This window comes from Streptomyces sp. NBC_01224, from assembly GCF_036002945.1.
In the GTDB taxonomy this organism is placed as follows: domain Bacteria; phylum Actinomycetota; class Actinomycetes; order Streptomycetales; family Streptomycetaceae; genus Streptomyces.
The window spans coordinates 8,740,154-8,796,210 of sequence record NZ_CP108529.1 but is presented as its reverse complement, the minus strand read 5'-3'; the positions used below and the strand labels follow the sequence as shown (position 1 = coordinate 8,796,210).

The window sequence follows — 56,057 nt, the reverse complement described above, 5'->3', positions numbered from 1 at the left end:
AGCCCGGCTGGCCAAGCACCCGGGATCGAGTTCGTCTGCCGCGCCCGTGCCCAGTAGCGGGGCGGCGTGGGAGCGCCTAACAGGGCGCGGGGTATCCGATCCCGGAGAGCACAGGCACAGAACGCGTAACGCAGCTTCGCGAGCTCCACGGGGTTGGGTCCGTCGGTCTCCGTGCCTCCTTGGACAGAGGTCCTGCATCGAGTGATTGCCCGAAATCAGGGGCGTGCTGCTGGGATGCCGGCAGCACACCCGGCGGCGAGCACTTCGGCGCGTCACGGAGAAGCCGGACCACCGGCAGGGGAAACTTTCGCCATGACCAACGCGATGAAAGCAGTCCTTGAGGGCGGCCCCGACGATCTCCCGGAGCGGATCGTTTCCATCACTACGCCTGGAGTCGACCTCAAGATCCCGTTCCGTGGTGGATACGAGCACTTCAAGGCGACGACACGTCACCACGACACCGACGAGGGCCAATTGCCTGTCTACGAATGGTGGGAGCGCACGGAAGTGCCAGGGTGAGGATTGTCCGGCAACTGCCCTGGCGTTCCGTTCTGCCGCAGCATGAGTGATCTCGCTGAAGGCTGCCTGGCCGAGCCGGGATGCCATCGCCGGTCCCGGCCTTTCACAGGCAGACCGGCTCCCGCAATCGGCGAGTCGACACGCCGCGGAGCGCGCGCTTGCCGTGTCACCGGCGATGTCGTAGCTCACGTATTCAAAGCCGCAGAAGCAGTACGCGCTGCCGTCGCACCACACCACAGCCGCGTCGACATGCGCGGCAAGTCTCCCCGTCACCAGCCACCTCAAATGCCGTGGAGACCGGGTAGAACTCGAAGCCCTGGTCGTGGGCCGAGCCCGCGCGCACTCAAACGGCTGCCTACTCCTCCCCCGGTTCGCTGATCTCCAGCACGTCATCACACGACACGCACAGGCTGCCGCGCTCTCGGCAGGGCATGAGCATCTCCACGCAGCACCGAATTCCTGCACATCCGTCCCGCCGACTTCCCAAAGACTGTTCGACACGCGTTCGGGGGACGTCACTCGCTCATCGCTGTCCCACGGTGCTGCTTCCGCAAGAAGCGCCGGACATGCGAGAGCCCCCGCCGACAGGGACAGCAGGGGGCTGAAATCAGTGTGCCAGGAGCCGCCCGACAGCACGCTCGGTTTGCCTGATGTGTCACCGCACGCGTCAGCCCAAGGGTCCGGCGGTCCGTACGGTCGGCGCGAGTGCGCGCCCGAAAGGCCGGCCGACGGGACTGGTCGGTGGATGCGAGTCAGCGAGGTGCTGGGGTGCGGGCTGCCGGCAGCCGTCACGCGAAAGGGGCTTGTCCATGGGCATGACCAGGCAAAACGCCCAGGATCACGAAATGAATGTTTTACACCTGCAATCGTGCCTGAGGTGCAACCCCGGGTGCACCCCTCCAGACAACGGTGCAAATGCCCTTCGACACAACTCTCACGTGGGCGCCCCGCGGCACGCTTGCCCAGCAGTCACGGGATACAACGGCTGGGGACATCCGCCAGGTGCCGGAGCTCAGCGGCAGAAAGCTTCGGCTTCCCGCCGGACCGGCCGGTCGACGTCGAATCCACAACCATGGGCGAGTTCGGTCAGGTGCCGGGAAGGTACCCGGTCGGCCCGCTTGGCACGGGTGACTGTGCGTGCCTCGACTCGTCATCACACACCTCACCCCGATAGGGGAAGCGCTCACCCACACAGCCCTGCGGCAGTCGGCAGGAGTGCCGGCACGCTCGCCTGTCTGCACTAACCCGGGACGCGCAGCGAACCTCCCGCCGCGAAGCTGTGGGCATACGCGTTCCCGCCGTCCACTCGGCGCGAAAGACAAAGAAGGTTTTCCCGTGCGTCTGTACCGAATGGCACTGTGGGTAACGGCCCCTGTGGCAGTTCCACTCATGGCGGCACCGCCCGGTGTGACGACGGCCCGTGCCGTCGGCGATGCGACACCGGAAGGCCCCCTTGCCGTATGGCGGGCCGGAGCAGTTCCGGAGTCGGCTGTCGATTCCGCGCTGCCGTTCCCGGCCCTCGGAGCGAGGTCAGTGGCATTCCCCCGTGCGGCGCCTCGGCCCGCCATCGTGTTGCGTACTCAGTGGCGGGCCGACGAGACCAAGCGCGACCCACATGCCCACTACGCGCAAGGGGTGACGGCGGTCTTCATCCATCACACCGACACCCCCAACGGCTACGACTGCGCCGACGTCCCGCGCACACTGCGCAATCTGTACACGGGCCAGACCCGTGACCAGAGATGGGGCGACCTCGGCTACAACTTCCTCGTCGACAAATGCGGCACCATATACGAAGGCCGCGCCGGCGGTACCGACCGCCCCGTCGTCGGCTCCCATACCCTCGGGTTCAACCAGGGCACCACGGGGATTGCGGCGATCGGCACCTTCGGACGAGGCACTCCCGTGCCGGCAGCCATGGAGCGCGCGATCGCAGCCCTCGCCGCCTGGAAGCTCGGCTTGAACGGCATCGAACCCACCAGCAAGGTGCGGCTCACGTCCACGAACGACAAGAGCCGCTATACCAAGGGAACTTCTTCCGAATTCGACGCCATCTCCGGTCATCGCGACGGCTATGCGACCAACTGCCCCGGAGAAGCCCTGTTCGCGCGGCTCCCAGCAATCCGAAAGATTGCTGCCGGCCTCCAGGGCAGGTCCCCACGAGCACCCTCTGGTGTCGCCCTGCCCGCGGGCTTGCGAAGCCTGCAACAAACCAGTCATTGACGCCCCATCAGGACCGAATGCACCTGGGGCTCAACCCTCTGACGTCGCAGACAACTCGGCCGGGGCGAACGATCCCAGGCCGGGCGCGTGGCACCCGTGGTCTGGCGTTGGGAGCAGCCAAGCTTCTCCCATGGCTCCGAGGCTTACGCAGCGCAGGAGGGCCGACACCCTGAAGCGAAGACTTTGGCTCTGAAGGAGACGCACCGATGGTTACCAGCGACCTTGTTCTCGTCACGGGAGCCGGTGGCGGCACAGGCGGCGTGAGCCGCCTCGTCCTCGACTTGCTCCTGGCCCAAGGAGTGTCGGTGCGCGCGATGGTGCACCGCAACGACCATCGCGCGGATGAACTGCGCGCACTCGGCGCTGAGGTAGTCGTCGGCGACCTCACCCGGCCCGCCGATGTCGCGGATGCCCTCGACGGTGCCGGCCGGATGTACTTCAGCATGAGTGTGTCGCCGGACTACCTGCTGGCGGCGACCGTGGTGGCCACCGTCGCACGTGAGCGCGGCCATCTCGACTGCTTGGTGGACATGTCGCAGATGACGGTGTCCCAGATGACCGCCACCAGCACCACCGAGTCCCACCAGCAGCGGCTGCACTGGCTATCCGAGCAGGTGCTCAACTGGTCGGGCCTGCCAGTGGTACACGTGCGGCCCACGATGTTCCTCGACAACCCGCTCTTCACCACGCTCGCCGCGCACTCGATTCGGGAGAACGGCACGCTCGCCCTGCCGTTCGGCACCGGCCGCACGTCACCGGTGTCGGCGAGCGACGTGGCACGGGTCGTCGCGACCGTGCTGCGCGAACCGGCCCCGCACCTGGGTCATGTCTACGAGCTGACCGGGCCGCGCACGCTGGACATGAACGGCGTAGCAGAGGAGTTCTCCCGGGGGCTGGGCCGCCCGGTGTCCTATGTGGACGTCCCGCTGGACCAGTGGATCACTGAGGTGCTCTCAAAGGCAGGGCTTTCGCCGCATGCCGAGCAGCACATCGAGACCATGGCGCGATTGCACCAGGAGAACCGTTACGACCGTGCGACCCACGACGTCGAGCGCATCACCGGTCAATCGGCGCAGACGATCGAGTCGTTCGTGGCCGCACGCCGGGACTTCTACCTCTGCTGAGCCGACCCGGGCCCGAGGAGCGAGCCGACGCAGCCGCCGTCCGTGCGGACACACCTCACAGACAACTCGACGAATGCCTCGAACATCCCCCAAAGAACGGTGGGGCCCACGACAGAGACACGCGTGCTTCCGGTCCCGCCGTGTCCGCCGCGGACATCCCACTCGACACCTTTCTGCTCGGCCACGACCATCACGGCGACGACCTGGACACCGCCGGACACGCCCTGCCGTCGACTGCGGACATCGTTCTCACGACTCCCGCCGGCACCCGTAGGCTCGGGGGCAGCGCCCGCGGCCTGGCCCCGGGGTCGACCACGCGCCTCTCAGCCCCGGGCCGTCCCACGATCGATGCAACTGAGTGGGCTTAGAGCGTCCGCCAGTAGGCGGTGAGTTGTGGCTAAGCGGCTTCGGTGAAGTTCACCGACGAGTGCTGGTCACAGGTTGAGCCCGTCAGCAGCGCATGACAGGCTCGTGCCCCATGATTGATGACTTTGCGAAGGGCTACCTGCACAGCGACCTGCGAGAGATTCGCAAGGCGATGCTCTGGAAGCTCGACGGGCTCTGTGAGTACGACATCCGTCGCCCGCTGACCTCGACAGGTACCAACCTTCTTGGCCTGGTCAAGCACCTATCGCTTTGGGAGGCCAGGTACTTCGGCGAGGTCTTCGGCCGACCGTTCCCCGAACTTCTGCCCCGGTGGGACGACACCGCCGAGCGCGGCGCCGACCTGTGGGCGACCGAGCACGAGACGCGCGAGGAGATCACCGACCACTACCGTCGCGTATGGGAGCACTCAGACGCGACGATCAACGCCCTCACCATCGACTCCCCCGGCCACGTGCCCTGGTGGCCACGCCCCAACGTGAAGCTGTTCAACATCCTGGTCCACGTGCTCACCGAGACCAGCCGGCACGCTGGACACGCCGACATCCTGCGCGAACAACTCGACGGCTCGACTGGGACAACAGCCGAATACGCGACTGATCAGCGCGACGCAGCCTTGTGGGATGCCCACCGAGCGACGATCGATCGAGCTGCCAAAGCTGCCGCCGAGAAGGACCAGCACTTGACTTCGCCGTAGCCGCTTAGCGGATGCGGGGGCTGGCGGGCCGGGTGTCCCAGCGGTGGGTGTACCAGGCCCTGCGGATGAGGCTGCGGACGGTGATGATGGCGGTGGCCAGCTGAAGGAAGAACTCGGTGCAGGCGCAGCGGCGTTCGGTGTTGCGGCGGAGTCTGCCGAAGTTGTTCATCCACGAGTTTGTGCGCTCTACGACCCAGCGGCCGTCGGTGTGGATCGGGGTTTTCGTGCCCCGCTTCGTGATCCGGGGTGTGATGTCACGCTCGGCCAGGTTGCGGTAGACGGGCTGGTAGTCGTAGCCGGCGTCCAGGCTCAGGGCCGGGTGCTGCGGGACATGTCCGAGCTGTTGGGTCAACTCGGCGAAGGCGTCGAGGGTTTGGGGCAGCAGCGCGTGGTCACGGATGTTCGCTCCGGCGGGCACCGTGACCACGGGTATGCCGTAGCTGTCGGTGAGCTGGGACCGCTTGAGGCCCTGCTTGCCCCGGTCCACCGGGGACCGACCGGCGCACTCGCCGCCCGCGGGTGACTTGGTGATACAGCCGTCCGCGGCCAGGTCCTCCAGCTCAAGGCCCACCATCTGGTCGTAGGCCCGCAGCACCGCGAGGACCAGGTGGTCGGCGACACCGGCAGCGATCCACTCGTCTCGCCGGCGCCGGATCGTCGTGGCCGAACACGCCCCGTCTGCGACCCGTTCGTAGCCCATCCCCGACACCAATGCCAGAACGAGCCGGTCGAAGACCACCGCGTCCTCGATCCGCGGGTTGTGGCAGCCCAGCGGGTGCGTGACCGGCCGGGCGGGCAGCAGACGGAGGAACTCCTCACGGATCGGAGTGATGATGGACGCAGGCACGACGGACACGAACTCTCCCGATGGTCACAGAGCGTAGAGAACTCCGTGATCATCAAATTCGTGCCCGTCGTGCCGCCAACTTCACCACATCCATGACCTACTGGCGGACGCTCTTAAAGGACGCCGCGTACGACGCCAAGGTGAAGAAGGCCCTCGCCACGCTCGACGACGCCGAGCGCGCGAAGCTCACGGTCGGCATCCAGAAGATGTTCACGGACGCCGTCGTCTGGATCTCGGTCGCCCCAGTGCCTTCCGTCCTCGTCCTCAACGTGAAACTGACCGGGCCGCCCGCCTCCATGGCCTGCCCTCCCGCCCTCGCCCGCCGAGGATTTCGGTACCGCCGCTGCGAAACCGTCTGTTCAGCCACCGGGCCGTAACCTCCTGCTCAGTACGATCCCCGAAGCGTCGTAACAACCGACCCTCACCGCGACATACAGGGACCGCATGAAAGAGGCGACCGAACTCCGAGCCAAGAACGCCGCTGCCCTCCGCCCGGTCCGCGCAGGATACCGATCGAGTCAGACTCCGAAGAGCTCCGCAGCCAAGTCGTCCAGCGTCGCGATGTCTTGCAGCGGAAGAAGCGCCGCTACCGGTTCAAAGACGTCCATAGTGTGATGCTGGGCGACGCCGCGCGCCTGGCGATGCAGGGCGAGACCCATCGCTTGGCGCGCGAAGTCCTTCTCCACCGGCCACTCGCTGGCATCCAGGAAGGCCTTCAGCAACGTCTTGTCGCAGCGGAAGACATCGCGGTGCACCTGACAGAGTTCATAGTGCCGGTCGGTCACCATGGTGTCGCCCCAGTCGATGATTCCGGTGAATCGGCCTTCGTCAAGGAATGTATGACGTGCTGTCAAGTCACCGTGCACGACGACGCGGTCGAAAGGCTGGAGTCCATTGAGATAGACCTCGACCTGCGCAACCAGATGCGCCGGCAGCGAACTCTGCGCGCAGGCCGCTGCCACGTCGAGCACGGGCAGGTGGAGGTCGCTGACGACTCCTGAAGGGCTGAGACCGTGCACCCGCCGGACCTGACGTCCCAGTTCCCCAGCGATCTCCAGCCGTTGTTCCGTCGTCACCTCAGTGGTGCTCTCCAGAGAGGCCCCGGGCATCCGCGTGGTGATCAAATAGGGCCACGAGGCGGCGGGACCATCGAACAGCCGGCCTTCGCCGAGCAGCCTGGGTGCGGCGATGGCGGAGTCGGTGGCCAGCAGATTCTGCGCCGCGCGCTCAGCGACGTGGGCCCCGCGCCACGAGGGCAGGTGACCGAGCAGCTTCACCACAACATCGCCGTGGACGTATGTGGGAAACGTGCCGCCGGTGCCGGCCACCGTCTCCTGGCCCGGGACGGTCAGACCATGGCGTTTCAAGATCTCGGCGATGTACGGCTGCCAGAAGCCGAGGTCCTCAAGACGCAAGACGTAGTCACGTGTCGACGCGAAGTGCGGGGGCGTAGCCATCGGACGAGTATTGCGCGCGCAGAAGGGCCTGACAAAGGCGTTGGATGTGTCGGTGGGTGATGAGGCGGAGTGGACAGGCAGCGGAAGGTTTCGTGGATCTCGTCGTGTCGTTCCCATCGGATGCGTAGTCGGCGGAAGCCGTGGAGCCGGGGCGATGGTGCGTTCGACGACCCAACGGTGGACGCCGAGTCCGGATCCGAGTGGGATACCGCGGCGGGCGATCACGGGCTTGAGGCCCTGTGCCCGGACGGGGCGGCGGTACTTGGCATGGCCATAACCACGGTCCCCGAGCAGTGCGTCGGGCCGTCTTCGTGGGCGCTCGACGAGGCCCGGGATCGGGGGATCTTCGCGAGCATGGGCCCGTCAGCTGGGCGATGTCATTGCGGTTTCCGCTGGTCAGCGAGACACCGTGAGCGTCCAGGAAGGTGCCAGTCCGCTCAGGGGTCCGGTCCATGACCGGCGAAGGCTTCTCGCCGGTCGGCAGTGGCACGGAACTTGCCGCTTGGATGACCAGAGTCGGCCTCATGGAGTCCGGCGGGACCTTCCCCCGGGCCCGCTTCCAGGCACGGCCTCTGGAGCTCAGTATCACCGTCTCCACGCACCCTGTACGGGGCGACTATCGCCAAGCGCATGAGCATCGGGACTCATGCCGACCCCGACCTCTGCCGGGATATGCGGTCCCCCAGCGGGCCAGGGCCATCAGCGCGGGATGCAGTTGCCGTCCGTGCTCCGTAAGCTGGTGGACGACGTCGGGGCGGCCGAACTTCACGCCCGCTCGCTACACACAGCAAATCCGCGCAGCGATCGCGGTGGCCATCGACAGCTGACCTCGACGCTCGGCGTCACGCCGGGCGCCGGACCAGCTGCTCATCAGCGACGCAACGCTACTGGTGCCCCTGACACGGAGCCATTCATGACCACACCGCGGGACCTGTTGATCAGCGCCATGGACATGGCGGCCAGTCGGACTCTGGAGCGAGGCGATCTGTCGCTCGCGCTCGCGGGAGCCGAGGTGATCGACCTCCTGACCGCCCAGGCCGTCAGGCTGGACGGCGATCAGATAGTACCGAGCCACCCGCCGGCCATGGCTGATCGCCTGTTGGATGAGGCCGCGTCGTCGCTCGTCCGACAAGCACCGTACGAGTCGCTCGAAGACTGGCTGTGGCGCAGAGGCCGCGGCCTGTCCACGGCCTATCTGGATGCCCTTGAGGCGGATGGACAGCTCACTCGGCAACGCCGCCCGCGCTGGATGCCCTCCCGAGCCGGTCAGATGGTGTTGGTCGATTCACCCGCTCGCCGCGAGGCGGCTGACCGCTGGACATCGAATGAGCCCGTACTCGCCGCCCTTGCAGCGGCCGTCGGAATCCGTGACAAGCCAACTGGCGACTCCCCGAGCGTGGCCGACGACGCGGTGACGACGGTGCTCGCCGCCGTTGATGACGCGTTGAGGGATCTGGAGTTCCAACGGCAACGGCGAGCGCTCGACGAGGCGGCCTTCGACAACATCTGGCGAGGCGAATAACGCAGGCATGAGCGATGTCGCAGGCTGCGTGGAGACGGCGCCCGGACATTTCACGTCGGTCGGCGCCGCCATCGGCCAGCCCGGCTCATCCGGTACCAGCAGCTGTTTGCCCTCCATGTACTCGCTGCTGATCCGGAGGAGACGGCGAGGCCGCCTCCAGACAGAACACGACTGCCGACAGGACTTTCGCTCCCCATAGGGGAAGGGCCACTGCAACGCCCCGCGACTCCGGCTTCAGGAGTACGAACGGGTCGGCGTGGACTGACTCGCGCGAGGGGCTGGCGGGCACCTCCAGCTCGACTTCCCAGTCCGAATCAAGGGCCGGCAGGAGTCAGAAGTCCACACTGAGTCTGCGCTACGACACCACCTGGCGAAGCCCTACCCGAGGTGATACGTGCTGGCGCCGGTAGACCGAGAACTCACACTGCCGACGGGCCAGCCGTTTGAGCGTCGGTGCCCACTTCGAGTGTTGGCCGCCGGGGCACGGACACCGGGAGGCAACAAGGCACTGTGCGGTGCACATTCGACCGCGGGGCGGGAAGGGGTGATCGGGGGCCTCAGCATGACGCTTGGGCGGTTTCCTGGGCGGCCGGTACGTGGGCGGCGTCTGCCGCGCCGGTGCCACGTCGCGCCGCCCGGGTCGCAGGGTCCTGCCGGAAGGGGATGGCCGTGTACGGTGCGCGGCTGTTCCGGCTGGGCTGGCAGCGCCTCGCCGTCCGGCTCTAGTATGGCCTGGCAGAAGTATCCAGACTGGAACCCCGGCCCGATTCCGGCGGGCCGGGGTTCTGCGTCAGGCGAGTGAATCGATCACTTGCCTTTGTAGTGGTGCCCGGTTACCGACCACCGTGATGGTGCTCGATCACCGGTCTCAGTAGTCGTCGCCGAAGTCGCCGAAGTCGCCGCCGCCCTTGCCGCCGTGGTGGCGCTCGATCACTCGGAAGCTGCCCACGACTCCGTTGTGGACCTTCACGCCGCCCCGGACACGACCCGGGTGGACGCCATCGCTCGAGCTCCAGGGACCGACGGTCGCCAGCGGGGCGCCGTTGTCGCAGGTCGCGCCACGGAAGACCTCGACGGTCCGGCGGCTGTCGTTGCGGATGTTGAGGGTCTTGGAACCGAGACCGCTGACCACCGTGACGCAGCCGCCCCCTTCGGCGGAGTACGTGCGCTCGTTGATCTGGATCCGGCCCTCGAAGTGTTCCCGGTGACCCTTGTTCTCGTAGCCACCACCCTTGTTCTCGTAGCCACCACCCTTGCCCTCGTTGCCCTTGCCCTCATTGCCCTTGCCGGAGTCGCCGCCGTCGAGGGCCGACACAGGGGCGGCGGCCTGCTGGACTACCGGGGCTGCCTGGGCCGGCTCGGAGGAGGCGGCCGAGGCGTAGGTGATGCCGGTGGCGGCCAGGGCCGCGGCGGCCGCGAGAGCGGCGGTAACGACAGTGGAACGCGTAACCATGTCACTTCTCCTGTCTCAGAGAGGCCGGCTGAGCAGCTGGCCCGTGATTGAACGTACTAACGGCCCTGATAACTGTCATATCGGACACGTTGAAGGGTTGGCGCTCGGGGCGCCAATCGGGGTACACGAGACACCCATATGCTATTTCCATTTAATCTGATGAACCCTCAATTGCTCCTATATATTGGCTAGTTGATGTGCCGTTAGCCCGTCCGGGCGACTTTCTGACGTTCGCTCACCCTTGGTGGCAGCGTGTCTTTGTTGACACGGCCCGGGCCGGAGGTGCATTCCGTCGTCCTGAATGCCCGTCATACATGGTCCCGCCTGCCCTGACCTGCAGCGACCGTCCGTAGAGCCGTCACCGACCCCGGCACGCAGCCGGTCGAGGCGGAGGGGCGCCTTGCGGCCCGGCCACGGCACAGCAGGCTCGCTCCTGCCTGCAGCGCAGCCAGTAAGCAGGCTCACCCAGCAAGCAGCGGACCTGCCCCACCGACGCCGGCGATGCCGTCGCCTCGCGACGGGTACTCACAAGGACCCGTCGCCAGGCGACCGGTCCTTGTGAGTACAAGCCCGAGAATCCACGAACCGGAGCACTTCCCCTACACCAAGCGGCGCCATCCCCTCCTGGAGGTCCTGGACAGGATCAGCCCGCCCATCCAGCCAGTCCCCGCAATCGACGCCCCGGACAACGCACTGAGCTGGTTCGACACATTCCAGGGCCCAGGCAGTCGAGGACGACATCGCGACGCGGACAGGCACGGCCTACCAGGCCACGGCCGAACGGGGCGGCGAGCGCCGCTCTTACGCTCACGGCCGGACCACCGACGAAGGTAAGACTGCACCGAAGCGCCGCCGACAGCCAGGCGGCAGGGGACCGGCCGGTCCAGTACGTCCTGGGCGCAGCCCGGCAGAGCCTGCTCGGCCTTCGCGTTACCGCGAGGCCCTTGAGCCCGTGGACGGTGAGAATGGCCGGCCGCCCGGGCGCGCGGCCATCGGGCACCACATCACGGCCGTGCAGAGGGTCCGCGTGAAGACCGGAATCTCTACGCCGAGGTCGCCGACGGACCCCGGAACGCGCCGGGCCACCCGGATGTACCGCCGATCGTGCTCACCGTCCTGGGGCACGACGACACCCAGGCCCAGCTGTGATCCGCGCAGACACTGCGCCAGATCAACGAACCAAGACCACGCTGCACGCGCAGCCGGCTGCGTCAGACCCGCATAGTGAGCACCGGGTCCTCGACGACGCCGGGCACAGCCGGCAGCCCGCACGTCATGGAGTTCGGGTCGTTCGCGTCGATCCCCGTTGGCCAGCTGTCCGCCCCGGTCCTCGCCGCGGCGTTCGGCACCGCTGCGGTGGCTATCACTGGCGGCACCCTGCTGGCCATGAAGGAGTGCACGGTCCGGCCGAACGCGTGGAACTGCCAGTCGGCCCCGGAATCGGTGAGTTCCGCCGCCAGCGCGACGACGTCTTCCGGTCGCGCGAACGGGTCGTCCCAGTCGTGGTACACCGCTCGGTCTTCGGCACGGCAGAGATTTCAGGAGAGGGCTTCCCAGCGGGAAATGGGGCGTCCGACGCCAGCCCCCCGGAGACGGGCCCGGGCCGGGCCCGTCGGTCAGCCGACGTTCACATCGATGCAGGCGTAGAAAGCGTTGGCGGTGTCCACGATGTTCCAGACCGCGAGGATCTTCTGCTTGCCCGTCAGGCCGCCGAAACTCACCTGATGGGTGACGGTGGCACCGGGCTGCGCACCATTGTTGTTGAATTCGGCGATCTTCTGCCCGCCTGCGAAATACTGCCATGTGCATGTGGCGCGCCAGGCTGTCAGACCCACTGGAAGGACGTGGTCCGGCTCACGGGGCTGACCTTCCACCCCTTGGAGCCGTCGTCGAGTTCAGCAACCCGGCTGTTGCCACCGCTGCAGTTGGTCAGCCCTTTGGGACCTTCCACGCTCTGCGGCTCGTACTTGATGTCTCCGCAGCTCACCGTCCCGGCGGCGCACTGAGCCTGGCGGCTCGGAGGTGACGAGATGTATCCGTGGGCGCCGGCGGAACCGGCCGGAAGGCTCAGGGCCAGTACGGGTGCGAGTGAGGCACCGATGGCTGCGGCTGCCTTCTTCGCGTGCCGGCGAGATCCATCACCACGTATGCCCTGATGTTGCAGGCTTCGGAAGGCGGCCTTGCACTTGGACTGGACCATACCCACCGACGCGTCCACACCAACGGCGCAGAATCCGGCAAGAGTTGACGACACAAGCGACTTTCAGTCAGCCCTCACCAGGTCCAACTGGCCATACGCTCGGGGTTCAGACCAAGATCACATGAGTGCCCCTTCCCACCGTCGTGGCGCGATTCAGCCGGCGTCCGGAGCCGGGACGAGGCCGTCCGTGACCAGACCCTCCAGGACCGCCGCGCCCAGGACCTGCACCGCGGACTGCGGGCGGACCATCACCGTGAACTCCTTGATCAGGCCCGTCTCGTCGAACTGCAGCAGGTCGATGCCATGGATCTGCTTGCCGTTCACATTCGCCCGGAACAGCAAAATCTCGGACGGGGCCTGCGCCCCGTCCGTGCTGGTCTCGGCCGACCCGTCCAAGTGGCCGATGTAGCGGAGTTCCTCGAACGTACGCAGCAGGACCCCGAACAGCCCGAGCACCATGGGCCGCCCCTCGAACGGAGTGAACTTCACCGGGCTGTAGAGGCGAACGTCCTCGGTGAACAGGCCGTCCAGTGCGGCGAGATCGCGCTTTTCGACAGCGGCGCGGAAACGGTCCGCGGTCCCGGCAGACATCATCAGCCTCCATACTCAAGAATCTGACTACTCACTTTCATGAGTACCATGAAGGAACAGGCAGCGAAAGGGAAGGGGGTCGGGTCCATGGCCTTGCGGCATGCGGTGCTGGCGGCACTGCTGGACGGGGAGTACAGCGGGTATCAGCTGGCCAAGGCGTTCGACGTCGGCGTGGCGAACTTCTGGCACGCGCTGCCTCAGCAGCTGTACGCCGAACTGGCCAAGCTGGAGAAGGACGGGCTGGTGGCAGGCCGACAGGTGTTGCAGGAGACCCGGCCCAACAAGCGGCTGTTCCACGTCACCAACGCCGGGATGGCCGAGCTGGAGCAATTCGCCGCGGCCAGTGCGAAGCCGGGGTTCATCCGCGATGACCTGGTCGTCAAGGTCCAGGCCGCCGATCACATCGGAAGCGGTCCGGTCATCGATCAGCTGGACGAACGGGCGGCCGCCGCCTCCGCCAAGGTCGAGCTCTTCGGCAACCTGCTGCGGCAACTGCGTGGCGAGATGGACGAGGACGAGTTTCTGCTCAGGGGCGAGCGAATCGGACCGTATCTGACCTGTCTGCGGGGCCTCGCCTTCGAGGAGGAGAACAGGGACTGGTGCCTCCGGATCGCCGCTCTCCTGCGCCGACGACAGGCTGTTGCGGCGGAGGGCGACAGTGCCTAGCTAGCCGGTACCAGGCTGTTCCGATCCCACCGCTTGCCCATCGTTACGTGGGTGGACGGCGCACTCTCCGGCCTCGCTGTGCCGGAATCACGGCGCCCGGCGTTGCCACTCCGCCAGAACATGCGCAGCGGCGCACACCCTGCCCGCCCCACGAGCAGGAACGCCACGGCCACCCACGCAACTTCCCCGCCCGGCCGAGCCGCATCCACCGGCCGCAACGACTTCCACCCCGATCCAGCCGACGACTGCGTGGCGCAGACCGCCTCGTCCAACCATCATCACCGCGCCTCCGAGTCGGCGATCCATGTGGTGAAGGGCCAGCCCGGAGTTCGTGTTCCTCGATGAATCGAGCGATGGGCCCGAGGAGGCCCGGATCCGCACCTCGCCCGGTGACTGCGTCTTCGTGCCGCCGTTCGTTCCGCACAGGGAGAAAAATCCGAGCGCCGGCGAAGAGACAGTGGTGGTTATCGCGCGCAGCGCCAGGCGGCGATCGTCGTCAATCTGCCCGAGCTGTACGTGCTGGGGGGCGAGCCCGAGTGCAACTGGCGGGCTGAAGGGCTCGGTCGGCTACTCAAGCGGCTTCGCTCCGGCTCGCGCCGCAACGCCACCTACACCGCCTTCTGCGAGGTCGGGCGGGTGATCCGCACCGTCCAGCCGCTGCGCTACCTCTCGGATGCGCCGCTCCGCAGCCGGGTGACGGCCGCGACCAACAAGGTCGAGGCGTTCACCGGCTTCTCGGACTGGGTCCGCTTCGGGCAGCGGGGCACGCTGGCGGCGAACAACCCGGTCGAGCAGGAGAAGGACGTGAAGTTCACCTCGCTGCTGGCCAACCTGGTGATTTTCCACAACACCCGGGACATCGCCGACGTCGTCCGCGAACTGCAGGCCGAGGGCCCGGTCGTCGACCCGCTGGACCTGGCCCAGATCTCCCCCTACCTGACCGAGCACATCGAACGGTTCGGCGAGCACTCCACCCACGAGCTCGGCATCACCCCGGACGACTACGACGCCCACCTGGACATGGACTTCAGCGTGCTCGGCGAGGACGAGGCGGCCGCCGCATGCGGGGGAAACGTCCCGTCGTTCTCAGGTCAACGTGACCCCCCGCTTGATCGCATCAGGTGCGACGAAGGCGAGAAGCCGCTCGGCCTCGTCCAGTACTGCCTGTGTGTCCGCTTGCGACAGCGGCCGGAAGGGGGAGATGAGCAGTACGGAGCCCTTCACCGACCATGTGCCGTGGACGAAGCCGTCAACGAGGAAGGTGGGCCGCACCATGGCCTGACCCGGCATCACCAGCTTGCGGTCTGCCTCGCTGATCACTCGGGCGCGGTCCGTGTGCCCGAGGAGGAGGTTGTCGAAGGCGGGCAGAAATCGCACGGGGACGGGCAGGTCCGGGTCGGCGAGCGGCGCGTCGGGCAGGTCGAAGAGCTCAGTGCCCCGCTCGTCGTGGAAGACGCGCAGCTGTGACCGCAGCCCGTCGAGAGTCTCACGCAGGCGGGTCAGCCCCGACCATGTCTGGATGTCCATGACGCCAGCCGGGCCGAACGCCGCCAGGTAGCGGCGGATCATCGTCTCGACTCGTGGCGCTGCCATCGGTCGGCCGATCCAGTGCTCCGCGAGGGTGATGGCGATGTTGGGGCGGTTGCCCCAGGCGCCCCAGGCGCCGGTGGCCGGGGCGTGCACCATCGGTACCCGCAGCTCCACCGCCCCCGCGAGCACGCGGCCGTCGCGGCCCGGGAAGCGCTCGGCGAGCGACAGGGCGAGCTTCCGCCGAGGCAGGGTTTGGCCAGCCATCAGCTCCCGACCGGCGTCGGTGAGCTCGGCAATGTCCAACCCGGCGGTCTGCGCGGCGAAGTACTGCGCCCGGGCGGTGCGGTCCAGGACGGTCTGGACGACGGGCCGCAGCCAGCGGAAGTCGTTGCTGCTGGTCAGGTGCTGGGTGCTGCGTAGGGCTGTGGAGCGCACCACGCGCCCGTCGCGGAGCAGTGCCATCAGGTCGTCATGCCGGAAGTCGGCCAGCCGGGTCCACAGCCCCACGTAAGGCCAGTTGGGCTCCTGCCCCTGCAGAGCGACCAGGTGTTCGACGACGTCAAGTACCGGGCGGGAGGTTCGGGCGGCCAGGAACTGTCGCTGGAGCAGTGTCCGGTTCAGGGTGCGGGTGGACAGCACGGAGGCGTCGGTCATGTGGTGCCGGTTCTCCTTGGATGGTGGGGACGTCACCGGGAGCGCGTCGCCCGTCCGTGTGTGACGGGCGGCGTGCTTCGGTCCTCAGCCGGCGACCCTGACGGAGACGTTGCCCTTGTAGCTGCCCTTCAGCAGGGAGGCGAGCGCCTGGGGAGCTGCCGAGAGGCCGCCTTCCACGATCGTGTGGGGGAACACGAAGCGGTCCTCGCTCAACCACGTACTGAAGCGCTCGGTCCACGCCGCGACCTGCTCCGGGGTGTGATAGGTGGAGAACGGCAGAACCTCGATCCCCTTGGCGGCCGCCGCAGCGAGATCCGGCTCGGGGAACCGGTCCTCGTGGTCGCCGATCTGAGTGGCCAGCGCGCCGCACAGCGCGAAGCGGGCCCCCGGCGCCGCCGCCTCGACCGCCGCGTCGAACTGCTCTCCGCCGACGTTGTCGAAGAACACGGTAATGCCCTCGGGCGCCAGGTCCCGAAGATGATCGAGGACGGGGCCGTCGTGGTAGTCGAACGCCGCGTCGAAGCCGAGCTCGTCAACCAGGTAGTCGATCTTCGCCTGGCTACCCGCGCTACCGATCACCTTCGCGGCGCCCCGGCACTTGGCGATCTGTCCGGCCAGCGACCCGACGCCGCCCGCCGCGCCGGAGACGAAGACGACATCGCTGGCACCGGCCTTGGCGATCTCGGACATCCCGTAGTAGGCGGTGGGCCCCTGGCTGAGGTAGTGCACCGGGCTCGGGAACAGGTCGGGGTCCACCTTGAGGTACTGGTCGGCAGGCCCGGCCGAGTACTCGCACCAGCCGGCCATGGTGCATACCCGGTCGCCGACGGCCAGGTCCGCACTGATGGACCGCACGACCGTGCCCACCGCGCCGCCGCCGATGCGCTGGCCGACCTCCCACGGCGGGATCGGCAGACGGGAGTCAGCCCGCAGCATCTCCAGGTACGCCACCGACAGACCCAGGTAGTCCGTGCGGACCAGTACCTCTCCCGTGGCCGGCTCGGGTGTCGGCACCTGTATGAGGTCAAAGGTGTCGGTCCCGAGGTCGCCCTTCAGGTGTTTGGCCAGTCGCACCTCCCACATCGTGTCGGGGGTCGTCGACATCGTGCTGTCGGTCATGGTTCTCCTCGTTTCGATCAGTCGGCGCACCCGGCCTGGGCCCGTGCCGTTCTCGTGAGACCCACGCTATGAGCCATAGCGGTCACTTTCCGACCTCAATTGCCGCCATCCTGGAGGGCATGGCGAACACAAGTTCACGGACTCTGCGGCTGCTGTCCCTGCTCCAGACCCACCGGCACTGGCCCGGCGGCGAGCTGGCCGACAGGCTCGGTGTTTCCGTGCGCACCCTGCGGCGCGACGTCGACCGGCTGCGCGAGTTGGGCTACCCGGTCGAGGCCAGTCGCGGCGTCGATGGCGGCTACCAGCTCACGGCAGGCGCCGCCCTGCCGCCGTTGGTGCTCGACGACGAGGAGGCGGTCGCGCTCGCCATCGGGTTGCGTGCGGCCGCCCAGGGCGCGGTTACCGGAATCGAGGAGTCCTCGATCCGCGCGTTCACCAAGGTCGTGCAGGTCATGCCGGCGCGACTGCGCCGACGGGTCGACGCCCTGCGAGTGGTGACCGTGCCCTCGGTCGAGGGCGGTGGGCAGACCGTCGAGGCCGGTCTGCTGACCGCCATCGCACAGGCGTGCCGGGACGAGGAACGACTTCGCTTCTCCTACACCGCCCGCGGCGGTGAGCGCAGCGCCCGCCATGTCGAGCCCCACGGGCTGGTCTCGCTCGGGTACCGCTGGTACCTGGTCGCCTACGACCTGACCCGGCAGGACTGGCGCAGCTTCCGCCTCGACCGTCTCGACGGTCCGCGCGGGACCGGAGAGCGGTTTCGCCCGCGCGAGCTACCTGCCGACGACGCCTCGGCCTTCGTCCGTGCGGGGAGCGGCGGCGTCCCCGTTCCGCACACCGTCGAAGCGCTTGTGCATGCCCCCGCAGCGGCTGTTCGCGCGCGCGTCGGCCCGTGGGCGACGGTCGAGGAGGTGGACGAGCAGCGGTGCCGGGTACGGATGACCTCGCAGACCCTGGACTGGCCGACTCAGGCACTGGGCAATGTGGGTGCGGAGTTCGAGGTGCTCGGCCCTCCCGAGTTCGTCGACTTCGTCCGGGAGTGGGCTGCCCGCTTCACCCGTGCCACCGGCTCGTGATGTCCGGTGCCGGAGGCCCGCCGTCGCAGGCCAAGCGATCAAGATCTTCAATAAACCATCGTTTGTTGAAGATTGCCGGGCAGATCGCCGGGCAGATCGCCCGAAGGGCCCCTGGGCCTTCAAAAACTCCTTCAGAAACCCAGGCGGATCAACAACCCGCGACCACCGAATTCTGACAGGGGTCCGGGCGTGAGTAAGCCACTTGAAGACACCCAGTTCGAACCTCTGGTCGCCGAACCCGCCGTCCGCACCGAGATCCGCATCGGCTACGCCTGGGTGTCCACCGGAGGACAGAAGCTCGACCGCCAGCTCGACGCCCTCAACGCGGTCGGCTGCCGCCGGATCTTCGCCGACAAGAAGTCGGGAAGAACGACCTGCGGCCCGAGCTGAAGGCGTGCCACGCCTTCCTCGCGGCCGGCGACACCCTGGTGGTCCCCGCCCTCGACCGCTACGGCCGCTCCCTGCAGGACCTCGTCGCGTGGCGGCGGCCGGATTCGGCACGGATCGTTTCGCCGCCCTCGCTGCGGACATCGCGCTGTTCGACCCGGCACCGGGACCGTGCACCGCCAACCCCGGGCCGGAATGTCCCGGCAGCTGAGCAGCTACCGGGCCGAGCCTCTCTCAGTGGCGCATCACCACCCGGTCACACCGTCGATCCGTTCGCGCAACAGGTCGGCGTGGCCGATGTGGCGCGCGTACTCCGAGATCATGTGGACGTGGACCATGCGCAGTGAGTACACCTCGTCGGCATGGGAGAAGGTGTCGTCCAACGAGGCATCGGCAACGATCTCGTCCGCCAGCCGGCATTCCTCGACGAGGCGCGCGTAGTCCTCGGCGGCGCGGGCCGGGTCCAGGTCCTCGAAGTCCGCGTCCTTGCCCTTCTCGGGGTCGTACATGGGGTCGAGCATCTGGCCGGCGAACCGCTGCCGGAACCAGACGCGTTCGACCTTCGCCATGTGGCGGATCAGTCCGAGAAGTGTGAGATTCGACGGCGATACCGTCTGTTCGGCGAGCTGCGCCCCGTTCAGGCCGGCGCACTTGTGCAACAGTGTGTTGCGGAACCAGGCGAGATAGCCCGTGAGCATCTCCCGCTCACCGGCCACGAGTGAACCGGGTGTGCGTTTCACATCAGGTGCTGTCCATGTCATCCCATGATCTTGCCTCGTGCGTGCCGGATCGGGACAGGGTTTTCCTATGCCGTCTGCGGGCTCCGTCGACCAAGTGGCGGTGGTTGATGTGGTGATACCGACGGCCACTCCGAGGACCAGGAACAGTCCGAGGACCAGGAACAGAACGAACAGCCCCTTCCCCGTCCCGCTCGTCGGCGAGTGATCCGTACGCCGTCGGCGCATACGGCGTCACCCACGTCGGGCCGGAGGAGGCCCTGCAATCGGCCACGGGCCGATCTGGTGTCCCGGACCAGATCCAGGAGTTCCTGCGGAGGGAAGCTCAGGACCTGGGCCGGCTGCCCCGTTCGCAAGCAGAGATGCGAGCAGGCCCGTGAGCAGACCACGCGAGAATCATCTCCGCGGACCCGCACGCGCCCGCTCAGGCGCTCCCGGCAGTCGTGCCGCGTGCGGCCGGTCAGCCTTCCCCGGCTGGTTCGAGGAGGTTTCTGCGCAGCGCAGCCACCAATTTCTCGTCAGCACCCAGGAGGTCGGCGGTGTAGTCGCGGACGGAGCCGTGGGTCGCGGCGAGATCCGCCAGGAACAACCGCATGACGTCAGAGGGCGCCTTGCCGTAACCGGGCCAGAGCGGATCCTGGTCGGCGTGGTCCGCCCGCCAGTCCGCCAGGAGCCGTTCGGTGGCGAGCTCGGTGAGGGTGAAGTCGGCGACGATGTCATCCTCGGCCACACCGAGCAGGGACAGAACAAGTGCGGCAAGCAGCCCGGTGCGGTCCTTGCCCGATGCGCAGTGGAAGACGACGGGTCCGCTGTCCTCGGCCGCGAGCACGTCCAGGGCGCGGCGGAGCTCGGCAACTCCGTCGTGGGCGACCTCCGCGTACCGGTCCGCCAGGAAGCGTCCGGTCTCCACATCCGGGCCCAGTGCCGCCTGGTCGTAGGGCCGGTGCTCAATGCTGAGGTGGTGGTAGCGCAGTCCCGGTGTGTCGGGCACTCGCCCCTTGGCTGCGATCTCCCAGTCGTAACGCAGGTCGATGACCGTGCGGACGCCGAGGGTCAGGAAACGGTCCCAGTCCTCGCCCCGGAGCTTGCCCAGCGAGTCGGATCGGTAGAGCCTCCCCCAGCGGACCGGGCGGCCGCCGTCCCCCCGATATCCGCCCACGTCACGGAAGTTGTGCAGTCGCTCAAAGGCTATATGTCTGTTCACAATGCAGAACTCTAAGGTCATGTCACCGTGCACGACGGCGCGGTGCCGGTGCTCGGACTGCGCCGGCTCGCCGCGCCGTACCGGCTGCGAGTCGGCGCCTTCGCAGGGGCTGAGCCGAGAATGCAGGCGTGTCTACTCCTACCCTCCTCACCGGACGCGATCCACGGAGCGAATGGGCCCTGCTGCTTCTGTCAGCCGCTTCCGGGGCCGCGGACGCGTTCGTCTTCATCTGTGTCGGTCAGGTCTTCGCCGGAGTGATGACCGGGAATCTGGTGCTGCTGGGCGCTTCCGCCGCCGGTGTCGGGGAGCACGGCGTGGCCCTGCGTGTGATCACCGCACTCGTTTCGTACGGCTTCGGGGTCATGTGCGGTGCGTGGATGAGCGAGCGGCTGCGGTGGCCTCTGCCGGTGATGCTGCTGATCGAGGTGGCACTGCTGGCCGCGGCGGCTGTGCTGTGGGCTCTGGACCTGATCACCTCCGACGGGGAACGGCTGGAACTGCTGGTGCTCATTGCCGTGGCCATGGGGATTCAGGGCCGTATCCGTGCGACGCCCACCAATTACTTCACAGGCACGCTCACGTCTCTCGTCAGCCGCGTGACGTTGCGGTCGCGCAACCAGGGGGACGGCTGGGTGGCCGGCCGACTGATCGCGGTCGTGGCAGGGGCGGCAGTGACCGCGCTGGCCGTACGGTTCTGGCCGGGTGCCGCAGCTACGGTGGCCGTGGCGCCCGCAGTGGGTGCGCTGTTGATCGAGTCGGTGCCCAGGAGACGCTCCCGGGGCTCGACCGCGCCCACCACGGGGTAAAGGGAAGCCCCGGCCGGATCGGGGGAATCCAGCCGGGGCGGCTCATATGTGGGCACGATGTGCGACATCCACACATAGGTGAACGATAAACCATCGCGCCCCGTTCCCGAGCATCCGCACCCCGGACTGTGATGCACGGCACGGAATCGGGTCTTCCTGGTGCGGATCAGCTGCCGGCCGCCTGGCCGCCGTAGCGGCGATTGAACCTTTCGATACGACCGGCCGCGTCCAGCACCTGCTTGGTCCCGGTGTAGAACGGGTGACTCGCCGACGAGGTCTCCACGTCGATGACGGGATAGCTCCGGCCGTCCTCCCACGCCACCCGCTCATCCGCGTCCGCGGTCGAACGGGTCAGGAAGGCAACCCCCGCCGCGCGGTCACGGAAGACCACCGGACGGGAGACAGGGTGAATACGGGACTTCATGCGCATTCCTTCCTTGCCACTGCAGGGAGGTGGATGGGATCAGGAACCCGACGCGGGTGCGGCGGTCAGCGCTCCTCACGGAAGAGGACGTGCTGCCCCACGACGGGGTCGTACTTGCGCAGGACCAGCCGGTCGGGATCGTTCCGGCGGTTCTTGCGCGTCACATAGCTCTGCCCCGTTCCGGCCGTCGACCGGAGCGTCACGACGGGGCGGGTCTCACTGCGCGCCATGGACGCCTCCACTCTCTTGCGTCGATCCCACTTGCCCTCTTATGGGAATGGGTATCGTTTTCGTTCTGGTGTTGCAACGCGAGAGGGCCCAGCCGCATTCCCGCCCACAATTCGCTTCGAGACCCCGCCATGGCGAGCCCCCTCGCATATGCCCCGTTCCGGCCGGGCGCGCCGCCCGGGGAACGGCGAGCGCAGGCGCACAACCATCTGCGCGCGCCGGATGACTTGCGTCAACTTCCGTCTACAGGACGGATGTTCGACGGGGCAACGCGCGGCACAGCCTATGACATATGCCAGAAGCAACAACCCATCGAGTGTTGCCAAATCCCTTACGGGGTCCCGCGGCCTGTGCGACAGTCGTCTACGGTCCACCTTTCAGACCTGGTCGTGCCGCGCCTGTATCGGAGTACGAGATGCCGTCCCATCTGTCCGCGGACCGCCCCGCCCCACAGCCACCCGAACGCGATGCCGTCGATGCGTTGATCAACCGGACCCGTCGGTTGCGTGGCGACGTGGATGCCGTGCGGCGGGACGCGGTGCTGATCGACGAGGAAGACCATGAGATGCGCTGGCAGCGCGCACTCTGTGATCTGGCGGTCCACCACCTCGACGATCTCGGCACGCAGCTGGGACAGCTCAGGGAAGGCCTTGCGCCAGAGGCCTCGGAACAGCCCACGGAGACTTGGACGCAGGACGCCGCGGAGGCGACCTTCGACGAGCCGCGGCCCGGTTCGCTGATCGGCCGGGTGGGCAGCGCCGAGTGGAATCTGCTGACCGACGAGGTCACCTGGTCCGAGGAGTTGTTCCAGATCTTCGGCAGGTCCCCCGATGCGGGACCTCTCTCGCTGGACGACCTCCCGTCCATGCTTCTTTCCGAGGACCAGCCTCTGCTCACCGCGCTGGTTACCGACTGTCTGGTCGACGGAAAGCCGATAGACGGCGAATTCCGCATCCTGCGGACCGACGGCCGGATGCGCACGCTCCACATGATGGGCGAGCCCGTCCTCGACGCGGACGGGTGCACGGCCTCCATGTGGGCGGTTCTGCGTGATGTCAGCGAACTGCGGCGCAGCCAGCAAGTGGTGCACACGACCCATGACTCGCTACGGCGCCGGCAGCACATGGCGCGGACCGAGCACAGGATGGCGGTCGAGCTTCACAAGGCCGTGCTTCCCCCGTGGCGGGGCTCGCTACGGCTTCCTTCGCGGGGAGCGGGCGCGCTGGACATCGCGGCCCACTACCTTCCGTCGGAGTCGAGCGCCCTGGTCGGCGGTGACTGGTACGACGCCCTGGAACTGCCGGACGGCAGGACCGTCCTCACAGTCGGCGATCTGACCGGCCACGGCATCCAGGCCACCTCGGCCATGGCGATGCTGCTGGGCGCGCTGCGCGGGATGGCCGTGGCCGGCATCGAGCCCGGGGCGCTCATGGGGCATCTCAATCAGTTACTGGAATCCTCCGTCCAGCCCGCTCTCGGCAGTGCGGTGTGCTGCCGTTTCGATCCGGCCACCGGCACCCTCGCCTGGTCACAGGCGGGGCACCCCGCACCGCTGCTGTTCCGCAACGGAGAGGGACGCCCGCTGCCGCCACCGGACGGCGTCCTGCTCGGCGCGGCTGCCGGGATCGCGTACGAGCAGGACGAAGTACACCTGCTGCCCGGTGATGTGCTGATACTGCACACCGACGGGCTGAACCGTCACAGCGACCGGGGTGCGGGCCCGGACGCGCTGCTTGCCCTCGCACCGCACTTCGCGCAGGCCCGTACGGCACAGGAGTGCGTACGGACGGTCGTCGCGGAGTTCGGTGGCACCGAGCGCCTGGACGACGCGTGCGTGCTGATCGCCCGCATCGGGGCGTAGGGCACGGGGACGCGCGCGGAGACACGAACACGCGGGACGCCAAACACGGCGCGGTACGCAGGAGGGCGAACCGCCTACGCCTGCGGTGCTCGGACAGCCGGTGGCCGGACGGTGGTCGGTCGGACAGTTGGTGGTCGGGGTGTCCTCACTGCAGCGCCCGCATGTCAGATCTCCGACGAGCGCCTTGGCCGCTTGATGATGGAGCTCTGCGGCAGGGCGAGCTTGATCTCCTCGCGCAGGTCCTCGATCTTCGCGTAGCCCGCGAACCGGCCCGTCAGCCGGTACATCTCGCGCAGCCGGTCCCAGGTGCGGTGCGAGGAGGTCTCCCCCATCGTCACCAGGGCGAGGCGCGCATAGCGGTCGGCCTGCTCGGGATCGTCGGCGATGAAGCACGCCGAGGCGAGTGAGATGTAGTCGAAGATCTTGGACCGCTGGCGCCCGTTGGCCCGAAGCTCCAGTGCCTGCTTGGCGTGGCGCTGAGCCACGATCGCCACCGACGGATCGTGTTCGGCGAGCGTGCGGAACGCCAGGGCCTGCATTCCGTGCAGATCCGCCTCGTCGAACAGTTGCATCCAACTGGGCGGCGGCACATCACTCTTGTCCGATACGAAGAGCTCCTCGGCCTCGCCGAGGGTCCGGCGCATGGCCTTGCCCCGGCCCATGGACGCCTGCGCCCAGGCCTCGATGGTGTGCAGCATGGCCTGGGTTCGCGGCAGCACCATGTCTCCGGAGCCGGACTTGGCGAGCTTCATCAGGTCCAGGGCGTCGTCGGGACGGCCCAGGTGGACCATCTGACGGGCCGCCCTGGAGAGCGCCTCGCCCGCGCGCGGGCGGTCGCCGCCCTCGCGCGCCGCGTGGGCGGCGATGACGAAGTACTTCTGGGCGGTCGGTTCGAGACCGATGTCGTGGGACATCCATCCCGCGAGTACGGCGAGATTGGCCGCGACGCCCCAGAGACGGCGCTGCAGATGTTCGGGGTGGCGGAAGGCGAGCATGCCGCCCACCTCGTTGAGCTGGCCCACCACGGCCTTGCGCTGGAGTCCGCCGCCCCGGGACGCGTCCCAGGCGCGGAACACCTCGACGGACCGTTCCAGCGCCTCGATCTCCTCCGACCCGATGGGCGCGGCCTCGTACCGGTCGAAACCGGCCGGGTCCGCGTACAGAGGGTCGTCGATCCTTGGAGCATCGGCTGCCAGCACAGGCTCGGTGTGCAGCCATTCGTGCATGGGGCCGGTGATGGTCGATCCTGCGGCGAGCGCGGCGCCCGCGCTCACCAAGCCGCGTCGGTTGAGCATGAGGTCCATTCCCGTGAATTCGGTGAGGACCGCTGCCGTCCGCTCGGGCGCCCACGGCAGTCCGTCGGGATTTTGCTGCTCCCCGACCTCCCGCTGTTTCCCCACACGCCCGCGTCGGCCGAACCCGAGGTCCTCGATGGTCACGACACGACCGAGCCGCTCGGTGAACAGGGCAGCCAGCACTTTGGGCACGGGATCGCGGGGGGACTCCCCCATATCGATCCAACGCCTCACCCGCGATGTGTCGGTGGCCAGCTGCGGATGGCCCATGGCCGCCGCCTGCCGGTTCACCATTCTCGCGAGTTCGCCCTTGGACCAGCCGGCAAGGCCGAACAGGTCGGACAGGCGGGTGTTGGGTTCTCCAGTCACTTCAAGCCCCCAGGTTCTCGGCTGTGTTGACAGTAACCCCCTGTCAGATGCGTTGCGACTATTCGCCAGGGTTCGCCAGGGTGCGCCAGATGGTCTGCTACCCGCGGTCCGATGTCAGGTAGGAAAGCGCCACCCCGCCCGGCAGCCCTAGGTACTCCCCAGGGTGCCGAACGGCCGCCGGCCGGGGCGGTGCACGCAACTTGTCGGCGCACGAAGGGATCTGTCTCGCCCATGTACACAGCATCGTCCTCCGTGACCGCCCCGCCCCGGCCGCTCCGCCCCCTGGGTGCGGGCGGCGGGCCGTACCTCGCACCGCATGCCGCTCCGTCGGCACCCGGCACGGTTCGGCCGCGGCGGCCGACGGGACTGGGCGGCCCTCCCCTGAGCGGGCGGCTGGACCTGTCCGGCCCGCAGGGCGCTCAGCTGAGGATGGTGATCGCCTCGGTGCACCGGATCTGCCCGGAGTTCAATCCGGTCCAGGTGCTGCGCCGCAGCGGCCGTTCGGTGCTCCTGGTCGGCTCCACCGGTCGCACGACTGCGGTCGCCAAGTGTTTACTGGACCACTCCCCCGCATGGTCGGAGCGGTTCCGTCACGAAATAGCCGCATATCGTGCGTTCGTCCGGCACCGCCCGCCGGTGCGGGTGCCCCGGCTCATCGCGGCCGACCCGGAGAACTGCACTCTGGTGATCGAACGGATGCCCGGCCGGGTTGCTGCGCTGACCCGGCACCCGTCGGAGGCGCCACCCCGTGCGGATGTGCGGGCCGCGCTCGGCGCGATCAGCCGGGTCAATGCCTGGCGGCCGGCTCCGGGGCTCTTCGACGCGCCGCTGGACTACGCCTCGCGAATGGCCCGCTACCACGAGCTGGGGCTGTTCACCGACCGTGATCTGGGCGATCTGCAGAAGCTGCTGCACGGTCTGGCGCATGCGGGCGGCCGTCAGGGCATGGGGCAGTTCTGTCACGGAGACGCGCTGCTCTCCAACATCCTGCTGTCGCCCACGGGTCCGGTGCTGGTGGACTGGGAACACGCGGGCTGGTATCTGCCGGGCTACGACCTGGCGACGCTCTGGGCGGTCCTGGGCGACGCACCGGCCGCGCGGCGTCAGATCAGCCAGCTGGCGCAGGCCGCGGGGCCTGCGGCGCGGGATGCCTTCTTGGTGAACCTGATGCTGGTGCTGACTCGGGAGATCCGTACGTACGAGACGGCTGTCCAGCGGGCCATGCGGGAGCCGGCGCCCGCGGCAGCCGGTCAGGACCGGCCGGGTGTGCTCTCGTCGAGCGAGGAGCAACGGCTGCTGCTGCGCCGGCTGCATGACGACTGCGCTATGGCCCGCCGGGCCGTGCGAGCCGCGGTCGGCACTCGCTGACCCTGCCCAGGGGGACGCGCGCTGCGGGTCCGGTGCCGACACACCGGGCCTGCAGCGCGCTGTTGTGCTTTTCCCTCCGGCCGGAGCGCGGTCGGTCAGGGGCTCTTGAAGTCGACTGCGTCCACGTCGAACGAATTGTCCTGCGGGGACGTGAAGACGAGATACAGCTTGTGGGTGCCCTTCAGTTCCTGGACCGGCACGGCCGGGGTTGCCTGATAGTTGTCCCAGCCACCTGTGTTGGGGACCGGGGTGGTGGCGAGGAGTGGGCCGTCGGGGGCGTCCGCGCGCAGTTCGATCGCGCCGACCCCGTACGGTGAGGAAAGCTGGTAGCTGACCGTGCCGATCCCTTCGACGCTCATCGGGTCGAAGGCGACCCAGTCGCCGTTGGAGACGTCGCCGATCCGCTTGCCGTTCTCGGCGCCTTCCTGGGCGACGATCCGGGTACCGGACTGGGCATCGTAGTACTCCGCCTGCTTGTGCTTCGGCTGGAGCACGGCGCGACCGTAGCCGGTGAGGGCGGAGACGCCGTCGCCGCCCTTGTCTGTGTACTTGGCGTTGAGTACGTAGGTGAGGTCCGCGCCTTCTGGGTGGCCGCCCAGGTCTCCGGTGTCCACGGTGCCTTCACAGCCGGGGATGTCGGTGGTGGGGTGCTCGTGGTCGTCGTGTCCCAGTGCCGGGTTGACGGTGACCTTGGAACAGTCGACCGGGCCGTCCTCGGGATCGGTGACCGTGACCTTGTACGGGATCTTGTCGCCGAACTCGATGAGTTTGCCGCTGACCGGGAAGTCGATGGTCACCTTGGGTGCGGTGTTACCGGCGGTGACGGGGATGTTGGCGTAGCCGGACTTGCCGGTGGAGTCGGTGACTTTGAGCTGGGCGGCGAAGTCGCCCTTGACCGTGTAGGTGTGGCTGGGGTTCGCGTCGGTGGAGTCGTAGGTACCGTCGCCGTCGAAGTCCCAGGCGTAGCTGAGCGTGTCGCCGTCGGGGTCGTTGCTGCCCTCGCTGGAGAAGTCGACCTTCAGCGGTACGGGGCCGTCGGTGGCGGAGGCGGCGGCCTTGGCGACCGGCGCACGCTGTCCCTGTGCGTAGTCGATGCGGTAGAGCCCGGAGTCGTTGTTGCCGCCGCCGAAGGAACTGCCCCATTCGAGGACGTAGAGCGATCCGTCGGGACCGAACGTCATGTCCATCGGCTTGTTGAACTTCTGAGAGGACAGGAAGTCATTGATCTTCAGGAGTTTCTGGTCCTTGTCGAAGCGGACTTCCTTGACGAAGTTGCGTGACCACTCGTAGAAGAAGCCGACGCCCTCGAAGTAGGCGGGGAATTTCGTGGTGGACGGGTTCTTCTTGTCGTAGTGGTAGACGGGACCGCTCATCGGGGCCGAGCCGCCGCTGCCGACCTCGGGAAATTCCTTGGATTCGCCGTAGCCGTACCAGATCTCCGGCTGCTGGATCGGCGGGAGCTCGGTCAGACCGGTGTTGTTGGGCGAGGGGTTGACCGGGTTGGCGCAGTCGAACTTGGGGCCGACCTCCTTGGTGTCCGGGTTGTAGGGGGCATAGGCCTGGTTGTTGCCGTGGCAGAACGGCCAGCCGAAGTTGCCGGCCTTCTTGATGACGTTGTACTCGACGAGGCCTTCGGGCCCACGGTCGGTAGTGGGCAGTCCGCGGTCGGGGCCGTAGTCGGAGGCGTGGACGTAGCCGGTCTTGGGGTCGACGGTGAAGCGGAACGGATTACGGAAGCCCATCGCATAGATTTCGGGGCGGGTCTTGGCCGTTCCCGGGGCGAAGAGGTTGCCCTTGGGAATGGTGTAGCCACCGGAGTCCTTCGGCTTGATGCGAAGGATCTTGCCGCGCAGGTCGTTGGTATTGCCCGCGGTACGGGCGGCGTCCAGCATCTGCTTGCCCTCGCGCCAGTCGAGCGGGGCGTAACCCTGCCAGTTCGGGTCGAGGTTGGGCGGAGTGTCGTCGCCGACGCCGAGGTAGAGCGTACGGTCGGGACCGAACTCGACGGCGCCTCCGGTGTGTCCGGGCTCCGGGAACGTGCGGTCGCGGTAGGCGGGGACGTCGATGAGCTTCTTCTCGCTGGTGAGTTCGAGACTGTTGCCCTTGACCGTGAAGCGGGAGAGCCGGTTGACGTCCTCGGTGGCGCCTGCGGGGGCGTAGTAGAGGTAGATCCAGTGGTTCTTCTTGAAGTCCGGGTCGAGTTCCATGCCGACCAGGCCGTCCTCGCCGCCGGTGTAGACATCGAGCTTCCCGGCGGTGGTGGTGGCGTGGGTCGCCGGGTCGTAGATGTTCACCTCGCCGCTGCGCTGGATGTAGAAGACGCGGCCGTCCTTGGCAACATCGAGCTCCATCGGGTCGGCGGTGTTGTCGTCGAGAGTGACCTTCTCGTAGCCGCTCCAGACGGTGCCGCCGCAGTCGCCGGGCTTGTTGCCCGCGGCCCACTTGACGCCGCCGATGACATGGGTGCGGAAGGCGGCTTCACTGTACGAGGCCGTGTCGTGGCCCATGGCGGTTGCCCAGACCCTGCCGCCCTCGGTGTTGCGGCACCAGGAGATGGGGTGGTCGGCACCCATGGCGGATCCGCCGGGGTTGTACGTGGTTTCGTCGGCGGTGACCAGGACGTGGACGTCACCACGGGGGTTCTTGTCGAAGTTGTACCACTCCTCGGGGCGCTCCCAGCGTTCCGGGAGTCCTGCGGTGGAGGGGTGGACGCGGTCGGCGACCTTGGCGGTGCCCTGAAGGACTCCGGGTGAGTGGGCGGGCATGTGGACGCCGCCGTTGATGGCCTCGTCCCACCAGGGGAAGGAGTCCTCGATCCCCATGTCGAGGGTGTTGTGGACGGCGACTACGCCGCCGCCGTTGCGTACGTACGTCTGCATGGCTTCGCGCTGGGCGTCGGTGTCCCAGACCATGCCGGAGTTCTGCAGCATGACGACGACGTCGAAATCCTTCAGCAACGCGTCGTCGAAGACGGCGGGGTCGGCGGTCTCGACGAGTTCGAAGTTGTTGGCGGCCGCCTCTTCCTTGAACATCTGGATGCCGGCGGGAATGGAGGCGTGCACATAGCCGACGGCGCGGGTGAAGAGCAGGGCACGGAAGGCGGGGGCCTTACCGGTGGTGGCTGCGGTCGCGGGCAGCGCGGTCAGCGCGAGGAGCAGTGCGCTCACCAACGCGATGAACGTATGCCGTATGTCACGAGCATGACAGTCCCATCGTTGACGGCTCACGAGCGGGTCCTCTCTGCGGGTCGTGGACGAGCGGGGTCAGGGGGTGGTTTCGAGGGCGCGGCGCAGAAACGCCAGGCCGTCGGTCGCGATGGTGTCCTGGGTATCGGCGAGCGGCCGCCAGACGGAAGCGGCGACCGCTATGGCGTCGTTGTGCGCGGTGAACGACTCGATGCAGAGCGGACCGCGGTAGCCGCTCGTGGTGAGTGCGGTCAGGAAGCCGGGCCAGTCGAGGGAGTCGGCGCCGGGGGTGCCCCGGTCGTTGGCGCACACCTGGACATGGACGATGCGGCCCGCAGCACGGCGTACGGCGTCGGGCAGGGAGCGTTCCTCGATGTTCTGGTGGTACACGTCGAGCGCGAGGCCGATGGTGTCCTCGGGTAGCCCGGTCAGTGCGGCGAGGGTCTGGTCGACGGTGTTGAGCAGGCTTGTCTCGTACCGGTTGAGGGGCTCCACGGCAATGCGCACACCGGCGGCGCGTGCGTGATCGACGACAGGGGCGAGGTTCTCCCGTAACTCCTCGTACGCCGCGATGCGTTCGGTGCGGTCCATTCGCCAGGTGCGGCCGACCGCCGTGTACACGGGTCCGGCGACGGTGGGGGCGTTCACAGTCTGGGCTGCGTCGATGCAGCGATGCAAGTAGTCCTGCGTGGCCCGGACGGTCTGTGGATCGGTGCGGACGAGGTTGCGGTCGGGCGGCATGACGGCGATCACGGCGGCGACTGCGAGACCGGATGCGTCGAGGAGTTTGCCGACTGATTCGGGTGCCCAGTCCCGTTCGTTCTCCAGCGGGATCTCGACACAGTCGAAGCCCCACGCGGACAGGCGCGGCAGAGCGTCACCGAGCGCTTCGTATGTCACCGGTGAGTGCCAGATCCAGGGATTCGCACCGAGCGGGAAAGCCGCGGCACTCACTGCTTGCCTCCCCACTTCTCCGGGAAGCCGGGGAGGTTCTCGCAGCCGCACATCGCGTAGTGCAGTGGCGGCATGCCTGGCTTGAGGTACTGGTCCAGGGTGTCCTGGGTGACGGTGGGCTGCGGAAGCTTCCACTCCTTGGGGACCTGCTCCCCCTTGAGGATCTTCAGCGCGGCAATGACGGGCGTACGCCACTGGAAGGTGGGGTACGACGGGGCGATCGCGGTGAGCTTCTTCTCCTTCCATGCCTGGAGGAAATCCTGCTGGTCCTCGCCCGTGATCGGCGGCACATCCTTGCCGGCGTCCTCGAAGGCTTCGACAGCGGCGACGGAGGTCGCGCCGGAGTCCATCCAGACGCCGTCGATATCGCCGTTGCGGGTGATCGCGTCGGTGACGATCGCTTTGGTCTTGGCCGGGTCGCCGTCGGTGAACTTCACGTCCACGACGTCGAGTCCGCTCTTGTCGAGCGCAACCTTCGCCGCCGACCAGCGGGTCTCCAGCACATCGACGCCGGGGGAGATCCGCAGGGCGAGAATCTTCCCCTTGGGCTTCACCTTCTCGACGAGGAAGTCGGCAGCGACCGCCCCGTAACCGTAACCGCCGATCGGGTTGATGAAGGTGACGGCGCAGTCCGTCTCGACACCCCGGTCGAAGACGATCACGGGCACCTTTCCGCAGGCCTGCTCGACGGCAGGGGTGAGGGTGGCCGTGGTGTTCGGAGAGACGATCAGGACGTCACAGCCCTGACCCGTGAGCTCCTGGATGTCGGAAATCTGCTTGTCGTCCTTGCCCTGCGCGTCGAGCACGGTGAAGTCGGTGATCTCCTTGTGGAGTGCGACCTCGGCCTGCATGTTCTTCAGGCCGACCTGGCGCCAGGGGTTGAAGACTCCGGCATTGGACAGACAGAGGCGGATTCCGCCGGAGCCCCTCTTCTTGTACTGCGCGGTGTCGACGAGCTGCGGCTGGAGCATCTGCTCCCACGGCTTGCCTGCGGGGCCCTGCGGGGACTCCTTGGCGAGGGCGAGTTGGCGGTCGTATTCGGCCCGGTCGAAGAACTTCGACTGCCGACCGGTACCCGAGGCGCCCGCGGTGCCGCTCGCTGCTCCGGCAGGCGCGTCGGGCGGTGCGTCGCTCGTGCAGCCGGCGAGCAGGGCCGCGCCGAGCAGAGCGGCGAGGGGCACGAGTGCGTGTCGGATCTTTCGCGTGCTCATGAGGATTTCGCTCCCGAGGGCTCGGTGCCGCGGCGGCGCAGCCGGGACCAGTCGGCTGCGCCGAGGGCGACGGCTGCGATGACAATGACGCCTTGCACGGTCGATTCCAGAGCGCCGGAGACGCCCTGGAGATTGAGCAGGGTGAACAGCGCCTGGAGCGAGAAGGCTCCGGCCATCGCCGCGAGGACGGAGCCGCGCCCGCCGCCGAGCACCACGCCGCCCAGGACGACGGCGGTGATCGCCTCGAACTCGTAGCCACGGCCGGCCTGCGCCGAGACTCCGGAGAAGCCGCCGACGAGAACGGCGGCGAGTGCGGCCGCGGTGCCGGAGAGGATGAAGGCGATGGTGCGGGCGCGCGCGACCCGGACTCCGGCCAGGCTCGCGGCGCGTTCGCTGTCGCCGGTGGCGAGAAGCGTACGGCCGAAGTCGGAACGCATCAGGCGTACGGCGAGGAGGCCCGCAACGACGCACACGAGGACGGCCCAGGGCAGCCAGCCGGACGCGGTGCCGCGCCCGAGCCGGCGAAATGCCGCGGGCAGCGCGCCGTGCGGGGAACCGCCGGTCCAGAAGAAGACGGCGCCTTCGAGAATCAGCATCATGCCGAGCGTGGTGATGAACGACGGCACTCGCAGCAGGGTGGTGATCAGTCCGCTGACGAGACCGGCAAGGGCTCCGGCCAGCAACAGGATCACGGTGACGAGCAGCCAGGGTGCGCCCGGGAACGAGCCGTACAGTTCGGCGGCGACGACCACTCCGGCAGTGACGATCGCGCCGACGGACAGGTCGAACTCTCCGCACACGATGACCAGATACTGACCTGCGGCGAGGATGACGAGAGGTGCGGCGCGCTTGATGAAGGAGAGGAAGCGGTCGGGTTCGTAGAAGCCCGGGTCGGTGAGGGCCAGTGCGGCGAGGAGACCGGCGAGCAGGATGTAGACGGGTGTGCCGGCAGTGAGGGCACTCAGGACGCGGCGGCCGGCGGGTGCCTGTGCACTGGTCATGCGGTCCTCTCCTGCGCGGTGCGGCGGCCTCGTGCGTACAGGGCGACGGCCGCGATGATGACGACGCCGCGGACGACGTTCTTGAAGAACGGGTCGACGGCGAGCTGGTTGAAGACGCTGTCGAGCACGGCGAGGACAAGGACTCCGCCGAGGGTGCCCGCCACTCCCCCACGGCCCCCGGCGAGCGCGGTGCCGCCGAGAACGACGGCGGCTATGGACTCCAGGTCGTAGCGGGCCTCCGTGCCGGCCCAGGGAGCTCCGGCGCCGAGCCGGGCAGCGAGGAAGAGGGCCGCGGCGCCGACACAGAGTGAGCACAGGACATGGGCGGTGATGACGGTGCGTCGGGTACGGACCCCGGAGAGCCGGGCCGCGTGCTCGTCACCGCCGGTTGCGTACATGTGGTGGCCGAGCCGGCTGCGGCGGGTGATGAGCCAGAGAGCGGCCGCGACCGCGAGAAGCAGGAAGAGGGAGACGGGGACCGGTCCGATTCGGTCATAGCCGAGGTGCTGGAAGGAGGCGGGGACCCTGCCCGCCGGGCCGGTGTAATTGTCCTCGATCCAGCCGCGCAGTATGAAGGCGGTGCCGAGGGTGGCTATGAACGCGTTGACCTTGAGGCCGGTGACGATCAGTCCATTGGCCAGGCCGACGGCGGCGCAGAGGGCGAGGACAGCAAGGATCGCCACGGGGACGCTGCCGCTCTCCATCGTTTCCGCGGCGACCAGGGTGCCCAGACTGATGAGGTAGGCGACGGACAGGTCGAGTGATCCGGTGAGAATGACGGCGGACTGGCCGACGGCGACGAGACCGAGGGCGACACAGTTCTGCAGGATCGTCACCACGTTGGTGACGGTGAGGAAGTCCCCGCCGCGGGAGGCGACGACGATCCAGCCGAGAACCGTGACAGCGAGGGCGGCGAGCCAGACCCCGGCAACGGGGCCGGTGAGGCGCTGCTCGGCTGTCCGTCCCGGGCCGGTGCGGTACCGGGTCTTCAAGTCGGGCCGGAGTGCGGTCATGCGGCTCCCTCCCGCGTACGGTCGCCACCGGTGGCGACGCGCATGACGGCCTCTTCCGTGGCTCCGGCGGGAAGTTCACCGGCGAGGCGGCCTTGCGACATGACGAGGATGCGGTCACTCATGCCGATCAGCTCGGGCAGTTCGGAGGAGATGATCAGTACGGCGAGGCCCTCGCCTGCCAGTTCCCGTACGAGGGTGTGGATGGCTGCCTTGGCGCCGACGTCGACGCCGCGGGTCGGTTCGTCGAAGAGGAGCACGCGGGGACGGGCAGCGAGCCATTTGGCGATGACAACCTTCTGCTGATTACCGCCGGACAGATACTGGACCTGCTGGTCCTCGCCGTGGGCGTGCAGGCGTACGCGTTCCAGCAGCGCGGTCACCTCGCGGCCCGCGGGCGGTCTGCCGCGGGCGGGCACGGCCCGGGTCACAAGCAGCGTGTTGTCGGTCACGGACTGGCGCAGGGCGAGGCCCTCGGCCTTGCGGTCCTCGGTGACCAGGGCGATTCCGGCCCGGACGGCGTCCCGGGGGCGGGACGGGCGCAGTGGTTTTCCGCCGACGGTCATGGTGCCCGTGGTGAAGGGGGCGACACCGAAGAGGGCACGGGCGAGGGAGGTGCGACCGGAGCCCTGGAGACCGGCGACGCCGACGACCTCGCCGGCCCGCAGGGTCAGATCGATGCCGGAGATCCGGGCGTTGCCGCCGCCGCTGACGCTGAGCCTCTCCGCGCCCGCCTCGCCCGGGCGGGCGCGGGGTGGGTAGTAGGCACCGAGTTCCCGCCCGACCATGGCGCGTACGACCGTGTCGGCGTCGGTGTCGCGGGTATTGAGCGTGGCGACGCGGCGGCCGTCCTTGAGGACCGTGATGCGCTGCGAGAGATCGAAGACCTCGCGGAGCCGGTGCGAGATGTACAGGATGCCGAGCCCACGGGCGGTCAGGCGGCGTACCAGCGAGGCGAGTTGTTCGACCTCGTGATCGGCGAGCGCGGCAGTGGGTTCGTCCATCACCAGGATCCGGACGTCGGAGGCGAGGGCCTTGACGATCTCGACGGTCTGCCGACGTGCGACGGACAGTTCGTGGACGGGGGTCCGCGGGGTGATACCGGTCTCGTCCATCTCGGCAAGGAGTTCGGCGGTACGCCGCTCCATGGCACGCCGGTCGACGAGTCCGTACCGGGTCGGTTCACGGCCGAGGAAGACGTTCTCGGCGACGGTGCGGTGCGGGAGCAGCGCGAACTCCTGGTGGATGATGCCGATCCCGGCGGCCTGGGCCTGCGCCGGATGACTGAAGGAGTAGGCGGTTCCGTCGATGGTGAGGGTCCCCTCGTCGGGTAAGTGCTCGCCCGCGAGGATCTTCATCAGCGTTGACTTTCCTGCGCCGTTCTCCCCCACCAGGGCGTGTACCTCTCCGGCTTCGAGGTCGAGCCCCACCCCTTGGAGCACACGCACCCCAAGGAAGCTCTTGGACACACCGTGCATCGTCAGCATCGAATGGCTCCTCGCTCAGCGGCCTGCAGAGCAGAGTCGTGACATGCCTTAGGACTGTCAAGGGCTCAAGTACCATCGATTTCAATCCACTTGGCGCAGACTTATGCCGATGGCCGAACAGAGAACGCCTTGTGAGCAGCGAAAGTCGTCCTTAGGGTGACTGTCATGTCTTCGCCGTCGGATCGCACATCCGCTGCCGCCTCGCACTCGCCGGGCGAGGTGCTCGCGCTGATCAGTTCAGGGGTGGTGGCGACCCGTGCCGATATCGCCCGGATCACCGGGATGGCCCGTTCGACGGTCTCCCAGCGGGTGGACGCGCTGATCGCGCACGGTCTCGTGGACGAGGACGCCGACGGCGGTTCCACCGGCGGACGCCCGCCGCGCCGACTGGCGCTGCGCACCCGTGAACACGCGGTGGCCGGGGTGGATCTGGGAGCCTCGCACTGCAGGGTGGCGCTGATGGACATCGGCGGCGCCACTCTGGCGGTGCAGGAGGAACCGCTGTCGATCGGTGACGGACCTGACTCCGTACTGCGGCACGTGGAGCGGACCGTGCGCACCCTGCTCGACGAGGCGCACCGGAAGCCTGAAACGCTACGGTCCATCGGCGTCGGGGTACCGGGCCCGGTGGAGTTCTCCACCGGCCGTCCTGTCGATCCGCCTATCATGCCCGGCTGGCACCAGTACCCGATCCCGGAGTTCTTCGCCGCCCGGTTCGGGGTGCGGGCACTCGTCGACAACGATGTGAACGTGATGGCGCTGGCCGAGCAACGCCGTGCATTCCCGGACTGCCGCTACCTGTTGTACATCAAGGTCGGTACGGGGATCGGCTGCGGGATCGTCGCCGACGGCCAACTGCACCGGGGCGCACAGGGCTGCGCCGGCGACATCGGACATATCCGGGTCGCGGACCTCGACGATCCGTGTCGGTGCGGCAATTCGGGCTGCCTGGAGGCCGTCGCGGGCGGTGCGTCACTGGCGGCAAAAATGGTCGGTCTGGGACTGGACGCGACATCGGGCAGCGATGTCGTGCGGCTGGTGCAGTCCGGGAACCGGGACGCCGTAAGGATGGTGCGCGAGGCGGGGAGGGCGGTCGGCGAGGTACTCGCCGCTCTGGTGAACTTCTTCAACCCGGACACGGTGGTGATGGGGGGCGCACTGGCCGCCGTCCACGACCAGTTGCTCGCAGGGGTACGCGAGGCGGTCTATCGGCGCTCGCATCCGCTGGCCACGCAACTGCTGCGGATCGAGCCGAGCCGTACGGGTGAGAATGCGGCCGCGGTGGGGGCGGGCATCCTCGCGATCGAGCATGCGCTGTCTCCCGCACAGGTGAACCGCCAGGTCGCGGGCTGACAGAGGCCGGGGCGGCCGGATCAGTGACCGAACGGTCTCAAGTGCCCCTCCGTGTACGGATACCGTGCACGGAGGGGCACGAGTCACGCGGTCACGCGGTCACGCGGTCACGCGGTCACGCGGTCACGCCGGAATCATCAGGTCCCACCGGGCCTCGAACAGCGCGCACCGGTACTCCGCCCAGCTCCCGTCGCTGACGCCCGTGTTCCCGGCCGCGACGCACTCCTGCTGGGTCCCGTACGAGCCCGCAACGTCCCAGCCCTGCACCCCGACCTCGGAGGCGGCAGCGGCCGAGGCAGTCGCGAACGTGACTGCGGCTCCGGCGCCGGTGAATACGAGCGCCATTGCAACCCCCATGGCCGCGGTGGCAGCGGTCCTGGTCAACTTGTGCATGAAGGCCTCCTCTTCGTTGTTCGGATGCACGCAATCTCCGGCGCTGCTGCGACGACGCCCCCTGCGGTCTCAGCGCGTCCGCACGATGTCCACATCGGATGCCTTCACGAAGGCGACCCGGTGGCCGATCTGCACCGTCACGTACTTCTCCTTGCCGCGGAAGTACGAGTGGTCGAGCGGGTACGAGGCGTCGATCGTCGGGGCGTAGAAGAAGCCTGTGGGCGCCTCACCGCCGCCGGGATAGGACTGACCGGCCTTGATGGTGTACTGCAGCGGCGAGCCCACCCGCTGGTCCGCGAAGTCCGCGGGGTATTCGGACTTCTCCGGGTACGCCACCCCGTACACCGGCACCTGCGTACGGCCCGCCTTCGGCTTGACCACGTAGCCGGAGGTGGGCGTGGTGGTCCGGGTGTGGGCCGGGGTCTGGAACCAGGCCTTCTGGCCGTACCACCAGATCGCCGTCCAGCCGGGGGCGTGGTCCGCGACGACGGCCTGCTGAGTGGCGCTGATCTTGCTGCCCCAGTCGGCGGCGCAGTTCGTGCCGGGCGAGCCGTCGGTGTGCAGGCCGGGGTCGGAGAAGAGCGGTGCGTCGGTGGACGGTGCGGTGTGGAGCGGGACGGCGCTGGAGCCTTGGACCGGCAGGTCGACGCCCTTTTCGCAGTCGCGGAACGCCTGCCTGTTCTTCTTGAAGTCCGGGTTGACGGTGATGAGTTCACTGCTCTTGGGGGCGCTCGGCACGGTGGGCTTGCCGAGCAGCGCCATGAAGTGGTTCCAGTCCCAGTACGTGCCCGGGTCCCAGTGCATGTTCTTGGTGCCGGACGCGCTGGTGGGCGGCACACCGTCATGCCCGATGATGTGCTGGCGGTCGAGCGGGATGTCGTACTTGGCGGCAAGGTAGCGCACCAGCTTGGCGGTCGAGCGGTACATCTCGGGGGTGTACCACTTGGCGCCCTCGACGGCGACGCCCTCCTGCTCGATGCCGATGGAGTGGCTGTTGACGTACCAGTTGCCCGCCTGCCAGGCGACGTCCTTGCCCTTGACCATCTGGGTGACATGACCGTCGCCCGAGCGCACCACATAGTGGGCGGAGGTCTGCTTCAGCGGGTTCTGGAAGATCTTCAGGGTGGTGTCGAAGTCTTCCTCGGTGTCATGCAGAACAATGAATCTGATCTTGTTGGTGTGTGGCCGGTCCGAGGTGTCGTAGTTCCCGTACGTCTCCTTGTCGGCCGGGTCACCCGTCTGCTGGTAGGCCGCCGGTACCCAGTCGCATTCGAGGCCGCGCGGGCATTCCGGCCGCACCGCGTCCGCACCGGCCTGCGCCGCGGGACTGAGCAGCGCCATGCTCAGTGCGCCGACCGCGGTCAACGCGAGTGCGAGTCCGGTCCTCTGCTTGGACGTCATGACAACCCTTCTTGGAGCCGTACGTGATGGAGCCGTGCGTGATCCGATCTCACTGTTCCGTTTCGCGCACACTCTCTGACCTGAGGTGATAGCGCGTCAAGAGTTCAGTGGAGGTCGCAGGTCGAGCCAGTGGACCAGACCACTGACAGGGCGTCCGACCTGCGGTCGGAAAGAATCAACCGGTTTCTGACGCCGCCTCGTTACCTGGGTTTTACGGAGCGGTGGGCCGACCGGCGACATGCACTCGCACGCCACGAACGAGCGCACTTCTTATGTGACTAATCCCGGATGTGCGTGCCCCGAACGGCCGAAGGGTAGTGCTCGCGCGGACACGACCGGTCCGTGCGACGTACGCACGGAGACATCGGAAAGGCCGGACGCACATGGCTCAGCCCTTCACCCTGCCGGACTTCTACGTTCCGTATCCGGCGCGGCTCAACGCCCATGTCGAGGAGGCACGACAGCACACCAAGAACTGGGCGCGCAGCATAGGGATGCTGGAGGGTTCGGGTATCTGGGAGGAGAAGGACCTCGACTCCCACGACTACGCGCTGCTGTGTGCGTACACCCACCCCGACTGTTCGTCCGAGGCCCTCTCGCTGGTCACCGACTGGTATGTGTGGGTCTTCTTCTTCGACGACCATTTCCTGGAGCTTTTCAAGCGCACCCCCGACCGTGAGGGCGGCAAGCGGTATCTGGACAGGTTGCCGGCGTTCATGCCGATGGACCGTGGGGCTGAGATGCCGGAGCCGATCAATCCGGTCGAGGCGGGGCTGGCCGATCTGTGGGCGCGGACGGTGCCGAGCATGTCCGACGCCTGGCGGGTCCGGTTCGCCGAGGCGACGAAGAACTTGCTCAATGAGTCGCTTTGGGAGCTCGCCAACATCAACGAGGGGCGTATCGCGAACCCCGTCGAGTACATCGAGATGCGCCGCAAGGTGGGCGGTGCCCCGTGGTCGGCGGGTCTCGTGGAGTACGCGGCGGGCGCGGAGGTCCCCGATGCGGTGGCCGACGAGCGTGCGCTGCAGGTGCTGCGGGATGCCTTCTCCGACGGCGTACATCTTCGCAATGACCTCTTCTCGTACCAGCGGGAGGTCGAGGACGAAGGTGAGAACAGCAATGGCGTGCTGGTCCTTGAGCACTTCCTCGGCTGCTCGACGCAGGAGGCCGCCGATGCGGTGAACGATCTGCTGACGTCGCGGCTGCAGCAGTTCGAGAACACGGCGCTCACCGAACTCGGTCCGCTCTGCGCGGAGAAGGGGCTGGACCCGGCGGACACAATGGCGGTTCTGGCGTACGTCAAGGGGCTGCAGGACTGGCAGTCGGGCGGTCACGAGTGGCACATGCGCTCCAGCCGCTACATGAACGACGGCGGTGCCGGTGAGGCCGCGCTCGGCTTCGGTATGGCCGCGGCGTCGGTCCGGTTCACACGCCGCTCGGAGACGGCCCGGCTGCGCAGCCACACCCATGTGCCGTACCAGCATGTCGGCCCGTCCCTGCTGCCCGACTTCGAGCTCCCGTTCGGTACGACGCTGAGCCCGCATCTGGACGGGGCGCGAGTGCGCATCGTCGACTGGGCGAACCGTATGGGGATTCTGGAGGCACAACCGGGGGTGCCGGGTTCACACATCTGGGATGAGGAGCGGCTCGTCGCGATCGACCTGCCGCTGTGTGCGGCAGGTCTGCACCCGGATGCGACGCCGGAGGAGCTGGATCTGTCCTCCCAGTGGCTGACGTGGGGGACGTACGGCGACGACTGGTTCCCGGTGGTGCACGGGCGGGCTCGTGACCTGGCGGGGGCCAGGCTCGCCAATGAGCGTCTGTCGCTGTTCATGCCCCTGGACGGGTCCGGGACACCCGAGCCGGTCAACGCTCTGGAGCGGGGGCTCGCCGATCTCTGGACAAAGACCTCGGCCCCGATGGACGCGAGCGGGCGCCGTGCCTTCCGGACGGCGGTCGAGGACATGACCGCGAGCTGGGTGTGGGAACTGGCGAACCAGGTGCAGAACCGCATTCCGGACCCGGTGGACTACATCGAGATGCGACGGAAGACCTTCGGCTCGGATCTCACGATGAGTCTGTGCCGGCTGGGGCACGGCAGGAGGGTGCCGGCGGAGATCTACCACAGCGGTCCGCTGCGCTCGCTGGAGAACGCGGCGTCGGACTACGCGTGTCTGCTCAACGACCTGTTCTCGTACCAGAAGGAGATCGAGTACGAGGGAGAGGTCCACAACGGCGTCCTGGTGGTGCAGAACTTCTTCGGGGTGGACTATCCGACCGGGGTGGCGATCGTGCACGACCTGATGAAATCGCGGCTGCGGCAGTTCCTGCACGTCGCCGAGCAGGAACTCCCGGTGCTGTACGAAGACTTCGCGCTGGACGCGGAGGCGAGGGAGATCCTGGCCGGGTACGTTCAGGAGCTCAAGCACTGGATCGCGGGCATCCTGATCTGGCACCGGGACTGCCGGCGTTACCGCGAGCAGGATCTGCGGCGGGGCACCGGCGCCCCGTGGCACCTCAGCGGTCCCACGGGGCTCGGTGTCTCGGCGGCGCGGGTGACCGCGCTGTTCGCTCAGCCCTCGGCCACCAGCGTGTAGCGCCCGCCCGCACGCGCCTTGAAGACCTTCTCGCCGCTCGCGAACAGCGAGCTGCGGACGGTCACTTCGCGGTTGCGGCTCGCCGTGATCACCACACGGCGGGCCTGCCCCGCGGCCCATTCGATGTCCACGGTGAAGCCGCCTCGGGCGCGCAGCCCGCGCACCGACCCCTCCGCCCAGCTCGCCGGGAGGGCGGGGAGGATCTCGACGGTGTCGTGCTGGCTCTGCAGCAGCATCTCGGCGATGCCGGAGGTGGCGCCGAAGTTGCCGTCGATCTGGAACGGGGGGTGGGTGTCCCAGAGGTTGGGCAGGGTGGAGCTCTTCAGCTGTTCGGCGAGCATCTTGTGTGCGTGGTTGCCGTCGCGCAGCCGCGCCCAGAAGTTGATCTTCCATGCCTTGGACCAGCCGGTGCCGCCGTCGCCGCGTGCGCCGAGGGAGACCTTGGCTGCTTCGGCCCACTTGCTGCCGGATTCGATCTGCCGCCCGGGGTGCAGGGCGAAGAGGTGCGAAACGTGGCGATGGTCGTCGGCCGGGTCGTCGCGGTCGGTCTTCCACTCCTGGAGCTGGCCCCAGGAGCCGATCCGCAGCCCGGGGTCGAGCCGGTCGAGGGCAGTCTCCAGGCGGCTGCGGAAGGCAGGTGCGTCACCGAGGGTGCGGGCGGCCTCCAGGGTGTTGGTGAGGAGGTCGTGGACGATCTGCTGAGACATCGCGGCACCGGCGGTGAAGTCGCCGTGTTCGGGCGAATAGCTGGGGGTGACGACGAGCAGTCCGTCGCGCGGGTCGGTGCGCAGATTGGCCAGCCAGAACTCGGCGGCCTCCTTCATGGCCGGGTAGGCGGTGGAGCGCAGATAGTCGGTGGAGCCGTTGAACCGGTAGTGCTCGTACATCTGCTGGGTGAGCCAGGCGGCGGCCTCCGGGAACCAGAAGGCGGTGGACCAGTCGTGAACGCCGGTGAAGCCGTACGGGTTGGTCTCGTTGTGCACGACCCAGCCCGCGGTCCCGAACATCTCCTTCGCCGTCTTCCGGCCGGGGGCGCGCATCGCTTCGATGTAGCGGTCGTACGGTGCGGTGGTCTCGGCGAGGTTGGTGACCTCCGCGAGCCAGTAGTTCATCTGCAGATTGATGTTGCTGTGGTAGTCGGCGGACCACGGCGGGGTGGTGGAGTTGTTCCAGACGCCCTGAAGGTTGGCGGGCAGCGAGCCGGCCCGTGAGGAGGCGATCAGCAGGTAGCGGCCGTACTGGAAGAACAGCGCCTCCAGGGCCCGGTCGGCGGGGCTCGTACCGTCCGTGTACTGGGCGAGCAGTTGATCGGTGGGCAGGTCGGGCAGTTGCTGGCCGATGTCGAGGGCGACCCGGTCGAAGAGGGCGCGGTGGTCGCGTACGTGGGTGTCGCGGACCTTCTCGTACGAGGTCCGGGCGGCGGAGTCCACGGCGGCCGTGACCGCCCTGTGCGGGTCGTCGCCGCGGTAGGAGGGATAGCGGTCGGCATAGTCGGTGGCTGCGGCGAGGACGAACCAGGCGCTGTCGGCGCCGGTGACGGTGAGGGTGCCGTCCGCGCCGGCGGTGACGGTGCCGCCGCTGGTCCGGATGCGGATCTGGGCCTCGAAGCACAGGCCGTTGTCCTTCAACGCGCCACGTACGGTGAGCCGGTCCCTGTCGGCGTCGGCGGTGTAGTCACTGCGGGGTGAGGTGTAGCGCAGGGTGAAGGACACCTGTCCCGGACGGTCGGCGGCAAAACGCCCCGCAATGACCTTGCCCGGGTGGGAGACGAAGAACTCCCGTGTGTGGACGGTGTCTTGGTGGGTGTACGTGACGGAGGCGAGGGCGTTTCGCAGATCGAGGGTGCGTCGGTAGGAGGCGTCGGGGGCGGCCGGGGCGTTCGGCAGGTCCAGCCGCAGGTCGCCGAAGACCTGGTAGGCGCCGTAGCCGCGGCGCGCCTGGCCGAGCTCGGCGGCGACGGCGTCCGGGCCGATAGCGCCCTGACTGTCGAGGCGTTGCTGTACGCCGGAAAGGGCGCCGGGCCTGGGCGTGGTCCAGTTCCCGAAGTCGTAGCCCTCGGCAGAACCGGGACCGCCGGTCCACAGCGTCTTCTCGTTGAAGGTGAGCCGCTCGGAGGCCAGCGTTCCGTACACGCTCGCGCCGAGGGCACCGCCGCCGATGGGCAGCGACTCGCGCTCCCAGCCCGCGGCCGGAGTGTTGTACCGAAGCGTCGGTTCCACCGATTCCTTCGAGTACGCGGAGCCTTTCGCGTCCTCTGATTCATCGGAGGTACTGGCGGCTGCCGCCGTGCCGGAAAGGGCAGGGATTCCCAGGGCCAGAACACTGGTTGCGCCTATCGCTGACTTCACTGTGGTGCGTCGCGTCATCCCGGATGTCATGCGGCCGACGGTAAAGGTCCGACGACTGCCCCGACAAGGCACATGACAAAGCGGCCCCTTGGACAGAGGCCGCCAACACTTGGACAGATGGGTTATGCATGCGCCCGCAGCCGCCCGATGCGTACGGGCGGCCGGCGAAGGGACGGTTTCAGCCCTGCTGGAACAGCTCGGCGGGCAGAGGCTTCAGCAGGGTGTACAGATCGTCGGTGATCGGCCGGTCCCAGCTGGCGATGGTAACGAGCACGCCGTCGCTGCGGTCGAACTGGACGCAGGAGATCCGGCTCTCGGAGAGCTTGACGCGACGGACGATCAGCAGGTTGTCGCCCTGCATCACGGGCATGTCCTCGGTGCCGGTGACCTCGACCGGCTCGTCGTTCTCGAGCGCGAGCAGCAGCTGGGCGACCTCGAACGGGACCTGGCCCTCCTCGGTCTCGCGGGCGGGCGAGCCCTCCGGGAGATTGCCGATGATCATCGCGGGGCCGCGGCCGCCGAACAGGTCGTAGCGCAGAAAGACGCCCTGACAGCTCCCGTCGGGCGCGGGCAGCAGACCGGCGCCGAGGTTTCCGGGCCAGTCCCCCGGGTCCATGGCCAGGACGTCGAAGTCGGGGCCCGCGGGTGTGGCGGCGCTACGGCGGCGGAGGAAGGACATGCAGACATGTTACGTGTCCGGGCTCACGTTGCGGAGCCGGGTCTGCGCCGGCCGGGGCACAGCCGGGTCCGCGGCTCGGGCTCCGGCGGGTCCGATGGCCGCACTCCGGCGGTTCTACGGCCCGTGCTCCAACAGCTCCCCGGCCCTGCCCCAGGACCTGTCCGGCGGATCTTCGCGGGCCCGCGACGCCTGGCACGGCACCTCGCCGCGTTGCCGGGGGCGTCCAAGTACGTCCAGTACGAGAACGATCCTTCGCCTTGCGATGCACCGCACCAGACGCCTCGGGCCGATCCGCGAAGATCCGCCGGACAGGCCCTGGCTAGCCGGATTCCGCGGCCAGTGCCTTCAGCACGTCGACGGCCTCGGCGGCCCGGTCGTAGGGAACGAACAAGTGGTCGTGGTGGAAGCCGGCCACCACATTGCAGCTCAGCCCGACATCGGTAAGCGCCAGGGACACTGCGGCGGTGAGCCCCACCGCGTCCAGCGCGGAGTGGACACGCAGGGTGATCCAGCCCGCCACGTAGTCGTATCGCAGCCCGGCGGAGACGGCTTCCGCCTCCGGCAGCACCATGGTGAGCCCTTCGGGCTCGGTGACCGTGACGACCGGATTGACGCCTTCGGGCATCACACCGTCGGGCGCGGTGGTGAAGACATGGCGTCCCGGGTTCAGCTCCGGCCGCATGCCACTCAGCAGGGTTCGAAGATCGCGCTCACCTGTCACGATCACCACGCTACGTGGCGCGGTGGCGCTCGTGGTGACGTGCGACCCGGGCGCGGTTTCCGCAGGACGGCGTGCACCACTCCTGGCGGGGATGCTCCTTGATGAAGTAGCGCACGCAGCGTGGGGCATGGCAGGCACGCAGGGCCGTGCGGTCCGGTCCGGTGAGGAAGCCGACGGCCGCGCGGGCAAGGGCGGCGGGCAGAACGTTCCCTTCCGCCGTTCCATCGGTCGGGTGGTCATGGGCGACAGGATCGCGGTCCTGCGCCCAGTCGAGGCGTGGCACGGTCGGGACTGCGGCAGCGGCGGCGTTGAGCCGGCGGAGCGCCTCTTCGAAGGGCAGCAGCCGTCCGGCATCGGCGGGACTCGGCTCGCCGGGGCGGACGGCGTACGCGAAGAGCGCCCGAACGGCGGCGCGCAGCGACCGTACGGCTTCGAGGCTCTGTTCGTCGGCCGCCCAGGTTTCGCCACCCGACGCGTCGCCGAGCACACCGCGCCGCTCGTGCACCCAGTGGGTCAGCCCGTGCGGGGTGTCGAGGTCGTCGGCGACAACACCACGCCCGTCGTGGTGGATGGTGAGGGCGAGGTCGAGCGCAAGCCGGGTGTCGAACACAAGGCTAATGGTAGCTTCGACCGGGGCCGTTAAATACAGGGAGGGGCGGCATGACCGAGCTGGGTCAGTTGCTGCGCGACATCGAGGTGTTCCGGGGCGATCTGCCCCTGTTCGACCCTCGGACCGTGCCGGATACCCCCGCCGAGCTCTTCACCGAATGGCTGTTGCACGCCCTGAAGGCCGGGGTGCGGGAGCCGCACGCGATGACCCTGTCGACGGCAGGTGCGGACGGGAATCCGACCGCCCGCACCCTGATCCTCAAGAATGTCTCCGAGCAGGGCTGGCAGTTCGCCTCGGACGCGGGCGGCGTGAAGGGCCGCGATCTCACGGAACGCCCCTATGCCGCGCTCACCTTCTACTGGTCTCCCCTGGCCCGGCAGGTCCGGGTGCGCGGGCCCGTGGTCGCGGAGAGCGCCGGGCAGAGCGCGGCGGACTTCCTGGCCCGGGGTGCGGGGGCCAGGGCCGAGTCGCTGCTCGGGCGGCAGAGCAGCCCACTCCGCGACCTCGCGGAGCGCGACGCGGCGGTACGGGAATCGCTGGCGCGCCTGGAGCGGGAGCCGGATCTCGTACCGCCGGGCTGGACGCTGCACACGGTGCGCCCGCAGAGTGTGGAGTTCTGGCAGGGCGACAAGCAACGCAGACACACACGGCTCAACTACCGTGCTGCTGACGATGGTTGGGTGCGCGAGCTGCTGTGGCCCTGAAGAGGGGTGCCGGGCATTCGACGCTCAGGTGAGGTCGAACTCGCCGTCGCGGGCGTTCACCACGAAGGCGCGCCACTCGGCCGGGGTGAAGATCAGTGACGGGCTGCCGGGTTTTCCAGCGTTGCGCATCGCGATGAATCCTTCGACAAAGGCGATCTGGACGTCGCCCGCGCCCTGACTGCCCGACCGCCAGTCCGCGTTGCTGAGATCGAGGTCCGGCTTGTCCCAGCCCGCAAAGGGCTGCCGGCTGGTGGTGCTCTCCGCCACGTCGGCTCCTCCCGCTTGTCGTCCCGGGCCAAAGCCTAGCCACCGACGGCGGCCGGGGACAGGCCGCGGGCCGGGCTTCCACCGGTCCGGGACAGACTGCGGTCAGCGGGTGGGAGGCTCGGCTCCGACCAGCCACATGGAGAAGAACTGCGCCCCTCCGCCGTACGCATGGCCGAGCGCCTTTCGCGCCCCCGCCACCTGATGCTCGCCCGCCTGTCCCCGTACCTGCAACGCGGCTTCGGCGAAGCGGATCATGCCGGAGGCGCCGATGGGATTGGTGGAGAGCACCCCGCCCGAGGGATTCACGGGCAGATCTCCGTCGAGTTCGGTGACACCGGACTCGGTGAGCTTCCACCCCTCACCCTCGTCGGCGAAGCCGAGGTTCTCCAGCCACATCGGTTCGTACCAGGAGAACGGCACGTACATCTCGACGGCGTCGATCTCCCTTCGGGGGTCGCCGATCCCCGCCTGCCGGTACACCTCGGCGGCGCAGTCCTTGCCCGCCTGCGGCGAGACGAAGTCCTTGCCGGCGAAGAGCGTCGGTTCACTGCGCATCGCGCCGCCGTGCACCCAGGCGGGAGGATGCGGCGAACGGTCCGCACCGGCACGGTCGGTCAGGATCATCGCGCAGGCCCCGTCGGAGGACGGGCAGGTCTCCGAGTAGCGGATCGGATCCCAGAGCATCGGTGCGGACTGGACCTTCTCCAGGGTGATGTCCGGGTCATGGATGTGCGCGTACGGATTCTTGAGCGCGTTGCGACGGTCCTTGTACGCGACGAGGGAGCCCACCGTTTCCGGCGCTCCGGTACGGCGCATGTAGGCCCGGACGTGCGGGGCGAAGAAGCCGCCCGCACCCGCCAGCAGCGGCTGCTGGAACGGGATGGGCAGCGACAGGCCCCACATGGCGTTGGACTCCGACTGCTTCTCGAAGGCGAGCGTGAGGACGGTGCGGTGCACCCTCGCGGAGACCAGATTGGCGGCGACGAGTGCGGTGGAGCCGCCGACCGAGCCCGCGGTGTGCACCCTGAGCATCGGTTTGCCGACCGCGCCCAGGGCGTCGGCGAGATAGAGCTCCGGCATCATCAGGCCCTCGAAGAAGTCGGGTGCCTTGCCGATGACGACGGCATCGATGTCCGTCCAGGTCAGCCCCGCGTCTTCCAGCGCATGGACGGCGGCCTCGCGGACGAGTCCGGCGATGGAGACGTCCCGGCGGGCGGAGACGTGCTTGGTCTGGCCGATGCCGACGACGGCCACGGGCTCCTTAGGCATGAGCACTCTCCCCTTCGAGGACGGCTACCAGGTTCTGTTGCAGGCAGGGCCCGGAGGTGGCGTGGGCGAGTGCCCGGTCGGACTCCCCGCGGTGGATGCGGGCCGCGGCCTCGCCGAGGCGGATCAGCCCGGCGGCCATGACGGGGTTGGCGGCGAGCGCACCGCCGGACGGGTTGACGGTGACGCTGCCGTCGAGCCCGAGCGCCTTGCGCAGCACCACCTCCTGGGAGGTGAATGGGGCGTGCAACTCGGCGGTGTCCACAGGCCGTTCGAAGACCCCGGCGTGTTCGGCAGCGAGCCGGGTGGACGGTGATTCGGTCAGCTCCCGGACCCCGAGACTGTGGGCTTCGATGCGGTGGTCGATACCGCGGATCCAGGCGGGGCGGGGGCACAGGGCCCGTGCGCTGTCGCCGGCGGCGAGGATCACGGCGGCCGCGCCGTCTCCTACCGGCGGGCAGTCACCGGTCCGCAGCGGCTGTACGACGTATTCGCCGGCCGGGACCGGGCCGGCGATCCGGGCGTGCGGGTTGTCCGCGGCGGCGGCGCGGCTGCGGGTGGCGATCGCGGCGAGGGCGGCCTCGTCGGTGTCGCCCGCATCGATCAGCGCCTGCGTCTGAAGTGCGGCAAGTGCGACGGAATCCGGCCAGAGCGGGCCGACGTAGTACGGGTCGAGCTGGCGGGTGAGGACGTCGCGCACCTCACCGGGCGAGGACTTTCCGTAGGAATAGACGAGCGCGGTGTCGGCCTCGCCCGTCTGGATCTTCACCCATGCCTCGTACAGCGCCCAGGCGCCGTCCATTTCCACATGGGACTCGGAGATCGGCGGGTGGGCGCCGACGCCGTCGAGGGCCATGGTGAAGGAGAAGGCGCGGCCGGCGAGGTAGTCGCTGGATCCCGAGCAGGTGAAGCCGATATCGCGTGCCCTGAGGCCGGTCGCGTCGAGGACCTGGTGCAGGACCGGCATGAGCATTTCGACCTCGGAGAGTTCGTCGGTGCGCCGCAGATGATCCGTCTGCGCGAAGGCGACGATCGCTACGTCTCGCATCTACAGCAGCTCCTTGTACGCGTCGTAGTCGGCGTCCGGCTCTCCGGTGGGCCGGTAGTGGTCGGGGTGGCGGCCGCCCTCGGTCCAGACGGGCTCGACCCGCAGACCCATCCGCACCTGGTCGTACGGGATGCCGCCGATCCGCCCGTGCAGGGCGAGGTCGGCGCCGTCGAGGGCGATGTGGGCGTAGACGTACGGGACCTCGATGGCGTCGTTCATGGCGTTCTTGGCCTTGATGTTGACGATGCAGTACGTGGTGACGGTGCCGCGCGGGCCGACCTCGACCTGTTCGGCGGTGGCGATGCCGCAGGTGGGGCAGGCGCCGCGGGGCGGGACGTACACCTTGCGGCAGGACGGGCAGCGCTCGCCGACGGTGCGCCGCTCGGAGAGGGCATTGAGGTACGCGCTCTGGGCGCGGCCGGGGGTGTACGTGTAGTCGAGGCGGGCCGGGGTGACGATGCCGGTGACGGGGTCGGCGAACTCGCCGCTGTGCGCGGTGCTTTCGGCCGTCGCCTCGCCCTCGTACGGCTCGAAGCAGGCGATGTCCGTGATGGCACCGGTACGCTGTGGGGCCCAGCGGATCCGGACCCGCATACCAGTGTTCACGGCTTCGGGTCCCGGCGCGTCGAGGACATGGAGCAGGGCTGTGTCGGCCCCGTCCAGCTTGACCAGCACCCAGGCGAACGGGGTGACCAGGGGCTGGTCGCGGCGCGGGGCCGGGTTCCAGGCCCAGGTGGTGACGGTGCCGGTGGTGGCGACCTCGGTCAGTTCGCGCAACTCCTCGGCGGTGACGGGGTCGTACTCGACGGGCGGGACCAGGACCTTTCCGTCGCCGGTCCGCACGCCGAGCACGGTCCGTTCGCGCAGCCCGGTGAGGAAGGCACTCTGGACCGGGCCGAGAGAGCGGGTGAAGGGGAACTCGACCACCAGTGGTGCGCTGAGGACGTCGGGCACAGTTGTCTCCTTGGCTCAGGCGCGCCGGTAGACGGGCGGGCGCTTCTCGGCGAAGGCGCGGGCGCCTTCCTTGGCGTCGGCGGTCGCGAAGACCGGCCAGCCGCGCTTCAGTTCGGCGGCGAGCCCATCGGTCTCGGTCATTTCGGCGGTCTCGTACACGGAGGCCTTGACGGCCTCGACGGCGAGCGGGCCGCAGGCATTGATCCGCTCGGCGACGTCGAGGGCCTGTTCAAGTGCGGTGCCGTCGGGGACGACTCTGCCGATCAGTCCGATGCGGGCCGCTTCGTCGGCGCTGTACGGGCGTCCGGTGAGGAGCATTTCGAGGGCGTGGGTCCGGGCGATCTGGCGAGGCAGCCGTACTGTCGAGCCGCCGATGGGGAACAGTCCGCGCTTGACCTCGAAGAGCCCGAAGGTGGCGCTCGCACCTGCGATACGGATATCGGTGCCCTGCAGGATCTCGGTTCCGCCGGCCACGCAGTGACCCTCGACGGCGGCGATGACCGGTTTGCGGGGGCGATGATGGCGCAGCATCGCCTTCCAGTGCAGATCGGGGTCGGCGGTCATCCGGTCGCGGTACTGCTCGCCATCCATCCCCTTGCCCGCCAGTGCTTTGAGGTCCATGCCGACGCAGAAGCATCCGCCCGCGCCGGTGAGGACCACCGAGCGAACGGTGTCGTCCTCGTCCGCCGCCAGCCAGCCGTCGTACAGCCCGACCAGCATCGGCAGCGAGAGTGCGTTCTTCGCCTCCGGTCTGTTCAAGGTGAGCACCAGCGTGGCGCCCTCGCGCTGCACGGTGAGGTGTTCCGTACCACCCATTGTCTGCCTCCCGTCTCAAGACCTAGAACAGGTTGCAGTAGGTGGGGGCGCAGTTCAATAGTTTTCTGACAGCCAGTCAGATTTCTTCGGCGGCCCCTCTTCCCACTTGTGCCTCCCAGCGCTCTAATGACCGCCGAGCCAGTCAGCATCCGGGGTCAGGAGGAACGGTGGAGTACAACCTTGCCGACCTGTTCGAGTCGGTCGTCGACGCGGTCCCGGAACGCGAGGCGCTCGTCTACCTCGATCACCCCGGTACGGGTGCGGAGCGCCGCCTGACGTACGCGGAGCTGGACGCGGCCGCCAACCGCATCGCCCACCATCTGATCGAGGCGGGCATCACCCCCGGCAAGCATCTGGGGCTGCACCTCTACAACGGAGTCGAGTACCTCCAGACGGTGCTGGCCTGCCTCAAGGCCCGTATCGTCCCCGTCAATGTCAACTACCGCTATGTGGAGGAGGAGTTGGCCTACCTCTACCGCGATGCGGATCTGGCGGCACTGGTCTTCGATGCCGAGTTCGACGAACGGGTCTCGGCCGCGGCACCGAAGGCCCCGACCCTCCGCCACCTGATCCGGGTGGGGGCACCGGCGGCGGGCGTCCGCGGGCCGGACGCCGTGGCGTTCACGGACGCCGAGGCGGCCGGGAGCCCGGAACGCGGCTTCGCGCCGCGGTCGGCCGACGACCAGTTCATCATCTACACCGGTGGCACGACCGGAATGCCCAAGGGTGTGATGTGGCGCCAGGAGGACCTCTTCTTCTCCGGCCTCGGCGGCGGTGCGCCGACCGGTGATCCGGTGAAGACCCCGCAGGAGCTGGCCGAGCGGGTGGCCGCCGGTGGTGACGGGATCACCTTCTTCCCCACTCCCCCGCTGATGCACGGCACTTCGACGCTCACCGCGTTCATCGGCTTCAACTTCGGGCAACGGGTCGTCGTCCACCGCAAGTTCGTGCCCGAGGAAGTGCTCCGTACGATCGAGAAGGAGAAGGTCACCAGCGTGTCCCTGGTGGGCGACGCGATGCTGCGGCCGTTGATCGACGCACTGAAGGGCCCGTTGAAGGGAACCGACTGTTCGTCGATGTTCTCCGTCTCCAGCTCGGGCGCGATCATGTCGGACTCGGTGCGTGCGGAGTTCCAGGCACTGGTGCCGACGGTGATGCTGCTGAACAACTTCGGCTCGTCGGAGTCCGGGTTCAACGGTACGGCGACGGCCGACTCGGGGCCGGAGAAGGGGTTCCGTCTCCAGGTCAACTCCCGTACGGCGGTGGTCGATCCGGCGACGTACGAGCCGGTTGCTCCGGGCGAGCCGGGGCGGATCGCCCAGCGCGGCCATGTGCCGCTCGGGTACTACAACGACCCGCAGAAGACCGCGGAGACGTTCTTCCGAAGGGGCGACGAGCGCTGGGTCCTGCTCGGTGACATGGCGACCGTCGACGGGGACGGCATCGTCACGGTCCTCGGCCGGGGTTCACAGTGCATCAACACCGGGGGCGAGAAGGTGTATCCCGAGGAGGTCGAGCAGGCGCTGAAGGCCCATCCGGATGTGTACGACGCACTCGTCGCCGGGGTGCCCGACGAACGGTGGGGAAATCACGTCGCGGCGGTGGTGCAGTTGCGCGAAGGTGCGACCGAGCCCTCGCTCGACGACGTCCAGGCGCACTGCAGGACCCGTCTGGCCGGCTACAAGATCCCCCGCCGGCTGGTGATCACCCCGCGGATCCAGCGCTCACCGAGCGGCAAAGCCGACTACCGGTGGGCCCGCTCGGTCGTCGCCCCCCGGCGCGGACCCGAGGGCTGAGACCGGGAACCGAGGGCCGAAAGTCACCCGGATGGCGCCCGGCCCGGTGCACCCGAGGAACACCCGCACGGGCTCCGGCCCGGATCACCCGAGTGCGCCGTCGCGCGTCGGCTCCGTACACCGGGCGGCGGCCCCGGACTGAGCCATTCGGGGACGCTGTGTACCCGACCGCTCACCCTATGTGGCAATGGGGGGAAATCGCCCATAGCGTCGGCTCATGAGGAAACGACACATCATGAGCCTTGTCTCTGTCTCGGTCGTCTCGGCCGCGGGACTCGTCGTCTCGGCCGCGGTATTCGGGACGGCGGTTCCGTCCAGCACCGTCGCGAGCCCGCGTGTGGTGCACCCCGGCGGGTCGATCCAGAAGGCCGTGAACGCCGCCAAGCCGGGCGACACGGTCGTCGTCATGCCCGGCACGTACCACGAGACTGTCCTGATCGACAAGAAGGGCCTGACCCTGCGCGGCCTCGGCGGCCGAACCGTCATCAAGCCCCCCACGGGAAAGACGCAGTCCACCGACGCCTGCGCGAAGGCCGGCAGCGGCATCTGCGTCCTGGGCAAGAAGGGTCGGACCGTCGACGGCGTGAGCATCGATTCGCTCACCGTCTCCGGATTCAAGAAGAACGGCGTCTGGGCCTCCTGGACGGACCAGCTGACCGTCCGGCGCGTGACCTCCGAGCACAACGGCATCTGGGGCATCGCCCAGGAGCGCTCCACCCGCGGCCGGTTCACGGGCAACACCGCCCGCGCCAACGGCGACGCGGGTCTCTTCGTCGCGAACACTGTGGACGAGGAGGGCGGTGCCACCGACACCCGCGGCACCGAGATCCAGGACAACACTCTGGCGGACAACCGGATCGGTTTCACCGCCAGGCGCGTGAGAAACATGTCGGTCCATGACAACACCTTCACCGGCAACTGCAGCGGTGCCTTCATCGTGGGCGACGAGGGCAAGCCGCAGGCCGGAGCCATGACGATCCAGTCCAACCAGATCACCGACAACAACAAGTTCTGCGCCAAGACCGAACGCCTGCCCGCCATCCAGGGTTCCGGCATCGTGCTCACCGGCGCCGCGGACACCCAGGTCCGCTCGAACACGATCAGCAACAACGTGGGCGCCACGCCGCTCTCCGGCGGCGTCGTGCTGTTCAAGAGCTTCGTGGGAACGAAGAACACCGGCCACACCATCAGCGCCAATGTCGCGCTCGGCAACAAGCCGGCCGACCTGGTCAATGGCGACACCGGCAAGAACAACACCTTCGTCGCCAACGTCTGCAAGAAGTCCACACCGGCCGGGATGTGCTGACCGGTGCACCCTCGCACTAGGAGAAGCGAAACAGCATGACCACTGTGAGTCCCACCCCCGCACCCACCCCCGTACACGCCGCCCTCCCGCACCCCGTCACGCCCCCTCAGCCGGCCATGCAGCTGCGCGAGATCGTCTTCGGGGCAGCCCGCGCGGCCGCCGTACGCGCCGCGGCCCGGCTGGGTGTCGCCGACGCGCTGGGCGAGACGCCCGCGACCGCGCAGGAGCTCGCGACGCTGGTGAAGACCGAGCCGGTGCCCCTGCGCCGGCTGCTGCGCGCGCTGTCCTGCTACGGGATCTTCGCCGAGACCCCGGACGGGTACTTCACCCACACCGAGATGTCCCGCCTGCTGCGCGAGGACGACCCGAACAGCCTGCGCAACATCTCCCTGTGGTGCACCGAGCCCTGGACCTGGGACGTCTGGCCGCGCCTCGACGAGGCGGTGCGCACCGGCAAGAGCGTCTTCGCGGACGTGCACGGCAAGGGGTTCTTCGACTACCTCCACCAGGACGCCCACGAGTCGGCCCAGATCTTCAACCGGGCCATGACCACCTCCAGCATGCAGTCCGCGCTGGATGTCGCCGAACTCCTCGACCTCACCGGGGTGTCCGCCGTCGCCGACATCGGCGGCGGCCAGGGGCACGTGCTGGCCAGCCTGCTGGAGAAGTACCCGTCGCTGCGCGGTACCCTGATGGATCTGCCGGGTGTGGTGGCACGTGCCGACGCCCGGTTGCGGGACGAGGGACCGCTCGTCGACCGGACCCGTATCGTGGCCGGGGACTGCCGCGAGGCCATCCCCGTCAAAGCCGATCTCTACATCATCAAGAACATCCTGGAGTGGGACGACGACAGCACGCGCAGGACGTTGCGCAATGTCGTCGCGGCAGCCCGCCCCGGAGCCAGGGTCGTCGTCATCGAGAACCTCGTCGACGACACCCCGTCGATGCGGTTCACCACCGCGATGGACCTGCTGCTGCTCCTCAACGTCGGCGGTGCGAAGCACACCAGGGAGAGCCTGGTGACCCGGATCTCGGATGCCGGGCTGCTGATCGACAGGGTCGTCCCGGTCAACCCCTACCTCCACGCGTTCGAATGCGTGATCCCCGACTGATCTCCCTCCCCGGCGAACCTCCCCGGGACAACGGAAATCGCCCCGGGTCCGGCAAGTCGGCCGGACCCGGGGCGATTTCCCGTCTCAAGCGGTGGTGCCGCGCTCCCACCGGTAGAACTCGTGGGCCATGGCGTCCTTGGGACTGCGCCAGGTCTTCGGGTCGTACGCGCTCACATATGCGGTGAGCTTGTCGCTGATGTCCTTGAACGCCGGGTGCTCCGTCACCTTGGCGATCTCGGGACCCGGCGGACGGTCCGATTCGATCAGGTGCAGATAGACGTCGCCGAACTGGAAGAGCTTGCGCCTGGTGATGCCGACGAGATGCGGCAGTTCGCTGCTGTCGGAGGCGGCGAACAGCTCGGCGATGTCCGGCGCCGAACCCGGCGCCATCCGGGCGACGATCAGAGCATGGTGCATCGTGGGATGCCTTTCTGGTTCCCGGCCCGGCTGCCCGGCCGTGCGGCCGGGCGGCCGGGTCGTGGGCGGACGGCTGGTCAGCCGGCAGAGACCGAGGCGGTACGGCGCTCCCGGGCGCGCTGCTCGATCTTGTCCCGGATGAGCTCCATCTGGACCTTGGAGTTGCGGTTGATGTTGTCGGTCATCCACGCGTCGTCGACGGGTGCGTCGGGCCGCATCGCGAATTCCTGGGACCAGCGCATCTTCGTACCGCCGGGGACCTCCGAGTACTCCCACCGGATGTTCATGTGCTGGAACGGGCCCGGCTCGACACGGCGGGCGCGGACCGTGCGTGCGGCGCGGTCGACGGTCCGCTCGGAGACCCAGCTCCAGACCTTGTCGTTCTCGTCGGGGTGCATGGTCAGGCGGAACGTCGTGCTGTCGCCGTCCCGTTCGATGACTTCGACCGCGGCGTACTCACTGAACAGCCGCGGCCAGTTCTCCAGATCATTCGTCACGTCCCACACGAGGTCCAGGGGGGCGGCGATGGTGATCTCGTTCTCGGTGTGTCCGGACACTTCAGGCTCCAGTCATGAGGGTGGTGTTGACGAGGTCGAGGAATTCCTCGGGGGTCTTGCAGCGGTCGGCATCGGCCGGCAGCGCCCTGCCGTGCCGGTTCTCCAGCACGCCCACGATGCCGA

General features: G+C 68.2%; 52 protein-coding genes and 3 pseudogenes (1 of these 55 cut by a window edge). 21 read left to right on the top strand and 34 right to left on the bottom strand.

From position 1 onward, the window contains the following. The first annotated feature begins 312 nt into the window (after positions 1-312). The 4 genes from OG609_RS39860 (at position 313) to OG609_RS39845 (ending at position 4,947) form a co-directional block, all read left to right on the top strand. Positions 313-519: a DUF5988 family protein gene (locus OG609_RS39860; RefSeq protein WP_327277275.1), complete on the top strand. Its 207-nt coding sequence runs from the start codon at positions 313-315 to the stop codon at positions 517-519. Between the two features lie 1,569 nt (positions 520-2,088). Continuing rightward, positions 2,089-2,742 (top strand): peptidoglycan recognition protein family protein, encoded by a 654-nt coding sequence (locus OG609_RS39855; RefSeq protein ID WP_327277274.1) that lies wholly within the window; start codon positions 2,089-2,091, stop codon positions 2,740-2,742. Between the two features lie 206 nt (positions 2,743-2,948). Beyond that, complete coding sequence (locus tag OG609_RS39850) at positions 2,949-3,866, top strand: NAD(P)H-binding protein (protein WP_327277273.1); 918 nt, start codon at positions 2,949-2,951, stop codon at positions 3,864-3,866. 478 nt (positions 3,867-4,344) lie between these two features. Then, complete coding sequence (locus OG609_RS39845; protein ID WP_327277272.1) at positions 4,345-4,947, top strand: DinB family protein; 603 nt, start codon at positions 4,345-4,347, stop codon at positions 4,945-4,947. 4 nt (positions 4,948-4,951) lie between these two features. Here OG609_RS39845 and OG609_RS39840 read toward each other — a convergent pair whose 3' ends face one another. Then, the gene (locus OG609_RS39840; RefSeq protein WP_327277271.1) at positions 4,952-5,803 is read right to left on the bottom strand and encodes an IS5 family transposase; all 852 of its coding nucleotides are present in this window, start codon (positions 5,801-5,803) and stop codon (positions 4,952-4,954) included. A gap of 83 nt (positions 5,804-5,886) precedes the next feature. Here OG609_RS39840 and OG609_RS39835 point away from each other — a divergent pair, with 83 nt between their 5' ends. Further along, on the top strand, positions 5,887-6,171 hold the full coding sequence (locus OG609_RS39835; RefSeq protein WP_327277270.1) for a hypothetical protein: 285 nt from the start codon (positions 5,887-5,889) through the stop codon (positions 6,169-6,171). 141 nt (positions 6,172-6,312) lie between these two features. Here the strand turns inward: OG609_RS39835 and OG609_RS39830 are convergent, their stop codons facing one another. Continuing rightward, entirely contained in the window at positions 6,313-7,251 is a 939-nt protein-coding gene (locus OG609_RS39830; RefSeq protein WP_327277269.1) for a phosphotransferase family protein, read from the bottom strand. Positions 7,252-7,867: 616 nt separating this feature from the next. Then, entirely contained in the window at positions 7,868-8,020 is a 153-nt protein-coding gene (locus tag OG609_RS46485) for a winged helix-turn-helix transcriptional regulator (RefSeq protein ID WP_351254331.1), read from the bottom strand. A gap of 144 nt (positions 8,021-8,164) precedes the next feature. Here OG609_RS46485 and OG609_RS39825 point away from each other — a divergent pair, with 144 nt between their 5' ends. Next, entirely contained in the window at positions 8,165-8,773 is a 609-nt protein-coding gene (locus OG609_RS39825; protein ID WP_327277268.1) for a GOLPH3/VPS74 family protein, read from the top strand. Between the two features lie 868 nt (positions 8,774-9,641). Here the strand turns inward: OG609_RS39825 and OG609_RS39820 are convergent. From OG609_RS39820 to OG609_RS39805, 4 genes and pseudogenes are all read right to left on the bottom strand, one after another. Continuing rightward, the gene (locus OG609_RS39820; protein ID WP_327277267.1) at positions 9,642-10,226 is read right to left on the bottom strand and encodes a hypothetical protein; all 585 of its coding nucleotides are present in this window, start codon (positions 10,224-10,226) and stop codon (positions 9,642-9,644) included. 1,211 nt (positions 10,227-11,437) lie between these two features. Continuing rightward, positions 11,438-11,737, bottom strand: a complete 300-nt coding sequence (locus OG609_RS39815; RefSeq protein WP_327277266.1) for a hypothetical protein — start codon at positions 11,735-11,737, stop codon at positions 11,438-11,440. A 105-nt stretch (positions 11,738-11,842) separates the two neighbouring features. Then, positions 11,843-12,375: pseudogene (locus tag OG609_RS39810) on the bottom strand (lytic polysaccharide monooxygenase auxiliary activity family 9 protein). Between the two features lie 204 nt (positions 12,376-12,579). Then, a complete protein-coding gene (locus tag OG609_RS39805) occupies positions 12,580-13,020 on the bottom strand; it encodes a nuclear transport factor 2 family protein (protein ID WP_327277265.1) in 441 nt (146 codons plus the stop codon). 84 nt (positions 13,021-13,104) lie between these two features. Between OG609_RS39805 and OG609_RS39800 the strand changes: the two genes are divergently transcribed. The 3 genes and pseudogenes from OG609_RS39800 to OG609_RS46480 form a co-directional block, all read left to right on the top strand. Next, positions 13,105-13,683, top strand: coding sequence for a PadR family transcriptional regulator (locus tag OG609_RS39800; protein WP_327277264.1), 579 nt, complete (start codon positions 13,105-13,107; stop codon positions 13,681-13,683). A 258-nt stretch (positions 13,684-13,941) separates the two neighbouring features. Then, a pseudogene (locus OG609_RS39795) lies at positions 13,942-14,214 on the top strand (cupin domain-containing protein); the annotation flags it as partial. Continuing rightward, a pseudogene (locus OG609_RS46480) lies at positions 14,200-14,589 on the top strand (Tn3 family transposase); the annotation flags it as partial. The pseudogenes OG609_RS39795 and OG609_RS46480, both read left to right, overlap by 15 nt. A 180-nt stretch (positions 14,590-14,769) precedes the next feature. On the opposite strand, the gene OG609_RS39785 reads toward OG609_RS46480, so the two are convergent. Together OG609_RS39785 and OG609_RS39780 are read right to left on the bottom strand one after the other, a co-directional pair. Continuing rightward, positions 14,770-15,867, bottom strand: a complete 1,098-nt coding sequence (locus OG609_RS39785; RefSeq protein ID WP_327277263.1) for a winged helix DNA-binding domain-containing protein — start codon at positions 15,865-15,867, stop codon at positions 14,770-14,772. Positions 15,868-15,951: 84 nt separating this feature from the next. Beyond that, complete coding sequence (locus OG609_RS39780; protein ID WP_327277262.1) at positions 15,952-16,986, bottom strand: NADP-dependent oxidoreductase; 1,035 nt, start codon at positions 16,984-16,986, stop codon at positions 15,952-15,954. A 119-nt stretch (positions 16,987-17,105) separates the two neighbouring features. Here OG609_RS39780 and OG609_RS39775 point away from each other — a divergent pair, with 119 nt between their 5' ends. The 3 genes from OG609_RS39775 to OG609_RS39765 all read left to right on the top strand — a co-directional run bounded on the left by OG609_RS39775 (position 17,106) and on the right by OG609_RS39765 (position 18,796). After that, positions 17,106-18,062, top strand: a complete 957-nt coding sequence (locus OG609_RS39775) for a helix-turn-helix transcriptional regulator (protein ID WP_327277261.1) — start codon at positions 17,106-17,108, stop codon at positions 18,060-18,062. A 189-nt stretch (positions 18,063-18,251) separates the two neighbouring features. Further along, positions 18,252-18,452 carry a recombinase family protein gene (locus OG609_RS39770; RefSeq protein ID WP_327277260.1) on the top strand — a complete coding sequence of 67 codons (201 nt, stop codon included), beginning with the start codon at positions 18,252-18,254 and terminating at the stop codon, positions 18,450-18,452. Beyond that, the gene (locus tag OG609_RS39765) at positions 18,395-18,796 is read left to right on the top strand and encodes a recombinase family protein (protein ID WP_327278343.1); all 402 of its coding nucleotides are present in this window, start codon (positions 18,395-18,397) and stop codon (positions 18,794-18,796) included. The genes OG609_RS39770 and OG609_RS39765 overlap by 58 nt, the downstream gene beginning before the upstream one ends. Here the strand turns inward: OG609_RS39765 and OG609_RS39760 are convergent. Further along, positions 18,695-19,210, bottom strand: a complete 516-nt coding sequence (locus tag OG609_RS39760) for a DinB family protein (RefSeq protein ID WP_327277259.1) — start codon at positions 19,208-19,210, stop codon at positions 18,695-18,697. The genes OG609_RS39765 and OG609_RS39760 overlap by 102 nt on opposite strands. Positions 19,211-19,646: 436 nt before the next feature. Beyond that, positions 19,647-20,390 carry a tyrosine-protein phosphatase gene (locus OG609_RS39755; protein ID WP_327277258.1) on the bottom strand — a complete coding sequence of 248 codons (744 nt, stop codon included), beginning with the start codon at positions 20,388-20,390 and terminating at the stop codon, positions 19,647-19,649. 128 nt (positions 20,391-20,518) lie between these two features. Here OG609_RS39755 and OG609_RS39750 point away from each other — a divergent pair, with 128 nt between their 5' ends. After that, positions 20,519-21,196 carry a YoaK family protein gene (locus OG609_RS39750; RefSeq protein ID WP_385648653.1) on the top strand — a complete coding sequence of 226 codons (678 nt, stop codon included), beginning with the start codon at positions 20,519-20,521 and terminating at the stop codon, positions 21,194-21,196. A gap of 166 nt (positions 21,197-21,362) precedes the next feature. Here OG609_RS39750 and OG609_RS39745 read toward each other — a convergent pair whose 3' ends face one another. Both OG609_RS39745 and rpmG read right to left on the bottom strand, forming a co-directional pair. Next, positions 21,363-21,620, bottom strand: a complete 258-nt coding sequence (locus tag OG609_RS39745; protein ID WP_327277257.1) for a type B 50S ribosomal protein L31 — start codon at positions 21,618-21,620, stop codon at positions 21,363-21,365. A 65-nt stretch (positions 21,621-21,685) separates the two neighbouring features. Next, positions 21,686-21,850, bottom strand: a complete 165-nt coding sequence (rpmG, locus tag OG609_RS39740) for a 50S ribosomal protein L33 (RefSeq protein ID WP_327277256.1) — start codon at positions 21,848-21,850, stop codon at positions 21,686-21,688. Positions 21,851-22,263: 413 nt separating this feature from the next. Between rpmG and OG609_RS39735 the strand changes: the two genes are divergently transcribed. Further along, positions 22,264-23,709 carry a PP2C family protein-serine/threonine phosphatase gene (locus OG609_RS39735; protein WP_327277255.1) on the top strand — a complete coding sequence of 482 codons (1,446 nt, stop codon included), beginning with the start codon at positions 22,264-22,266 and terminating at the stop codon, positions 23,707-23,709. Between the two features lie 164 nt (positions 23,710-23,873). Here the strand turns inward: OG609_RS39735 and OG609_RS39730 are convergent, their stop codons facing one another. Further along, positions 23,874-25,373, bottom strand: a complete 1,500-nt coding sequence (locus tag OG609_RS39730) for a DNA-binding protein NsdB (RefSeq protein ID WP_327277254.1) — start codon at positions 25,371-25,373, stop codon at positions 23,874-23,876. A 231-nt stretch (positions 25,374-25,604) separates the two neighbouring features. On the opposite strand from OG609_RS39730, the gene OG609_RS39725 reads away from it, so the two are divergent. Then, complete coding sequence (locus tag OG609_RS39725; protein WP_327277253.1) at positions 25,605-26,741, top strand: aminoglycoside phosphotransferase family protein; 1,137 nt, start codon at positions 25,605-25,607, stop codon at positions 26,739-26,741. A 95-nt stretch (positions 26,742-26,836) separates the two neighbouring features. Here the strand turns inward: OG609_RS39725 and OG609_RS39720 are convergent, their stop codons facing one another. From OG609_RS39720 to OG609_RS39695, 6 genes are all read right to left on the bottom strand, one after another. Further along, a complete protein-coding gene (locus tag OG609_RS39720) occupies positions 26,837-29,908 on the bottom strand; it encodes a ThuA domain-containing protein (protein ID WP_327277252.1) in 3,072 nt (1,023 codons plus the stop codon). A 96-nt stretch (positions 29,909-30,004) separates the two neighbouring features. After that, positions 30,005-30,880 (bottom strand): sugar phosphate isomerase/epimerase family protein, encoded by an 876-nt coding sequence (locus OG609_RS39715; RefSeq protein WP_327277251.1) that lies wholly within the window; start codon positions 30,878-30,880, stop codon positions 30,005-30,007. Then, entirely contained in the window at positions 30,877-32,091 is a 1,215-nt protein-coding gene (locus tag OG609_RS39710) for an ABC transporter substrate-binding protein (RefSeq protein ID WP_327277250.1), read from the bottom strand. Before OG609_RS39710 ends, OG609_RS39715 begins: the two co-directional genes overlap by 4 nt. Further along, a complete protein-coding gene (locus OG609_RS39705) occupies positions 32,088-33,092 on the bottom strand; it encodes an ABC transporter permease (protein ID WP_327277249.1) in 1,005 nt (334 codons plus the stop codon). Before OG609_RS39705 ends, OG609_RS39710 begins: the two co-directional genes overlap by 4 nt. After that, positions 33,089-34,105 (bottom strand): ABC transporter permease, encoded by a 1,017-nt coding sequence (locus OG609_RS39700; RefSeq protein ID WP_327277248.1) that lies wholly within the window; start codon positions 34,103-34,105, stop codon positions 33,089-33,091. Before OG609_RS39700 ends, OG609_RS39705 begins: the two co-directional genes overlap by 4 nt. Next, complete coding sequence (locus OG609_RS39695; protein WP_327277247.1) at positions 34,102-35,589, bottom strand: sugar ABC transporter ATP-binding protein; 1,488 nt, start codon at positions 35,587-35,589, stop codon at positions 34,102-34,104. Before OG609_RS39695 ends, OG609_RS39700 begins: the two co-directional genes overlap by 4 nt. A 165-nt stretch (positions 35,590-35,754) precedes the next feature. Between OG609_RS39695 and OG609_RS39690 the strand changes: the two genes are divergently transcribed. Continuing rightward, complete coding sequence (locus OG609_RS39690; RefSeq protein WP_327277246.1) at positions 35,755-36,942, top strand: ROK family transcriptional regulator; 1,188 nt, start codon at positions 35,755-35,757, stop codon at positions 36,940-36,942. A gap of 123 nt (positions 36,943-37,065) precedes the next feature. On the opposite strand, the gene OG609_RS39685 is transcribed toward OG609_RS39690, so the two are convergent. Together OG609_RS39685 and OG609_RS39680 are read right to left on the bottom strand one after the other, a co-directional pair. Continuing rightward, on the bottom strand, positions 37,066-37,335 hold the full coding sequence (locus OG609_RS39685; RefSeq protein ID WP_327277245.1) for a hypothetical protein: 270 nt from the start codon (positions 37,333-37,335) through the stop codon (positions 37,066-37,068). Between the two features lie 69 nt (positions 37,336-37,404). Next, positions 37,405-38,736, bottom strand: coding sequence for an N-acetylmuramoyl-L-alanine amidase (locus tag OG609_RS39680; RefSeq protein ID WP_327277244.1), 1,332 nt, complete (start codon positions 38,734-38,736; stop codon positions 37,405-37,407). Positions 38,737-39,119: 383 nt separating this feature from the next. Between OG609_RS39680 and OG609_RS39675 the strand changes: the two genes are divergently transcribed. Then, a complete protein-coding gene (locus OG609_RS39675) occupies positions 39,120-41,333 on the top strand; it encodes a terpene synthase family protein (RefSeq protein WP_327277243.1) in 2,214 nt (737 codons plus the stop codon). On the opposite strand, the gene OG609_RS39670 is transcribed toward OG609_RS39675, so the two are convergent. The 4 genes from OG609_RS39670 to OG609_RS39655 form a co-directional block, all read right to left on the bottom strand. Continuing rightward, a complete protein-coding gene (locus OG609_RS39670) occupies positions 41,309-43,711 on the bottom strand; it encodes a glycoside hydrolase family 95 protein (RefSeq protein WP_327277242.1) in 2,403 nt (800 codons plus the stop codon). The genes OG609_RS39675 and OG609_RS39670 overlap by 25 nt on opposite strands. Before the next feature lie 148 nt (positions 43,712-43,859). Further along, positions 43,860-44,360, bottom strand: coding sequence for a hypothetical protein (locus OG609_RS39665; protein WP_018550733.1), 501 nt, complete (start codon positions 44,358-44,360; stop codon positions 43,860-43,862). A gap of 319 nt (positions 44,361-44,679) precedes the next feature. After that, positions 44,680-45,081 (bottom strand): ACT domain-containing protein, encoded by a 402-nt coding sequence (locus OG609_RS39660; RefSeq protein WP_327277241.1) that lies wholly within the window; start codon positions 45,079-45,081, stop codon positions 44,680-44,682. Positions 45,082-45,091: 10 nt separating this feature from the next. Next, a complete protein-coding gene (locus OG609_RS39655; protein WP_327277240.1) occupies positions 45,092-45,691 on the bottom strand; it encodes a CGNR zinc finger domain-containing protein in 600 nt (199 codons plus the stop codon). 50 nt (positions 45,692-45,741) lie between these two features. On the opposite strand from OG609_RS39655, the gene OG609_RS39650 reads away from it, so the two are divergent. After that, positions 45,742-46,395 (top strand): pyridoxine/pyridoxamine 5'-phosphate oxidase, encoded by a 654-nt coding sequence (locus OG609_RS39650; RefSeq protein WP_327277239.1) that lies wholly within the window; start codon positions 45,742-45,744, stop codon positions 46,393-46,395. Positions 46,396-46,419: 24 nt separating this feature from the next. Here OG609_RS39650 and OG609_RS39645 read toward each other — a convergent pair whose 3' ends face one another. From OG609_RS39645 to OG609_RS39625, 5 genes are all read right to left on the bottom strand, one after another. Beyond that, a complete protein-coding gene (locus OG609_RS39645) occupies positions 46,420-46,662 on the bottom strand; it encodes a DUF397 domain-containing protein (protein WP_327277238.1) in 243 nt (80 codons plus the stop codon). 102 nt (positions 46,663-46,764) lie between these two features. After that, the gene (locus OG609_RS39640) at positions 46,765-47,931 is read right to left on the bottom strand and encodes a thiolase domain-containing protein (RefSeq protein ID WP_327277237.1); all 1,167 of its coding nucleotides are present in this window, start codon (positions 47,929-47,931) and stop codon (positions 46,765-46,767) included. Beyond that, complete coding sequence (locus OG609_RS39635; RefSeq protein ID WP_327277236.1) at positions 47,924-48,976, bottom strand: thiolase domain-containing protein; 1,053 nt, start codon at positions 48,974-48,976, stop codon at positions 47,924-47,926. Before OG609_RS39635 ends, OG609_RS39640 begins: the two co-directional genes overlap by 8 nt. Then, complete coding sequence (locus OG609_RS39630; RefSeq protein WP_327277235.1) at positions 48,977-49,930, bottom strand: Zn-ribbon domain-containing OB-fold protein; 954 nt, start codon at positions 49,928-49,930, stop codon at positions 48,977-48,979. It abuts the gene before it with no gap. Positions 49,931-49,945: 15 nt separating this feature from the next. After that, positions 49,946-50,746: a crotonase/enoyl-CoA hydratase family protein gene (locus OG609_RS39625; RefSeq protein ID WP_327277234.1), complete on the bottom strand. Its 801-nt coding sequence runs from the start codon at positions 50,744-50,746 to the stop codon at positions 49,946-49,948. Positions 50,747-50,913: 167 nt separating this feature from the next. Here OG609_RS39625 and OG609_RS39620 point away from each other — a divergent pair, with 167 nt between their 5' ends. The 3 genes from OG609_RS39620 to OG609_RS39610 all read left to right on the top strand — a co-directional run bounded on the left by OG609_RS39620 (position 50,914) and on the right by OG609_RS39610 (position 54,960). Continuing rightward, complete coding sequence (locus OG609_RS39620; protein ID WP_327277233.1) at positions 50,914-52,542, top strand: acyl-CoA synthetase; 1,629 nt, start codon at positions 50,914-50,916, stop codon at positions 52,540-52,542. Between the two features lie 217 nt (positions 52,543-52,759). Next, positions 52,760-53,848, top strand: coding sequence for a right-handed parallel beta-helix repeat-containing protein (locus OG609_RS39615; protein ID WP_442818040.1), 1,089 nt, complete (start codon positions 52,760-52,762; stop codon positions 53,846-53,848). A 35-nt stretch (positions 53,849-53,883) separates the two neighbouring features. Beyond that, a complete protein-coding gene (locus OG609_RS39610; protein WP_327277231.1) occupies positions 53,884-54,960 on the top strand; it encodes a methyltransferase in 1,077 nt (358 codons plus the stop codon). An 84-nt stretch (positions 54,961-55,044) separates the two neighbouring features. Here OG609_RS39610 and OG609_RS39605 read toward each other — a convergent pair whose 3' ends face one another. The 3 genes from OG609_RS39605 to OG609_RS39595 form a co-directional block, all read right to left on the bottom strand. Beyond that, positions 55,045-55,377, bottom strand: a complete 333-nt coding sequence (locus OG609_RS39605) for a TcmI family type II polyketide cyclase (RefSeq protein WP_327277230.1) — start codon at positions 55,375-55,377, stop codon at positions 55,045-55,047. Between the two features lie 77 nt (positions 55,378-55,454). Continuing rightward, a complete protein-coding gene (locus OG609_RS39600; RefSeq protein ID WP_114242774.1) occupies positions 55,455-55,934 on the bottom strand; it encodes an SRPBCC family protein in 480 nt (159 codons plus the stop codon). A gap of 1 nt (position 55,935) precedes the next feature. Next, positions 55,936-56,057, bottom strand: partial view of an acyl carrier protein gene (locus OG609_RS39595; protein WP_327277229.1) — the 3' portion only. 136 nt of this gene lie beyond the right edge of the window; the window shows 122 of its 258 coding nt (coding positions 137-258); the start codon falls outside the window, past its right edge; the stop codon is at positions 55,936-55,938.

What these genes read in the sequence shown, in the direction of transcription:
- OG609_RS39615 (WP_442818040.1), top strand. Translation starts at nt 52,760, where the DNA reads ATGAGGAAACGACACATCATGAGCCTTGTCTCTGTCTCGGTCGTCTCG.
- OG609_RS39685 (WP_327277245.1), bottom strand. Translation starts at nt 37,335, where the DNA reads ATGCACAAGTTGACCAGGACCGCTGCCACCGCGGCCATGGGGGTTGCA.
- OG609_RS39845 (WP_327277272.1), top strand. Translation starts at nt 4,345, where the DNA reads ATGATTGATGACTTTGCGAAGGGCTACCTGCACAGCGACCTGCGAGAG.
- OG609_RS39700 (WP_327277248.1), bottom strand. Translation starts at nt 34,105, where the DNA reads ATGACCGCACTCCGGCCCGACTTGAAGACCCGGTACCGCACCGGCCCG.
- OG609_RS39860 (WP_327277275.1), top strand. Translation starts at nt 313, where the DNA reads ATGACCAACGCGATGAAAGCAGTCCTTGAGGGCGGCCCCGACGATCTC.
- OG609_RS39705 (WP_327277249.1), bottom strand. Translation starts at nt 33,092, where the DNA reads ATGACCAGTGCACAGGCACCCGCCGGCCGCCGCGTCCTGAGTGCCCTC.
- OG609_RS39610 (WP_327277231.1), top strand. Translation starts at nt 53,884, where the DNA reads ATGACCACTGTGAGTCCCACCCCCGCACCCACCCCCGTACACGCCGCC.
- OG609_RS39670 (WP_327277242.1), bottom strand. Translation starts at nt 43,711, where the DNA reads ATGACATCCGGGATGACGCGACGCACCACAGTGAAGTCAGCGATAGGC.
- OG609_RS39830 (WP_327277269.1), bottom strand. Translation starts at nt 7,251, where the DNA reads ATGGCTACGCCCCCGCACTTCGCGTCGACACGTGACTACGTCTTGCGT.
- OG609_RS39850 (WP_327277273.1), top strand. Translation starts at nt 2,949, where the DNA reads ATGGTTACCAGCGACCTTGTTCTCGTCACGGGAGCCGGTGGCGGCACA.
- OG609_RS39735 (WP_327277255.1), top strand. Translation starts at nt 22,264, where the DNA reads ATGCCGTCCCATCTGTCCGCGGACCGCCCCGCCCCACAGCCACCCGAA.
- OG609_RS39780 (WP_327277262.1), bottom strand. Translation starts at nt 16,986, where the DNA reads ATGACCGACAGCACGATGTCGACGACCCCCGACACGATGTGGGAGGTG.
- OG609_RS39605 (WP_327277230.1), bottom strand. Translation starts at nt 55,377, where the DNA reads ATGCACCATGCTCTGATCGTCGCCCGGATGGCGCCGGGTTCGGCGCCG.
- OG609_RS39665 (WP_018550733.1), bottom strand. Translation starts at nt 44,360, where the DNA reads ATGTCCTTCCTCCGCCGCCGTAGCGCCGCCACACCCGCGGGCCCCGAC.
- OG609_RS39775 (WP_327277261.1), top strand. Translation starts at nt 17,106, where the DNA reads ATGGCGAACACAAGTTCACGGACTCTGCGGCTGCTGTCCCTGCTCCAG.
- OG609_RS39635 (WP_327277236.1), bottom strand. Translation starts at nt 48,976, where the DNA reads ATGCGAGACGTAGCGATCGTCGCCTTCGCGCAGACGGATCATCTGCGG.
- OG609_RS39745 (WP_327277257.1), bottom strand. Translation starts at nt 21,620, where the DNA reads ATGAAGTCCCGTATTCACCCTGTCTCCCGTCCGGTGGTCTTCCGTGAC.
- OG609_RS39835 (WP_327277270.1), top strand. Translation starts at nt 5,887, where the DNA reads ATGACCTACTGGCGGACGCTCTTAAAGGACGCCGCGTACGACGCCAAG.
- OG609_RS39825 (WP_327277268.1), top strand. Translation starts at nt 8,165, where the DNA reads ATGACCACACCGCGGGACCTGTTGATCAGCGCCATGGACATGGCGGCC.
- rpmG (WP_327277256.1), bottom strand. Translation starts at nt 21,850, where the DNA reads ATGGCGCGCAGTGAGACCCGCCCCGTCGTGACGCTCCGGTCGACGGCC.
- OG609_RS39675 (WP_327277243.1), top strand. Translation starts at nt 39,120, where the DNA reads ATGGCTCAGCCCTTCACCCTGCCGGACTTCTACGTTCCGTATCCGGCG.
- OG609_RS39800 (WP_327277264.1), top strand. Translation starts at nt 13,105, where the DNA reads ATGGCCTTGCGGCATGCGGTGCTGGCGGCACTGCTGGACGGGGAGTAC.
- OG609_RS39820 (WP_327277267.1), bottom strand. Translation starts at nt 10,226, where the DNA reads ATGGTTACGCGTTCCACTGTCGTTACCGCCGCTCTCGCGGCCGCCGCG.
- OG609_RS39690 (WP_327277246.1), top strand. Translation starts at nt 35,755, where the DNA reads ATGTCTTCGCCGTCGGATCGCACATCCGCTGCCGCCTCGCACTCGCCG.
- OG609_RS39625 (WP_327277234.1), bottom strand. Translation starts at nt 50,746, where the DNA reads ATGGGTGGTACGGAACACCTCACCGTGCAGCGCGAGGGCGCCACGCTG.
- OG609_RS39760 (WP_327277259.1), bottom strand. Translation starts at nt 19,210, where the DNA reads ATGACATGGACAGCACCTGATGTGAAACGCACACCCGGTTCACTCGTG.
- OG609_RS39710 (WP_327277250.1), bottom strand. Translation starts at nt 32,091, where the DNA reads ATGAGCACGCGAAAGATCCGACACGCACTCGTGCCCCTCGCCGCTCTG.
- OG609_RS39640 (WP_327277237.1), bottom strand. Translation starts at nt 47,931, where the DNA reads ATGCCTAAGGAGCCCGTGGCCGTCGTCGGCATCGGCCAGACCAAGCAC.
- OG609_RS39805 (WP_327277265.1), bottom strand. Translation starts at nt 13,020, where the DNA reads ATGATGTCTGCCGGGACCGCGGACCGTTTCCGCGCCGCTGTCGAAAAG.
- OG609_RS39680 (WP_327277244.1), bottom strand. Translation starts at nt 38,736, where the DNA reads ATGACGTCCAAGCAGAGGACCGGACTCGCACTCGCGTTGACCGCGGTC.
- OG609_RS39650 (WP_327277239.1), top strand. Translation starts at nt 45,742, where the DNA reads ATGACCGAGCTGGGTCAGTTGCTGCGCGACATCGAGGTGTTCCGGGGC.
- OG609_RS39725 (WP_327277253.1), top strand. Translation starts at nt 25,605, where the DNA reads ATGTACACAGCATCGTCCTCCGTGACCGCCCCGCCCCGGCCGCTCCGC.
- OG609_RS39785 (WP_327277263.1), bottom strand. Translation starts at nt 15,867, where the DNA reads ATGACCGACGCCTCCGTGCTGTCCACCCGCACCCTGAACCGGACACTG.
- OG609_RS39695 (WP_327277247.1), bottom strand. Translation starts at nt 35,589, where the DNA reads ATGCTGACGATGCACGGTGTGTCCAAGAGCTTCCTTGGGGTGCGTGTG.